At 50.8% G+C, this 57,671-nt stretch carries 52 protein-coding genes, 2 tRNA genes, 1 other RNA gene and 1 riboswitch (1 of these 56 running past the window's edge); of the genes, 53 read left to right on the forward strand and 2 right to left on the reverse strand.

What is annotated here, in order from left to right; translation table 11 throughout:
- Positions 1-180: 180 nt before the first annotated feature.
- The 34 genes from JW814_11170 to JW814_11335 all read left to right on the forward strand — a co-directional run bounded on the left by JW814_11170 (position 181) and on the right by JW814_11335 (position 29,551).
- Positions 181-256 (forward strand) — tRNA-Ala (locus JW814_11170).
- A gap of 18 nt (positions 257-274) precedes the next feature.
- Positions 275-540, forward strand: an RNA gene (gene ffs / locus JW814_11175) — signal recognition particle sRNA large type.
- 30 nt (positions 541-570) lie between these two features.
- On the forward strand, positions 571-2,355 hold the full coding sequence (dnaX, locus tag JW814_11180; GenBank protein MBN2072006.1) for a DNA polymerase III subunit gamma/tau: 1,785 nt from the start codon (positions 571-573) through the stop codon (positions 2,353-2,355).
- Between the two features lie 15 nt (positions 2,356-2,370).
- Entirely contained in the window at positions 2,371-2,682 is a 312-nt protein-coding gene (locus JW814_11185) for a YbaB/EbfC family nucleoid-associated protein (GenBank protein ID MBN2072007.1), read from the forward strand.
- A gap of 92 nt (positions 2,683-2,774) precedes the next feature.
- Positions 2,775-3,374, forward strand: coding sequence for a recombination protein RecR (gene recR / locus JW814_11190; protein MBN2072008.1), 600 nt, complete (start codon positions 2,775-2,777; stop codon positions 3,372-3,374).
- Positions 3,375-3,421: 47 nt separating this feature from the next.
- Complete coding sequence (locus tag JW814_11195; protein ID MBN2072009.1) at positions 3,422-3,922, forward strand: roadblock/LC7 domain-containing protein; 501 nt, start codon at positions 3,422-3,424, stop codon at positions 3,920-3,922.
- Between the two features lie 13 nt (positions 3,923-3,935).
- Positions 3,936-4,514, forward strand: coding sequence for a gliding-motility protein MglA (locus tag JW814_11200; protein MBN2072010.1), 579 nt, complete (start codon positions 3,936-3,938; stop codon positions 4,512-4,514).
- Between the two features lie 211 nt (positions 4,515-4,725).
- Positions 4,726-5,181 (forward strand): phosphatidylglycerophosphatase A, encoded by a 456-nt coding sequence (locus JW814_11205; GenBank protein ID MBN2072011.1) that lies wholly within the window; start codon positions 4,726-4,728, stop codon positions 5,179-5,181.
- A gap of 54 nt (positions 5,182-5,235) precedes the next feature.
- The gene (locus JW814_11210; protein ID MBN2072012.1) at positions 5,236-6,513 is read left to right on the forward strand and encodes a nicotinamide-nucleotide amidohydrolase family protein; all 1,278 of its coding nucleotides are present in this window, start codon (positions 5,236-5,238) and stop codon (positions 6,511-6,513) included.
- A gap of 4 nt (positions 6,514-6,517) precedes the next feature.
- On the forward strand, positions 6,518-7,576 hold the full coding sequence (ychF, locus tag JW814_11215; protein MBN2072013.1) for a redox-regulated ATPase YchF: 1,059 nt from the start codon (positions 6,518-6,520) through the stop codon (positions 7,574-7,576).
- A 78-nt stretch (positions 7,577-7,654) separates the two neighbouring features.
- On the forward strand, positions 7,655-8,242 hold the full coding sequence (thpR, locus tag JW814_11220) for an RNA 2',3'-cyclic phosphodiesterase (GenBank protein ID MBN2072014.1): 588 nt from the start codon (positions 7,655-7,657) through the stop codon (positions 8,240-8,242).
- Positions 8,235-9,419: an MFS transporter gene (locus tag JW814_11225; GenBank protein MBN2072015.1), complete on the forward strand. Its 1,185-nt coding sequence runs from the start codon at positions 8,235-8,237 to the stop codon at positions 9,417-9,419. The genes thpR and JW814_11225 overlap by 8 nt, the downstream gene beginning before the upstream one ends.
- Before the next feature lie 235 nt (positions 9,420-9,654).
- Positions 9,655-10,692, forward strand: a complete 1,038-nt coding sequence (gene recA / locus JW814_11230) for a recombinase RecA (GenBank protein ID MBN2072016.1) — start codon at positions 9,655-9,657, stop codon at positions 10,690-10,692.
- A complete protein-coding gene (locus JW814_11235; protein MBN2072017.1) occupies positions 10,676-11,338 on the forward strand; it encodes a regulatory protein RecX in 663 nt (220 codons plus the stop codon). Before recA ends, JW814_11235 begins: the two co-directional genes overlap by 17 nt.
- A gap of 2 nt (positions 11,339-11,340) precedes the next feature.
- Positions 11,341-14,022, forward strand: a complete 2,682-nt coding sequence (alaS, locus tag JW814_11240; GenBank protein MBN2072018.1) for an alanine--tRNA ligase — start codon at positions 11,341-11,343, stop codon at positions 14,020-14,022.
- Between the two features lie 10 nt (positions 14,023-14,032).
- Positions 14,033-15,499 carry an SLBB domain-containing protein gene (locus JW814_11245; GenBank protein MBN2072019.1) on the forward strand — a complete coding sequence of 489 codons (1,467 nt, stop codon included), beginning with the start codon at positions 14,033-14,035 and terminating at the stop codon, positions 15,497-15,499.
- Between the two features lie 31 nt (positions 15,500-15,530).
- Positions 15,531-16,130 carry an SIS domain-containing protein gene (locus JW814_11250; GenBank protein MBN2072020.1) on the forward strand — a complete coding sequence of 200 codons (600 nt, stop codon included), beginning with the start codon at positions 15,531-15,533 and terminating at the stop codon, positions 16,128-16,130.
- Between the two features lie 7 nt (positions 16,131-16,137).
- Entirely contained in the window at positions 16,138-17,028 is an 891-nt protein-coding gene (locus tag JW814_11255) for a decaprenyl-phosphate phosphoribosyltransferase (GenBank protein ID MBN2072021.1), read from the forward strand.
- Positions 17,029-17,076: 48 nt separating this feature from the next.
- The gene (locus tag JW814_11260; protein ID MBN2072022.1) at positions 17,077-18,153 is read left to right on the forward strand and encodes a DUF362 domain-containing protein; all 1,077 of its coding nucleotides are present in this window, start codon (positions 17,077-17,079) and stop codon (positions 18,151-18,153) included.
- 55 nt (positions 18,154-18,208) lie between these two features.
- The gene (ispE, locus tag JW814_11265; protein MBN2072023.1) at positions 18,209-19,099 is read left to right on the forward strand and encodes a 4-(cytidine 5'-diphospho)-2-C-methyl-D-erythritol kinase; all 891 of its coding nucleotides are present in this window, start codon (positions 18,209-18,211) and stop codon (positions 19,097-19,099) included.
- A 23-nt stretch (positions 19,100-19,122) separates the two neighbouring features.
- A complete protein-coding gene (gene spoVG, locus JW814_11270) occupies positions 19,123-19,416 on the forward strand; it encodes a septation regulator SpoVG (GenBank protein ID MBN2072024.1) in 294 nt (97 codons plus the stop codon).
- 26 nt (positions 19,417-19,442) lie between these two features.
- Positions 19,443-19,513: transfer RNA gene (locus JW814_11275), tRNA-Gln, on the forward strand.
- 54 nt (positions 19,514-19,567) lie between these two features.
- Complete coding sequence (locus JW814_11280) at positions 19,568-20,503, forward strand: ribose-phosphate pyrophosphokinase (protein ID MBN2072025.1); 936 nt, start codon at positions 19,568-19,570, stop codon at positions 20,501-20,503.
- 12 nt (positions 20,504-20,515) lie between these two features.
- Positions 20,516-21,199, forward strand: coding sequence for a 50S ribosomal protein L25 (locus JW814_11285; GenBank protein MBN2072026.1), 684 nt, complete (start codon positions 20,516-20,518; stop codon positions 21,197-21,199).
- A 6-nt stretch (positions 21,200-21,205) separates the two neighbouring features.
- Positions 21,206-21,781: an aminoacyl-tRNA hydrolase gene (locus JW814_11290; GenBank protein ID MBN2072027.1), complete on the forward strand. Its 576-nt coding sequence runs from the start codon at positions 21,206-21,208 to the stop codon at positions 21,779-21,781.
- 182 nt (positions 21,782-21,963) lie between these two features.
- Positions 21,964-22,296, forward strand: a complete 333-nt coding sequence (rpsF, locus tag JW814_11295; protein MBN2072028.1) for a 30S ribosomal protein S6 — start codon at positions 21,964-21,966, stop codon at positions 22,294-22,296.
- A 5-nt stretch (positions 22,297-22,301) separates the two neighbouring features.
- Positions 22,302-22,559, forward strand: coding sequence for a 30S ribosomal protein S18 (locus tag JW814_11300; GenBank protein MBN2072029.1), 258 nt, complete (start codon positions 22,302-22,304; stop codon positions 22,557-22,559).
- 12 nt (positions 22,560-22,571) lie between these two features.
- Positions 22,572-23,015 carry a 50S ribosomal protein L9 gene (locus JW814_11305; GenBank protein MBN2072030.1) on the forward strand — a complete coding sequence of 148 codons (444 nt, stop codon included), beginning with the start codon at positions 22,572-22,574 and terminating at the stop codon, positions 23,013-23,015.
- A 34-nt stretch (positions 23,016-23,049) separates the two neighbouring features.
- Entirely contained in the window at positions 23,050-24,420 is a 1,371-nt protein-coding gene (locus JW814_11310; protein MBN2072031.1) for a phosphomannomutase/phosphoglucomutase, read from the forward strand.
- A 66-nt stretch (positions 24,421-24,486) separates the two neighbouring features.
- Positions 24,487-25,554: a mannose-1-phosphate guanylyltransferase gene (locus JW814_11315; GenBank protein ID MBN2072032.1), complete on the forward strand. Its 1,068-nt coding sequence runs from the start codon at positions 24,487-24,489 to the stop codon at positions 25,552-25,554.
- A gap of 24 nt (positions 25,555-25,578) precedes the next feature.
- Complete coding sequence (locus JW814_11320) at positions 25,579-26,781, forward strand: peptidyl-prolyl cis-trans isomerase (protein MBN2072033.1); 1,203 nt, start codon at positions 25,579-25,581, stop codon at positions 26,779-26,781.
- A gap of 8 nt (positions 26,782-26,789) precedes the next feature.
- A complete protein-coding gene (locus tag JW814_11325) occupies positions 26,790-27,275 on the forward strand; it encodes a bifunctional nuclease family protein (protein MBN2072034.1) in 486 nt (161 codons plus the stop codon).
- A 10-nt stretch (positions 27,276-27,285) separates the two neighbouring features.
- The gene (locus JW814_11330; GenBank protein ID MBN2072035.1) at positions 27,286-27,810 is read left to right on the forward strand and encodes a gamma carbonic anhydrase family protein; all 525 of its coding nucleotides are present in this window, start codon (positions 27,286-27,288) and stop codon (positions 27,808-27,810) included.
- Positions 27,811-27,820: 10 nt separating this feature from the next.
- A complete protein-coding gene (locus JW814_11335) occupies positions 27,821-29,551 on the forward strand; it encodes a penicillin-binding protein activator (protein MBN2072036.1) in 1,731 nt (576 codons plus the stop codon).
- Between the two features lie 31 nt (positions 29,552-29,582).
- On the opposite strand, the gene JW814_11340 is transcribed toward JW814_11335, so the two are convergent.
- Both JW814_11340 and JW814_11345 read right to left on the reverse strand, forming a co-directional pair.
- Positions 29,583-30,251, reverse strand: coding sequence for an energy transducer TonB (locus tag JW814_11340; GenBank protein ID MBN2072037.1), 669 nt, complete (start codon positions 30,249-30,251; stop codon positions 29,583-29,585).
- An 88-nt stretch (positions 30,252-30,339) separates the two neighbouring features.
- Entirely contained in the window at positions 30,340-32,652 is a 2,313-nt protein-coding gene (locus tag JW814_11345) for an N-acetylmuramoyl-L-alanine amidase (protein MBN2072038.1), read from the reverse strand.
- Between the two features lie 277 nt (positions 32,653-32,929).
- Here JW814_11345 and JW814_11350 point away from each other — a divergent pair, with 277 nt between their 5' ends.
- The 19 genes from JW814_11350 to JW814_11440 all read left to right on the forward strand — a co-directional run.
- Entirely contained in the window at positions 32,930-34,366 is a 1,437-nt protein-coding gene (locus tag JW814_11350) for an L-seryl-tRNA(Sec) selenium transferase (protein MBN2072039.1), read from the forward strand.
- 8 nt (positions 34,367-34,374) lie between these two features.
- The gene (locus JW814_11355) at positions 34,375-35,874 is read left to right on the forward strand and encodes an SPOR domain-containing protein (protein MBN2072040.1); all 1,500 of its coding nucleotides are present in this window, start codon (positions 34,375-34,377) and stop codon (positions 35,872-35,874) included.
- Positions 35,875-35,911: 37 nt separating this feature from the next.
- Positions 35,912-39,517 carry a chromosome segregation protein SMC gene (gene smc, locus JW814_11360; protein MBN2072041.1) on the forward strand — a complete coding sequence of 1,202 codons (3,606 nt, stop codon included), beginning with the start codon at positions 35,912-35,914 and terminating at the stop codon, positions 39,515-39,517.
- A gap of 9 nt (positions 39,518-39,526) precedes the next feature.
- The gene (gene ftsY / locus JW814_11365; GenBank protein ID MBN2072042.1) at positions 39,527-40,429 is read left to right on the forward strand and encodes a signal recognition particle-docking protein FtsY; all 903 of its coding nucleotides are present in this window, start codon (positions 39,527-39,529) and stop codon (positions 40,427-40,429) included.
- 162 nt (positions 40,430-40,591) lie between these two features.
- Positions 40,592-42,061, forward strand: coding sequence for a HAMP domain-containing protein (locus JW814_11370; GenBank protein MBN2072043.1), 1,470 nt, complete (start codon positions 40,592-40,594; stop codon positions 42,059-42,061).
- A gap of 64 nt (positions 42,062-42,125) precedes the next feature.
- Positions 42,126-42,249: riboswitch (FMN riboswitch) on the forward strand.
- 90 nt (positions 42,250-42,339) lie between these two features.
- Complete coding sequence (ribD, locus tag JW814_11375) at positions 42,340-43,464, forward strand: bifunctional diaminohydroxyphosphoribosylaminopyrimidine deaminase/5-amino-6-(5-phosphoribosylamino)uracil reductase RibD (protein ID MBN2072044.1); 1,125 nt, start codon at positions 42,340-42,342, stop codon at positions 43,462-43,464.
- A complete protein-coding gene (locus tag JW814_11380; protein ID MBN2072045.1) occupies positions 43,465-44,043 on the forward strand; it encodes a riboflavin synthase in 579 nt (192 codons plus the stop codon).
- Between the two features lie 44 nt (positions 44,044-44,087).
- On the forward strand, positions 44,088-45,305 hold the full coding sequence (locus JW814_11385) for a bifunctional 3,4-dihydroxy-2-butanone-4-phosphate synthase/GTP cyclohydrolase II (protein MBN2072046.1): 1,218 nt from the start codon (positions 44,088-44,090) through the stop codon (positions 45,303-45,305).
- A gap of 37 nt (positions 45,306-45,342) precedes the next feature.
- Positions 45,343-45,813 carry a 6,7-dimethyl-8-ribityllumazine synthase gene (locus JW814_11390; GenBank protein MBN2072047.1) on the forward strand — a complete coding sequence of 157 codons (471 nt, stop codon included), beginning with the start codon at positions 45,343-45,345 and terminating at the stop codon, positions 45,811-45,813.
- Positions 45,810-46,220 carry a transcription antitermination factor NusB gene (nusB, locus tag JW814_11395; GenBank protein MBN2072048.1) on the forward strand — a complete coding sequence of 137 codons (411 nt, stop codon included), beginning with the start codon at positions 45,810-45,812 and terminating at the stop codon, positions 46,218-46,220. The genes JW814_11390 and nusB overlap by 4 nt, the downstream gene beginning before the upstream one ends.
- The gene (locus tag JW814_11400; protein ID MBN2072049.1) at positions 46,217-46,948 is read left to right on the forward strand and encodes a metallophosphoesterase family protein; all 732 of its coding nucleotides are present in this window, start codon (positions 46,217-46,219) and stop codon (positions 46,946-46,948) included. The genes nusB and JW814_11400 overlap by 4 nt, the downstream gene beginning before the upstream one ends.
- A 20-nt stretch (positions 46,949-46,968) precedes the next feature.
- Positions 46,969-47,733: a class I SAM-dependent methyltransferase gene (locus tag JW814_11405; GenBank protein ID MBN2072050.1), complete on the forward strand. Its 765-nt coding sequence runs from the start codon at positions 46,969-46,971 to the stop codon at positions 47,731-47,733.
- 12 nt (positions 47,734-47,745) lie between these two features.
- Complete coding sequence (locus tag JW814_11410) at positions 47,746-48,858, forward strand: glycosyltransferase family 4 protein (protein ID MBN2072051.1); 1,113 nt, start codon at positions 47,746-47,748, stop codon at positions 48,856-48,858.
- Between the two features lie 12 nt (positions 48,859-48,870).
- Positions 48,871-49,833, forward strand: a complete 963-nt coding sequence (locus JW814_11415; protein MBN2072052.1) for a flippase-like domain-containing protein — start codon at positions 48,871-48,873, stop codon at positions 49,831-49,833.
- A gap of 74 nt (positions 49,834-49,907) precedes the next feature.
- Positions 49,908-52,475, forward strand: coding sequence for a DUF2723 domain-containing protein (locus JW814_11420; GenBank protein MBN2072053.1), 2,568 nt, complete (start codon positions 49,908-49,910; stop codon positions 52,473-52,475).
- A 106-nt stretch (positions 52,476-52,581) separates the two neighbouring features.
- Positions 52,582-55,143, forward strand: coding sequence for a DUF2723 domain-containing protein (locus JW814_11425; protein ID MBN2072054.1), 2,562 nt, complete (start codon positions 52,582-52,584; stop codon positions 55,141-55,143).
- Positions 55,140-56,102: an NAD-dependent epimerase/dehydratase family protein gene (locus tag JW814_11430; GenBank protein MBN2072055.1), complete on the forward strand. Its 963-nt coding sequence runs from the start codon at positions 55,140-55,142 to the stop codon at positions 56,100-56,102. Before JW814_11425 ends, JW814_11430 begins: the two co-directional genes overlap by 4 nt.
- A gap of 4 nt (positions 56,103-56,106) precedes the next feature.
- Positions 56,107-57,048: a glycosyltransferase family 2 protein gene (locus JW814_11435; GenBank protein MBN2072056.1), complete on the forward strand. Its 942-nt coding sequence runs from the start codon at positions 56,107-56,109 to the stop codon at positions 57,046-57,048.
- Positions 57,041-57,671, forward strand: partial view of a glycosyltransferase gene (locus JW814_11440; protein ID MBN2072057.1) — the 5' portion only. The gene runs 527 nt beyond the window's last position; only the first 631 of its 1,158 coding nucleotides appear in the window; its start codon is at positions 57,041-57,043; its stop codon lies off the right edge, out of view. Before JW814_11435 ends, JW814_11440 begins: the two co-directional genes overlap by 8 nt.

The following is a 57,671-nucleotide window of genomic DNA, read 5'->3' on the forward strand; positions in this document are numbered from 1 at the left end:
ATGCCAGAGCTGGTTGAATGGGACGGTCTCGAAAACCGTTGAGCGGGTAACTGCTCCGAGGGTTCGAATCCCTCTCTCTCCGCCAGAGAAGTTTATTTCGCCGAAAGCGGCGTTTTGCGCTATACTTGCTCCCGGTACCGTTTCGATCGTCCGGGTAGACGGGAGCGAGACGATAAGGGTGGGGATGTAGCTCAGCTGGGAGAGCACCTCGTTCGCAACGAGGGGGTCGGCGGTTCGAATCCGCTCATCTCCACCATCTGTTATATTTCCGGGATCGTGCTAGGCGGGGAGGTAGCGGTGCCCTGTACCCGCAATCCGCTATAGCGGGGCTGAATCCCCGATCAAGGGAGTGTACTTTTCGAGCGATCGATGGCGGGAAGTGGTGTTGATGGCCAGGCCCCGCGCAACAGGAACCTGCCAACTCCGTCAGGACCGGAAGGTAGCAGCGGTACGTAGTCATTCCTGTGTGCCGCGGAATAGTCTGACCGGAGTTAACCCCGCCATAAGAGCCGGGGATGCCTCTCGAAATCGGGTGCACGGTCTCTGAATCTGTTGATTGGTGGATCATCGATGGCTTATCTCGTACTTGCAAGAAAATGGCGGCCGAGAAAGTTTTCAGACGTTATCGGCCAGGATCATGTCACTGTCACTCTGAAAAAAGCGGTGGAGAAGGAGAGGCTGGCCCACGCCTACCTCTTTTCCGGCCCGAGGGGATGCGGCAAGACCTCGACGGCAAGACTTCTCGCGAAGGTGATCAATTGCGAGGACCGGCAGGGCAATGAACCCTGTGATGAATGTTCCTCGTGCAGGGCGGTAAACGAGGGATCTCATCTCGATATGATAGAGATCGATGGCGCTTCGAACAGGGGAATAGATGAAATAAGGGACCTGAGAGAAAAGATCGGGTATGCTCCCTCCCAGAGTATTTCCAAGATATATATCATAGATGAAGTCCACATGCTCACTCCCCAGGCGTTCAACGCCCTGTTGAAGACTCTGGAGGAACCTCCCAGGCATGTATACCTGATATTCGCCACGACCGAGCCGCACAAGGTGCCGGCGACGATACTTTCAAGATGCCAGAGGTTTAATTTTAAAAGGCTTGAGACAGCCGAGTTGACAGGCCAGCTGGAGAGGATATGCGCCGCGGAGAAGATAAGTGCCGATCCGGAAGCGCTTCTTCTTATATCCCGCCGGGCGGATGGCAGCATGAGGGACGCCGAGAGCCTTCTTGACCAGTGTATATCGGCGCATGATGAAAAGATCGACCTCGAGATCGTGCGAAGAGTGCTCGGGCTGGTCGATTCGGGGATCATAACGAGCCTTCTCTCGGCTATCAGCCAGAGAGACAGGAAGGATGCTTTCGGTATCATCGAAGCGGTCACCTCATCGGGGCTCGACCTCGAAGAGTTCTTCCTGGCATATCTCGAGGGCTTGCGGAATATGATAATACTAAGCGTCGATGACGATTCGCCGCTCTGGCTTGACCTCACCCCGGACGAGATATCTCAGCTGCGCAAAGTGGCAGGCATCTTCAGGACAGAGGACATTCTCTTTCTGTTCAGGTCGGCAAGCCGGGCGTTCAGGGAGATGAAAAACTCCAGTCAGCCGAGATACCTTCTCGAAGCAGCGATCGCCGAAGCGGCATCCTGGGAATCATCAGTGGAGATATCGGAACTGATCAGAAAGATAGAGGAGAGCGGCACCGGGAATTCATCCTCTCCGGGCAGCCGCGCGGCCGGGAAAAAGAGATCAGCGGCTCCTTCGAACGAATATGATACCGCCGGAAAATTCGGAGGGGATGCGGACAGGTCGACTGCCAGCGCCTTTCTGAAAAAGGATGATGCAGGTACCGGTGGTGTTGGGGGAGGCGGCCCGGAGGGTAAAGTATACGCCACTTTCGACGACAGGAGGGCGACAGATGGCGGATCGGAAGAAAAAGCGCTTTCCGACCTTGGAGGAAAGGAGCAGTGGGAGAGATTCCTCGCTCAGATCAGAGAGGCGAAACTGACGCTCGGTATCTGGCTGATGTCGGCAAGGGTAGAAGCGGTCGAGGGGGAAAAGATCTATCTTTCTTTCAATTCCCAGAACCGGTTCGCTTCTGAAATGGTTCATGAGGCTAAAAACAAACGCTATATCGAGTCGCATCTTGAAAGGTTCTATGGCAGAAAATTTGTCATTGATGGGCGTAAAATCGAAAAAACTGGCGATGTGGCGGAAAGACCTGAAAAGAAAAAAACGAAAAAAGTAAAAAATCCCGTACCGGCCGACAAGGATCTTGAGGATCTTTTTGAAAGAGCTCCGATGGTCAAGAGGATCGTTGAGGAGTTCAACGGGGATATCTATAAGGAATAAAAGGAGAAGATCGTAATGAAGGATATTGGAAAACTACTGAAACAGGCGCAACAGGTCCAGACGAAAATGGCTGAGATGCAGGCCAGGCTCGGCGAAGAGACGATAGAATCCTCTGCCGGCGGGGGTATGGTCAAAGTGACGATGAATGGCCGTCACGAGATCGTCTCAGTGACGATCGATCCCGAGGTTGTCGATCCTTCAGATGTCGAAATGCTTGAAGATCTTATTGTTGCGGCTGTCAACGAGGCGAAGTCACGGATCGACGATATGATCAGCAAGGAAATGAGTTCCCTTACAGGCGGGATGCCTCTTCCAGGATTGTTCTGACATATCTCAACGATTCCTTTTTCGATCTTTTCGCATTTTCCTGCTATTGAATGCTTTAAGGCAAGATTCTTGCTTCACAGGGGGAGAGAGTGATGAATTTTGAGCTTCCACTGCTTCAGAAGCTGGTAGATCAGTTTAAAAAGCTTCCCGGAGTAGGTGAAAAAACGGCTCGCAGACTTGCATTCGCGATCCTCGATATGAATGACGCGGAGGTAAAGGATTTTGCCGAGACACTTCAGCAAGTCAAAGAGAAGATTGGATTTTGCAACAGATGCGGAAGTCTCTCCGAAGAAGATATCTGCAGGATCTGCGGCGACCGATCGAGAGTCGAAGGCGTGTTATGCGTCGTTGAACGGCCGTCCGACATTTACATTCTTGAAAGATCGGGACAATACAGGGGCCGCTACCATGTTTTACACGGAGTTCTTTCACCGCTTGATGGAATCGGACCCGGAGAGTTGAACCTCTCGGGCCTGAAGAAAAGAGTCAAAGAGGAAGAGATCAGGGAACTTATCATAGCAACGAATCCGAGTATAGAGGGAGATACCACATCGCTCTATATTCTGAAGATGTTTGAAGGGATAGACATAAGGATAACGAGACCGGCAAGAGGCATTCCTCTCGGCAGCACTCTCGAATTCGTCGATAAAGGGACTATTTCGAGAGCGCTGGAAGGACGAGAGCCGATTTGAAGACCCGGTGGTAGTCAATCTCAGGCAAGGGAAAGAGAGAAAGAGAGATGATCAGAACAAACTGGAAGGTATTCGAGGAGGATTATTACGCTATCAGTACTACCCTCCAGGAATTATTGAGTAATTCGAATGCTACCAGCGTAATACTGCTCGACAAGACGGGGCAGTTGATCTCGAATGTCGGTGATGAACCTTTATTTGACATGTACAGTTTCGCTTCCCTCTGCGCGGCTGACTTCGAAGCCAACGCGCAATTGGCGAAGCTTATAGGAGAAAAGGATTTCTCTACCCTGTATCACCAGGGGAGTAACGAGTCGATGTATCTTGCCAGGGTAGAACAGGATATCATACTTGTGGTCCTGTTCGACAAGAAAACGACTCTTGGCCTGGTAAGGCTCAGGACAAAGAAAGCAGTTGATAACCTTTCTACCGTTATTCTAAGACTTTATGGCAAGTTGGAATATGAAAATGAAGAGTATTCATCGGACTTCGATGAAGAATTCACAGCCGGAGCTGAACTCGAGATAGACAGTCTCTTCTCGGATTAAAGGGGATGGAAAGTTGTCTTTAATAAACTATTCGTCGCGCGAAATAAATGTCAAGATAGTCTACTACGGTCCCGGGTTATGCGGGAAGACGACCAATATCCAGTATATCTATGAAAAGGTTTCTCCCGACACGAAGGGAAAACTGATAACTCTCGCGACAGAGATGGACAGGACTCTCTTTTTCGATTTTCTTCCGCTGGAACTCGGTACGGTGAAGGGATTCAAGACGCGTTTCCACCTCTATACAGTCCCGGGACAGGTATATTACGATGCAAGCAGGAAACTTATACTCAGGGGAGTAGATGGCGTGGTGTTCGTTGCCGATTCGCAGAACAGCCGGTATGACGCGAATATCGAAAGCCTTTACAACCTTCACGAAAACCTTTCAGAATATAATATAAAGCTCGATGAAGTGCCTTACGCCATCCAGTACAACAAGCGAGACCTTCCAGACGCGATAGGAGTATCAGACCTGGAAGAAGAGCTGAATCCGAAGCACTTCCCATCTTTCGAAGCGGTCGCCGTAAACGGGACGGGAGTCTTTGATACGTTGAAAGCCGTGGCTAAAGGTGTACTGAGAAATCTTTCCTGATCTTTTTAAGTTGCCGCCCTATTTATTCACTTGTATGCACGGACCAATCCCGGTAACCTTCTCATGTTGGCGCTGAATCTGACGGACGGGACCGGATTTCGCCCGATCGGTCCGCCATTACGAACAGGGGGATCGATTGCCGCGCAGATCGGGGCTCTGGAGGTCCCGGGCCTGTTCATTGACAGGAAAAGTCTGAATATCTGGAGATAATATGAAAAAATTCGTCGTGACAATTCTGGGCTCTTTTTTTTATACGGGGTTTTTCCCTTTCGCATCAGCTACCTTTGCCTGCGCGGTGTGGATAGCGGTCTGGCTCTTTGTCCCGGGCGCGAAATACTTCACGCATCCGGTCGTGGTTGTCTTAGCGATACCGGTCGCGATTTATCTCGCTAACGTTATGGAGGATTACTATGGCCATGACGCGTCGGAGATCGTCGTCGACGAATTTATCGGTATGCAGATAACACTTTTCATGATTCAACCCGCGTGGAAGGTGGGTATAGCCGCCTTTATCCTTTTCAGAATATTCGATATCATCAAGCCATTCCCCGCGGGACGGGCGGAGAGACTCAAGGGCGGCCTGGGCGTCGTGGCCGATGATGCTCTTGCGGGAGTCTATTCGTTCATAGCGCTCTTTATCCTCATGAGGTTTTTTGATCTTACCTGATGGGAAAATCGATAACAGCGATCGAATAAAGCTGAAAAAGGGAAATTAAGCGTAATGAGGATCGAGATAATCACTATAGGAAATGAAGTCCTTCGCAATGAGACATCTGAGAATAATGGCGCTTATTTATCATCGAGCCTTACGGCGATTGGATCGGAACCTTCAAGGATCACCATACTTCCCGATGACAGAGGGACAATAAGAACAGAACTCGAAGCGGCATCGAAACGCTCGGATGTCGTGATAGTCACGGGGGGTCTGGGTCCCACCGTCGACGATGTCACCCGCCTGGCGGCGATCGACCTTGCCGGAGGCAGGACTGATATCAGTGATGAGATAACAGATTCGATAGCCGAAAAATTCGGCGAACGCCAACAGGCAGTTCCGAAAGGTTATATCGATCTTGCCAGGATCCCCGCCGGCGCGAAGGTACTTCCAAACAAAGTCGGCGCGGCTCCAGGGCTCGCGATGAAAGCGGGAGAGAGCGAGATATACATGCTTCCAGGAGTACCAGCCGAGATGCGTTCGATTTTTCAGGCTTCGGTACTTCCAGGGCTCACCGGACAGGACAATGATATCAAGAGGGTCATCAGTATTTTCGGTATGATGGAGACGACGGCAGAGGAAATCCTCTCGAGGGTTGTCGACAGCCGGTCGATGGAGAAGATCTCGATAATCGCGGGTCCGGATGGGATAAGGCTCTATCTGCCGTCAAAAAGTATCGGAGAAGATCAAATTGAGAGGTTGCGCGACGAGTTCGGAAGTTATATTTTTTCGATCGCTTCGGAAAGGTTGGAAGAGGTTGTTCTGCGTATGCTGGCAAGTTCAGGCGCCACCCTTTCGACAGCCGAATCGTTGACCGGCGGACTTATAGCTTCGACCCTGGTCTCAGTACCGGGAGCGAGTGGATCGTTCATCGAAGGGTTCATTACCTACTCCAACGATGCCAAGGTCGACAGGTTGGGAGTCGAGCGGTCTCTCATCGAAAGCTTCGGCGCTGTGAGCGAAGAGGTCTGCGTCTCGATGGCGGAAGGGGCGATCAGGGTTTCGGGATCGGATATGGCTCTCTCGACCACGGGGATAGCAGGTCCGGGAGGCGCGACGGGTCAAAAACCTGTCGGGCTCTGTTATCTCGGCCTTGCAGCGGGAAGCGATATCTTCTGCCGAGAGATCAGGGTTGCGGGCGACAGGGAGATGGTGAGAAAAAGATGCGTCTGTACTGCTCTGGACATGTTGAGGCTGTTTCTTTCCGGAAAAGAAGAAAGACTTGCCGAATACAGAATCGCGACAGATGGCGCAGCGGGTTTTAACGGCGAGAGCACGGGGAAATAAAAGAATGATAGCAGCGATAACAGGTCTTATGCAATCGGGCAAGAGTACCCTCTTCGCCGCGCTCAGCGGAAGGGAACCGGCGCCTCCCGGATATGCCGGAGTCACCGAATCTATCGTCAATGTGCCTGACGGGAGATTCGAATGGCTTATAGATTATTATAATCCTGAAAAAGTGACATACGCGACGATTGATTGTCTCGATCTTCCCGGATTTGATTTCGATGACGAGAAAGGGCGGTCGATGGCGAGAAAGATCTTTAACCGGGTCAGGCTTGCCGATCTTCTCGTCCTTGTCGTTCAGGCATATGAGCCGCGGCCGGATATGAAGGAGAATATTCTGCGCGACGTGAATACCCTGCTCACCGAATACCTTCTGTCCGATCTCGAGATCGTCACCAACCGCGTCGAGAGACTCGAAAAGGAAGTCCTCAAAGCGACGAAATTCCAGGATCAGAAAAAAGAAGAACTCGATATCCAGCGCAGGCTGCTTACTCACCTGGAGTCGGAAAGACCGGTTTCCGAAGCCTCTCTGCGTCCGCGCGAGATAGAGGTGATTAAGTCGCTCGGCCTGCTCACCATGAAACCGGCTATGGTCATAATCAATACTGGCGAAGCCGATCCGGCGGGCCATTTCGATCTTTCTTCTTCGATCGGGAGTGGAATTCCAGTAATATCCGTCTGTGCCCGGCTTGAACAGGAAATATCGCTTCTTGACGAAGCGAGCAGGGCTGAATTTATCAAGGAGCTCGGTCTTGGCGAAAGCGCCTTGTCGGTCTTCGTCGGCACCGCGTACAAGGCGATGGGACTGATAAGCTTTCTCACCGTCGGGGAGGATGAAGTAAGGGCATGGCCGGTAAGAGAGGGTACGATCGCGCATGACGCGGCAGGCAAGGTGCACAGCGATATAAAAAGGGGATTTATACGAGCCGAGACGATGGCATATGACGAACTGAAGGGGCTCGGATCGGAAAAAGCGATGAAAGCGGCGGGAAAGATCAGACTTGAAGGAAAAGACTATATCGTCAGGGATGGGGATATCATCTCTTACCGTTTTAATGTTTAGTCCCGCCATCGGCAATATCGCCTCTTGAGCATTGAAATACCGATGGCGCGAGATCGGATGGGCCGGCCTGGAGGAAGAATGATCAGGGTCTTCTACGCAGTCCGAATATCAAACGATGTAAAGGAGATGGTCACGGCGGCGATCGAAAGATCCTCGCTTTCCGGCGTCCCCTGGAGGTGGATCGATCCAGCCAGCTATCATCTGACGATCCGGTTCATTGGCGAGACAGACGAAAGGATGATCGCCGCGCTCGGCAGGGCGGGCAGGGCGGCTGCGGCGGATTGCTCTCCTTTCACTGTCAGATTCGGCTCCCTTGGAGGATTTCCAGATCTTGCAAGGCCGCGAGTCCTTTTTTTCAATGTCGAAGAGGGAGGACAGGAGCTTTCCGGTCTTGCCTCCAACGTGGAGCGGGAGATCGAATACCTTGGTTTTGAAAGGGATAAAAGGCCTTTCCGTTCTCACCTGACACTTGCGAGGGTAAAACGCCCGATAGATGAACGTATAAGAAGAGGACTGAGCTCGGTCGAAAAACTTCCTGCGGATGCTGAGCAGATAGTCTCCCGCCTTCTGCTCATGCGAAGCCATCTGGCAAAAACGGGAGCGATTTACGAAGTGTTGGATGAATTTCCCATGGGCCCCTCGAAGATTACAAGCGATCATGAATAAACCATTCTCTCTGTTCAAAGGAATCAGCAGGAATATTATCGTCCTGGGATTTGTAAGCCTGTTCACGGATCTCGGCAGCCAGATGGTCTTTCCCCTGATACCTCTCTTTCTCATCACGGTGATAGGGACCGGCGCCTCAATAGTGGGGATCGTCGAAGGTGTGGCGGAGACGACGGCATCGTTGCTCAAGGTCGTGTCGGGGTCTTATTCAGACAGGATCAAGAAGAGAAAACCTTTTATCCTGTTCGGTTATTCCGTCTCGACCCTGGCAAAACCGCTTTTCGCTTTTGCCGGGAGCTGGTTTTTCGTCCTTTCGGTAAGGGTCGTAGAGAGGATCGGAAAGGGTCTGAGGAACGCTCCCAGGGACGCGCTGGTCGCCGAATCGAGCAGCGTCGGGACAAGGGGAAAAGCATATGGTTTTCACAGGGCGATGGACGGTATAGGATCGATAGCGGGGGCGCTGGTTGCTTATCTGCTTCTCCCCGTTCTCGGTTACAGAAAGATATTTTTTCTTGCTCTCTTTCCCGGGATCGCCGCTGTCCTGCTCATTTCGATGATAAACGAGAAGAAGGGCCACCCTGTTTCCGGAAAGATAAATCCATCGCCTGGAGAGAGCTTCAGGGATATGCCGGGTAACCTGAGACTTTTTATCGTCGCGGCGACGCTTTTCGCTCTCGGCCATTTCGGTTACGCTTTTCTCCTGCTCAAAGCGAAGCAGATTGGACTTGCCGACAACACGGCGATCCTTCTTTATACGCTCTTCTATTCAGTCTATACGCTTTGCGTAATGCCTTTCGGCATGCTATCGGACAGGATAGGGAGAAAACCGGTCATCCTCGCCGGATATTCTGTTTTCGCCCTTACTTCAGCCGGATTGATATTTACTTCCAGTCTCGAAGCGATAGTCGTTTTCTTTATCGTCTACGGATTTTTCTACGCGATGATCGACGGCGTCCAGAGAGCTTACGTGGCTGACCTCGCTCCAGTGGAGTCAAGGGCGACGGCGCTGGGGATCTTCCATGCTTCTATCGGCCTGATAGCTCTTCCCGGCGGATTTCTCGCTGGTTTTATCTGGGACAGAACCGGTCCGGAAGGGACTTTTCTATACGGCCTGATATCGAGCCTCGTGGCGATCATCCTTTTCCTCTTTGTCAGGGATGAAAAGGAAGTAATCTGAAGTCTTCATCAGCTCAGTTTCGCCGATCAGGGACAACGGTCGGATGAATCTCCGCGCCGGAAAAACCGGATGAATTTCATTGAATAAATATATGCCGGATGATATAAAGACACATTGACCGGTTGTCGTGCGGGGGGAGTAAATCAACTGTATCCGTTTATCCGGGGGATGAAGTGGGAGGAAGGAATTGAAAAAGACGAAATCCAGCGCCAGGGCAAAACAGGGAAAAAGCCCGGTGGAATCTGATAACAGGGAAAAAGCGATAGAGCTCGCTGTCGACCAGATCGAGAAACAGTTCGGACAGGGTTCCATCATGCGGCTCGGAGAAGAAGGCGCTATCGCGGAGATAGAGGCTATTCCTACCGGATCCCTCGCGCTCGATATCGCGCTTGGTATCGGGGGAGTGCCCAGGGGAAGGGTCATCGAGATCTACGGGCCTGAGGGCTCGGGGAAAACGACGCTTACCTGTTCGATAATCGCCAACGCGCAACGCATGGGCGGAGTCGCCGCTTTCATTGACGCCGAACATGCTCTCGATATAGGTTACACGAGGAAGATCGGAGTGGATGTCGATAATCTCCTCATATCGCAGCCAGATACCGGAGAACAGGCTCTCGAGATCGCAGAAGTCCTGATCCGAAGCAACGCCATAGATGTAGTAGTGATCGATTCGGTCGCTGCTCTCGTCCCTTCGGCGGAGATCGAAGGCCAGATGGGGGATACGCATGTCGGGTTGCAGGCGAGATTGATGTCCCAGGCGCTCAGGAAGATATCGGGCGCCGTATCGAAGTCAAACACAACGATGATATTCACCAACCAGATCAGGATGAAGATAGGAGTACTGTTCGGAAATCCTGAGACGACTCCCGGCGGAAACGCGCTGAAATTCTATTCCACTGTCAGGATGGATATAAGGAGGATCGGCCAGATCAAGGACCGTGACGCGATCATCGGTAATAATACAAGGGTAAAAGTGGTCAAGAACAAGGTCGCCGCTCCTTTCAGGCAGGCTGAATTCGAGATATTATTCGGCGAAGGAATAAGCTATGAGAGTGATCTTATAGAACTCGGCGTCGCGTCGGGGATATTGACGAAGATGGGAAGCTGGTATTCCTTCGGGGAGACGAGGTTGGGCCAGGGAAAGGATAATACCAGGATATTCATGAAGGAAAACAGCGATATCAAGCGAGAGATAGAGGAGAGTGTATGGGCTCATTACGGCGTCGGACGACCCGGCGGACCGGCAAAACCGGAAGGTGATTCGATCGAATAGAGAGTCCGAAGAAGTAGTCGATATCCGCAGGAAAACCGGTAAGCTGAGGGTCCTGATCACATCCGCGGAGCACCGGTATCTTATCCTAGATCAGCCCGGAAACGAGGAATATTTCGAGAAAGGGGCCGTTCTGGGCCCGAAGCAGCTTGAGGAGCTTGAATCGAGAGTCGCCCGGGAAGCAGGGCTTGTTCTTGCGTATAATCTTCTGTCAAGACGCGATCGCAGCGTGATGGAGATAGAGAGAGCCCTCGCTGATGAAAATATAGAAAAACGGGAAGTAATCGATTATATTGTTGAAACTCTGCGGCGTCATGGCTACCTCAATGACCGCCGCCTGGCCTCGGGTTTCGTGGAGTACAGGAAAAAACACAGACCCGCGGGTCCTGGTCTGATCAGGAAGAAATTGAGGGAAGCGGGGATCGATGAAGAGATCATCGATATGGAAGTCGAGAGGAATTTCCCGGAAAACGAAGAGAAAAAAACAGCTTTCCAGCTTGCGGAGAAGAAACTGGCCTCGATGAGGGGTGTTGAAAGGGAAGCTTCTGTTCGACGGTTGAACGGATTTCTGACAAGAAAGGGATTTTCACGATCGGTCATCAATGAGATCTGCGCCCGCGTTTTGAAAAAAGAGACTTTTGGAGAATAAATATGAACAGTAATGTCAGGACGGCACATCAGATCAGGAAAGCATACGTCGATTTTTTTCTGGAAAGAGGACATACGAGAGTCCCGGGCGCTCCACTTGTTCCCAAGGGAGACCCCACCCTGCTCTTTACGTCGGCCGGCATGGTCCAGTTCAAGGATTTCTATCTTCAACCGGACAACCTTCCCTATACGAGGGCTGTCTCAGTCCAGAAATGCCTGCGTGCCGGGGATCTTGAAAGTGTTGGAAAGACGCTTCGTCATCATACCTTTTTCGAGATGCTGGGAAATTTCAGCTTCGGCGATTATTTCAAGAAAGAAGCGATATCCTGGGCTTGGGAGTTTGTGACGGAGATCCTCCGGATTCCCGAAGAAAGACTCTATATCAGTATATATGAAGATGATGACGAGGCTTTTGCCCTGTGGAACAAAGATGCCGGAGTACCGGCCGCAAAGATAGTAAGGCTCGGGAAAAAAGACAACTTCTGGGGCCCTGTCGGCAAGACCGGCGTCTGTGGCCCGTGTTCCGAGATCTATTACGATGCCGGAGAGGAAAAGGGATGCGGCAGCGATGATTGTGCTCCGGGCTGCGAGTGCGACAGGTATCTTGAATTCTGGAATCTTGTCTTTCCGCAGTTTTTCCTTGAAGAGGACGGGAATCTCCGGCCGCTGGAAAAACCGGGGATAGATACCGGGGCGGGACTTGAACGGATTGCGATGATCATGCAGGGAGTCGAGGATAATTTCCATACTGACCTGTTCGCTCCGATCACGAGAGCTGTGGTCGAAAGGCTTCCGGAAGGAAGCGTGGCCTGTCCCGAAGATATGATGGATATAAATATGATCGCCGATCATGCCAGGGCCCTGACATTCACTATAGCGGAGGGTATATACCCGGCAAACGAGGGACGGGGATATCTCCTGCGAAGAATACTCAGGCGAGCCCTGACCAGGCTGCATCTTTTCGGAGTAAACGAACCTTTCCTCAACGGGCTTGTCGGGGATATCATTTCGGTGATGAGGGATGATTACCCCGATCTTCAGCAACACTGCGGTGATATTGAAAAGATAGTGAGATCTGAAGAAGAAAGCTTCTTCAGGACGCTGGAGGATGGCCGGGGAAGATTCAGCTCCATTGTCCTCGAGGTGTCTTCAGAAGGCAGCAGGGTGATAGACGGACAGCGAGCTTTTCTTCTCTACGATACGTATGGATTTCCCCTCGAGTTGACTGTCGCGCTGGCTGCAAGGGAGGGGATGACGGTCGATGAGGAAGGATTTTCGGCGGCAATGAATGAGCAGAGAAAAAGAGCTCAGAAAAGCAGCAGTTTTTCATCCGGGGAATCGGTCATCGTGACGATGACGAATGTTTCGGAAGGAGAAACTTCGGTTTTTACGGGATACGAAAAGACTGAAGAGGAAGCGGCAGTAAGATCTTTCCGTGAGATCGAAAAAAAGGAACGCGCCGATATAACCTGGTCGGATATTTCAGGAAAGGGTTGGGAAATCGTCTTCGACAGGACCCCTTTCTACGCGACATCGGGAGGCCAGATGGCCGATCGCGGAACTGTCGGGATCGCCGGGCATACTCTTGAAGTGATGGATGTCTTTAAACGGGGCGGAGAAATAATTCATCTGGTCGAGTCCCCCAGGAAAGGATTTGACCTGGCGAAGGACCTTGAAAAGGGCCACGGCGCCAGGCTGATGATCGATCTGTCCTGGAGAAAAGCGACAGAAGGAAATCATACAACGACTCACCTGCTTCACGCCGCCTTGAAGAAAATCGTCGGAACCCATGTCGCCCAGGCCGGATCGAGCGTTGACGGGGAGAGGCTGAGATTCGATTTCAGCCACTACCGACCTTTGACAAGCGAAGAAAAACGTTCTGTCGAGAAGACGGTCAACAGGTGGATCTCTGAAGCTCACCAGGTAAGGACCGAAATAATGTCGTATCAGGAAGCCCTGAAGAGCGATGTAGTCGCGTTGTTCGACGAAAAATACGGAGATACGGTGAGAGTCGTAAGGACAGGTGATATCTCGGCAGAACTCTGCGGTGGGACTCATATCGACAACACTGGCCGAATAGGGTTGTTTCTCATACTTTCCGAGAGCAGCGTCGCGGCAGGCGTAAGAAGGATAGAAGGAGTCACTGGAGAGGCCGCCATAAGATATATGCATGAGGTTTTCGATCGCGATGAGTCTGTCGCGGGGTTGTTAAAGGTCTCTCCTTCTGATATGATGGCAAGGGTCTCTTCGATCCTTTCCGAGATCGATGAGATGAAAAGGGAGATAAAGAAACTTCAGAGCGGCGAAACGGGCGGAGAGATGGAAAAGATAATCCAGTCGGCTGCCGTTGTTGAAGGGATCCGTATCGCGTCGGGAAGGATCAATGTCAGGGAGAGCGGGGACCTCAGGAACCAGGCTGATATATTCAGAAGCAGGGTCGCGTCCGGCGTCGGGGTGTTTTCATGCCCCCAGAAGGGGAAGATGCAGTTCGTGATCACCGTTACCGACGATCTTCTGAAGAAGGGGATCGAGGCTGGACTTCTTGTTCAGGCGCTCGGAGAGATCGCGGGCGGTGGCGGAGGTGGGAAGAAACACCTCGCCCAGCTGGGAACGAAAGAGATGGAGAGCGAAAAAAAGGTTTTTGAAGCACTCCCCGGGGTTGTTAAAAAACTGCTTTCAGATTAAGGAAAAAATCATGCGTTATCTGAATCGATATCCCGTTCTGTTTTTAATACTGGTACTGTTGATACCTTCCGTTCCGGCATCGACACAGATAACCGGAAAGAATCTTCTGGCGGAATCAACGGGGAACGTGGCGGGAGAAGATGGCCGCGACCAGACGGGTAACCAGGCTCTCGTGTCACAGCAGTATCTCGAAAAAGCGATCGATCCCGATGAATACGTACTCGGTCCGAATGATATGATCATTATCAACCTGGTCGGTCCCGATCAAAGATTTTTCAGGCTTTCGGTCCTGCCGGAAGGATATGTCTTCATTCCCGGGATAGGCGCGCTTGGCGCGGATGGCCTGACGCTGACCGATTTTCGTAAAAAACTCGAAGCCGAAGCGGACCGTTATTTTCACAATATAAGTGTCTTCTGTTATCTTCTTGTCCCACGGAGATTCAGAGTCTTCGTCACAGGTGAAGTCGGAAAACCTGGAGCCGTGGAGATCTCGGCAGTGGAAAGAGTATCCGACGCGGTGGAAAAAGCCGGCAGCATACTTACTGATGGGTCCAACAGAGAAGTGATCCTCGAGAGGGAAGGCAGGAAGATCAAAGTCGATGTCCTGAGGTTCCTGATGATGGGCGAATTTAAAAGCAACCCGTTTCTTTCAAATGGAGACAGGATCCATGTGCCGGTGGCAAAGAGCCATGTCGTGATCAGGGGAAGCGTCAAAAAACCCGGTGTTTATGAACTTGTCACCGGTGAAACCGTAGACGATATGATAGCACTCGCCGGTGGCCTTTCGGGAGAGGCCGTCTCAGACACGATCCTTCTCAGCAGGGTCATGGAGGATGGGACTGTTTCCACCTTTGCCATCCCAGAATCGGAATTCGACGATGCCCTGCTCCGGGACAGAGATGAGATCAATGTGATGGACGGGATGATCGGGACCAGCCGGGTATATGTCTTTGGAGCCACGACAAAGACCGGTCATTATTTTATTACCGAAGGAGAGAGGCTGGCCGAACTGGTAGGCAGGATCGGCAGATTTGACGCTGATGCCGATCTTGGAGCGGCGTCGATCGAACGAAGCGATGGCGAGATAATAAGGCTGGACCTTAAGGAATATATTCCACCTTCCTCAAAGACGGGAATATCCCTAAGAGATGGAGATATGCTTCACATCCCGAAGATCAGTATGATGGTCGCAGTGGGAGGCGAGGTACAGTTACCGGGGAGATTCCCCTATGAAGGGGACTGGACAGTCGCTCAGTATGTCGGTCTGGCCGGTGGGCCGACGGGGAACGGCAGCATCGACAGGGTCGTGATATATTCACCCGACGGTCGATCGAGAGCCGGGGACAGGAACACCCGCCCGAACAGGGGCGACATAATAATCGTGAAACGATCGAAATCAAGCATATTCGGCGGATTCTTCGATATGTTCGTCAGAGTCGGTACCGTCGTCGTGACGATGATAGTATTGACAAGATGAATTAACCAGTAGGGAGAAACGGTTTATCTGAATGGATGATAATTATTTGAAACAGGTCGTCTTGGAGCTTGACGCTCTGAGAGGGATTCTTGAAGAGTTTCCCGAAGAGGAAAAGAAAAAAATAGTGAGCATGGCTGAAGTAATGGCTGGCGCGATAAGCAGGGAAAAGGTCGTTTTTACAGCGGGAAACGGAGGCAGCGCTGCCGATGCGATGCATATTGCGGGAGAACTGGTAGGAAGGTTCCGTAGAAAGAAGATCAAGGGGTATAAGGCTATTTCGCTGACGGTCAATTCATCTGTCGTCACGGCTCTGGCCAATGATTATTCATATGACGATGTCTTTTCCAAGCAACTGGAGAGTATGGGAAGCGAGGGGGATGTGCTTCTTCTGCTCTCGACCAGCGGTAATTCTCCAAACGCGGTGAAAGCAGTGGAGATGGCTGACACGCTCGGTATGGTATCGCTTGCCTTCACCGGCGGAGACGGTGGAGTTCTGGCGAAGATCTCAAAGATCGCGCTGACCGTACCGGATAACGATTTTGCCAGGATTCAGGAAGTGCACATGGTCGCCGGACATATTCTTTGCGGGCTTGTCGAGGATATGCTGGTAAACGGAAAAAACGCGCGATGAGGGTAGTATGAGAACTGTCTGGAATATTATAATTACGATAAGGCCGAAGCAGTGGACTAAAAACCTTCTTCTCTTTGCCGGCGTCCTCTTCTCAAAATCGTTCACCGATCTTTCCCTCGTATGGAAAAGTTTCACCGGTTTTATGATCTTCTGCGCCCTTTCGGGAGCGATCTATATAATCAACGATATCTTCGATCATGACAGGGACAGGGAGCATCCTTCAAAAAAGACCAGGCCGATAGCCTCGGGAGCGCTGGGCCGCGCGACAGCCTCTTTGACGGCGGCCCTGATGATCTCGGTAGCGCTCCCTTTGTCGTGGATGCTCGGGTTCGAATTTTTCATTTACGCGGTCGGTTTTGTCCTTGTCAACGGCCTTTATTCTATCTTGTTAAGGGATGTCGTAATACTTGACGTGATAGCGATCAGTTTCAGTTTTCTTATCAGGGCGGGAGCGGGAGTAGTAGTCCTTCATACTGCCATACCAGACCTGGAGTTTTCTCCCTGGCTGTGGATATGTACTCTTTTCCTCTCTCTTTTTCTGGCCATCTGCAAGAGACTCAATGAATTCTCGAATCTGACCAGCGCGGGCGAGCACAGGCGTTCGTTGAAGGAATATTCCGGACAATTGCTTGACCAGCTCGTCGGGATGTCAGCCACGGCGGCGATGATGTCTTATTCGATATACACTGTGTGGCCATCCACGGTCTCCAAATTCGGTACTAGAAATCTAGTCTATACGATCCCATTTGTCGTGTTCGGAATAATGCGGTACCTCTTTCTTGTCTACAACCGGCACGAGGGAGGTGATCCGTCGGGAGTTCTTCTGACGGAAAAAGCTATAATAATAGATGTTTTTTTATGGTTTGTTACGACCCTTGTAATAATCGTGATGGCCTAGGAAATATCTGAATCGCTTTAAAGATCGATATTAAAGGAGGTTGACGCGATGGCATCGAAGGTCGCGATTCTAAAGACTGCTCCGGAAACGGTAGTTGACGATTATCATCGCGTGATGGAACTGGCCGATGCCGGAAAATTCCTTTCAGCCGAAAGAGACCTGCTGATAAAACTCAATCTGTCCTGGACAAAATATTATCCGGCCTGTTCCAGCCAGCCGTGGCAGCTCGACGGAGTTCTTGGCGATCTTTTCAAGAGGGGATACCGAAAGGAGCAGATCCACCCGATCGAAAACAAGACGGTGGTGACCAATCCGGGAAAAGGCGCGATCAATAATCTGTGGATGCCGATCCTGGAAAAGAACGGACTCCCCTTTATCGCTCTTCCCGGCGTCGAATGGGTAAGGTACGAGTTTAAATCCGAATTGCTGAAATTGAACGAGATCTTTCCCGATGGGATAATCATCCCGAAAATGTTTGAAGGAAAGGATATCATCCACCTCCCGACCGTAAAGACGCACGGGCATTCCACGACGACCGGAGCGATAAAGAACTCATTCGGAGGCCTTCTTAAGGAAGTCAGGCATTACGCCCATAAATATATGCATGAAGTCCTTGTCGACCTTATGATGATGCAGAAAGAACTTCACCCGAATATCTTTGCAGTAATGGACGGGACTGTATGCGGCGATGGAGCAGGTCCCAGGACGATGGATCTTTTTGAGGGAAATATCATCCTGGCCAGCGGAGATTCGGTCGCGATCGACGCGGTCGCGGCAAAGATCATGGGTTTCGATCCGATGTCAATCGATTATATACGCTGGGCGACAGAGCGGGGTCTCGGAGAGGGCCGGATCGAGAATATCGAGATCGCCGGCGAGGACATAGGCCTGCTCAATTTTCATTTCCGGACAAAGAAGAGTTTTGTGATCTGGGGCGACCAGATGCTTCGGAAAGGAAAACTGAGATTCCTCGAGAAGATCTTCCTGCATTCTCCTCTCGTAGTGTGGGCCCCTATGGCCAGTAATATCTACCACGATTTTTTCTGGTATCCGACGATCGGACGGAGCAAGATAAGACAATTCGACAGGACAAAATGGGGCGATCTCTGGAAGACCTACAGGTGACCGGCTGTCATCGGGAAAGAGGACAGTTGTCTTCCGGCCCCGGGGAGGTGCTGTGATGAGTTCTGACGGGGTCTGCTCTGTGCTCGCTTCGGCGAAAATAAATCTATACCTTGAAGTGCTCGGCAGGCGCAATGACGGGTTTCACGATATCCTCACTTTTTTTCAGCCGGTTTCCCTTTATGACAGGTTGCGGTTCATAAAAGGGGAAGACAGGATAATCCTCAAAGGAGATGATGAATCGATTCCCTGGGACGAGAGTAATCTCTGCTGGAAAGCGGCCCGGGCGATCTTTAATAAGGCGGGATATAAGGGTGGCGTGAAGATAGAAGTGAGAAAATCGATTCCATCCGGTGCCGGCCTCGGTGGAGGCAGCAGTGACGCCGCGGCGGTTCTTTCAGGTCTTAACGAGATATTTCAATTCGGATTCGGTCATCAGGAGTTGCATCGTATAGCATATGGTCTCGGGTCGGATGTGCCGTTTTTTCTCGGTGGCGGAGCGGCTGTGGGCAGGGGAAGGGGGGAGATCCTCGAGGCGAGGGAAGGCCTGGCGGGAGGCTGGATCATTATAGTCAAACCGCCAGTATCGGTTTCCACGCGATGGGCTTATGAAAACATTAAAATACTATTGACAAGGAAAGATGGGGAAGATAGACTGAACCATCTGTTGGAGGGATTGAGAGAATTTCCGGATGCTGTTCGCGATACGGTCAACAGCTTTGAGGACCCTGTCGTGTCAAAGTACCCGGAGATCGGTTCAATACTGAAGCTGTTAAAGGATGAAGGAGCAGTCCTGAGTGCGTTAAGCGGGAGCGGGGCTGCCTGTTTTGGTCTGTTCAGCGATGAAAGCAGAGTCAGGGAAGTAGAGTGCCTTTTGTTGGGAAAAGGTTACTTTGCAAAGATTACGCAACCTGTGGAGAAGACATTAAGACTCCTTGGAGAGGAGTAGAAAAGGAAATTCAGGGGGGCCACATGGATATCACCGAGATTAGGGTATCGTTGCGTGACGACAATAAGTTGAAAGCCTTTGCCAGTATTACGCTGGATAATTGTTTTGTCATCAGGGGCCTGAAGATTATCGAAGGGGCCAAGGGTGTATTTGTCGCCATGCCTAGCAGGAAACGTCCTGACGGGACTTACCAGGATGTAGCCCATCCGATCAATAATCAGACGAGAGACTGGATGGAGGAACAGATCGTCGAAGCGTATGAACGGGAAGTCGCTAAAGTCCAGGCAGAGGCCGGACTGGAGGTCTCTGAACCGTAACAAAGTTATAGATCAATCCGGATTTTTGGGGCGTCGTCAAGTGGCAAGACACAGGATTTTGGTTCCTGCATCGGAGGTTCGAATCCTCCCGCCCCAGCTATAAAGGCTGCGTGACCGGGAAGGTCATTTTTTTTTCGGAGGAATTATAGATATGACTGATATGATTAAATTGCTGTCGGGCAACGCGAACCCGGATCTTTCCAGCAGGATCGCCTCGTATCTGAAGACAGACCTCTGCGATGTTGAAGTAGGAAGATTTTCCGATGGAGAGATAAGAGTCAATATCAACGAGAATATAAGGGGCAAGGACGTCTTTATTATCCAGCCCACATTTCCTCCGGCGGAAAATCTTATGGAGCTTTTGATCCTTGTCGACGCCTGCTACAGGGCATCAGCGAGCAGGATAACAGCGGTCATGCCATATTACGGATATGCCCGCCAGGACAGAAAAGACCAGCCCCGAGTCCCTATCACAGCAAAGCTTATCGCTAATCTGATAGAGACGGCCGGCACCAGCAGGGTCCTCGCCCTGGAACTCCATGCTGCCCAGATCCAGGGATTTTTTGATGTTCAGGTTGATAATCTTTTTGCGGTACCGGTGCTTCTTGAATATATTAGGGGGAAAAATTTAAAGGACCTTACCGTCGTATCACCTGATGTCGGGGGGATAAAGATGGGAAGAGCCTTCGCGAAACGCCTTGGCGCGGACCTGGCGATCGTCGACAAACGCAGGACGGGAGCTGACGCGTCCGAGGTGATGAACATAATAGGTGAGGTCGATGGCAGTGATATTATTATCATTGACGATATAATAAGTACTGCCGGGACGATCACCAAGGCGGCGAAGGCTTTGAGAGATGCGGGAGCGGGAAAGATCATAGCCGCGGCGACCCATCCGGTCTTTTCCGGCGAAGCGATCGAACGGCTTGAGAGTTCCTGCATCGAAGAGGTCGTTGTTACGAATTCGATTCCGCTCAACGGCAAGGAAAGGTGTAAGAAGATCAAAGTCCTCGATATATCCGCTCTGTTGGGCGAAGCGATCATGAGGATCCATAATGAGGAATCGATCAGTATGTTATTTATCTAGTTCGGAGGAAAAATGAAACAGGTAGAATTAAGCGCCCGGGTAAGATCAGATTCGGGCAAGAAAGTAGCACACACTCTGAGGTCGGGCGGAGAGATCCCCGGTATTTTATACGGACACAAGGAAGAACCCGTGTCACTGGCGATTCCAGCTCACGAATTCTGGACGATACTCCACCATGCCACGACGGAACATCTTATTCTGAGCGTGACGGTAGATGGCCTGGAAAAGGGCACCATGCTCACGCTGGTAAAGGCCGTGCAGCATCACCCTGTCACCGGTGATATCCTTCATGTCGATCTCCAGAGAATATCAAGTGATGAGAAGATCAAGGTCGGAGTTCCGGTAAACCTGATAGGCATACCGAAGGGCGTCAAGGACTTCGGCGGGATCCTAGACCACAGGGCCAGGGAAGTCAGGATCATTTCGACTCCGGCGAATATTCCCGAGTCGATCGATATTGACGTGTCCCATCTTCTTCTCGGCGATTCGATCCACGTGGAAGATATCATCGGCCAATTCAAGGAACTTGATATCTTCGACGACGATTCGACCCTGATCGCAGCAGTCGCCGCGCCGAAAAAACTTGAACTTGAAGAGATCGAAGCAGCGGAAGCGGCTGAAGGTGAGGAAGCAGCGGAAGGGGCTGAAGGCAAGGATTCTGAGTCTGAAGACGCTGACGAGGAAAAGAGCGACTAGGCGGGTATGTCCGATATATCTTTTCTTTGCGGACTTGGAAATCCCGGTGGAAAATACAGATCGACCAGACACAATCTTGGATTCGATACTCTCGATCTTCTCGCCAGGCGGAGAAAGCTCGAATGGAAGAATCGAAGGGATACGGCGCTTGTTTCAAGATGGAGCGTGGCCGGTCGGGATATCGTCCTCATCAAACCGCTCACATATATGAACCTCTCGGCACAGGCGCTCGAGCTTTTCCCCTCGATATCCGGAGAATCCCTTCTGGTCATCTGCGACGATATAAACCTGCCACTGGGCCGTCTTAGAATAAGGGAAGGCGGGGGAAGCGGAGGCCACAGGGGGCTTGAGTCGATAAGCGGATATCTGGCAACAGACCGGTACCCGCGGCTCAGAATGGGAGCAGGCCCCTCCCCTGATGGTGAGGAATGGAGCGATTTTGTCCTTTCTCCTTTTACTGCTATTGAAAAACCGCTTGCCGAAAAAATGGTGGAAGAGGGTGTCGATGCTATCGAGTTCGTGGTACGGGAAGGTATCGAGGCTGCCCAGAGAGAGTTCAACAGGCGAATGGGTGGCCAGTGAGAGCTGGATAAGCTTATTATCTGTCTTGACTGTGCCGTGCGTCTTTGCTATATTGCCAGGACTGAAGGCCTGCCATTCACCAGGTGTTTTTTAAGGCAGGCGATAAAATCAATGATTGAATCCCTACTTTCCCACTGAAGAGGAAGGGAAAGTCGAGAACGTCCGAAGGGAGGAACCCGCCAATGCGTGCCTATGAGTGCGTTTATATCCTTGACCCATCTCTTGAAGAAATGGCTGTCAAAGAGAAGACAACCCGTTTCGACGAGATCGTGAAATCCAGGAAAGGTTCGGTCGAGACGATCGATATCTGGGGTAAACGGAGGCTTGCGTATCCGATCGCCAAGAAATTCGAAGGGACATATGTCCTTATGCGATTTCATGGAAATAATGAGATCCTTGAAGAACTCAACAGGATATACAGGTTCGACGATGCCGTTTTACGTCATCTTATCGTCATCGATGAAAATCCGCCGGCTGTAAAAGCTGAAACTGCAACCGACGAGATAATGGAGTAGTAAAAATGGGTGGAAAATCTATAGCAAAGAAGAAGAAAAAAGACAGGAAGACAACGAATAAGCCGTGCCGTTTCTGCGCCGACAAGCTCAGTATCGATTACAAGGACGATGTGCTTCTGCGCCGGTTTATTACCGACAGGGGGAAGATCTCTCCCAGGAGGATAACCGGTACCTGCGCGCGTCACCAGAGACAGCTTGCGCACGCTATAAAACGGGCCAGGGCGATCGCGCTCCTGCCGTTCGTAAAGATATATTTCCGATAGGGAGAGTTTGAAATGGAACTATTATTGAAAACCAGCGTTCCCGGACTCGGAGAGCGTGGAGACATAGTCAAAGTCAAGCCTGGCTACGCGAGAAACTATCTTTTGCCGAAGAAGATGGCCGTGCCTGCTACCGAATCGATGAAGAGAGTGATTTTACAGGAGAATCGCCTTATCGAGATCAGGGAAGACAAGGTCAAGCGTTCTCTTCAGGAAGTGGCAAAGAAGATGAAGGACCTTTCCTGTACGATCGTCGTCCAGGCGGGTGAAGAAGACAAGTTATACGGCAGCGTGACCGCCCATGATATCGCTGAAGCGATATCGCAGCAGGGATTCGATGTCGATCAGAAGATGGTCATGCTGGAGGACCCGATCAAGATGCTGGGCGTCTATACTGTTGATATACGGATCCATCGAGAGATCGAACTGCCCGTAAAGATCTGGGTTGTAAAAGAATAGGGTATAAGCCGGAGACAGGAGGTCTGTCATCGATATCCCGAAAAATATATTCAGGGAATATGATATAAGGGGCCTGGTCGACAAGGATCTTACTCCCGATAACGTAAGATTGCTCGGTGGAGCTATCGCGGTGACGTTGCGACGTGAAGATATCGGTACGGCAGTCGTCGGAAGAGATGTACGCCCCAGTAGCAACAGTTATTTTGATGCGATGACCGACGGGCTTATGAAGGGTGGGATCGATGTTGTCGATATAGGGACAGTTCCCACACCAGTGCTTTATTTCGCCGCTGAAAGATGGGGCATCAGGGGCGGAGTAATGATAACGGCAAGTCATAATCCAGCAGAATTCAACGGATTCAAAATAATCCGGGGCGACGGATCGGTATATGGCAAGGATATTCTCGAACTCCACGCGATCATAGAAGCTGGTGGTCTTTACTCGGATGGAAACGGGAAAATGACAAAGAGGGATGCCAACAGCGAATATATTGAATATCTCGTTTCCAATATCAAGCTGGCAAGGCCTGTCAGGTTCGCCATTGATGGCGGCAACGGGACGTCGGGGATATCGGCTCCGGAGATATTCAGGAGACTCGGTTGTGACCCCGTCGAACTTTTCATGGAGCCGGATGGCACTTTTCCCAACCACCACCCCGATCCTACCGTTGAAAAAAATCTCGTGGACCTGAAAAAGGCTGTTATCGAGGGTGGTCTTGAACTCGGCATAGGATTCGATGGAGATACCGACAGGATCGGAGTCCTTGATGATAAAGGGAATATCATCCGCGGAGACAGCCTCCTGGCGATATACAGCAGAGAAATTCTTGCCGATAATCCAGGTTCGTCGGTTATCTTCGAAGTTAAATGCTCACAGGGACTCGAAGAGGATATTTTAGCCCATGGCGGAAAACCAATCATGTGGAAAACGGGGCATTCTCTTATAAAAAAGAAGATGAAGGAAGAGGGAGCTCTTCTTGCCGGTGAGATGAGCGGCCACCAGTTTTTCGCCGACAGGTATTTCGGTTTTGATGACGCGATATACGCTGCGTGCAGGCTTCTCGAAATCGTTTCGAGGAGTGAAGTCCCTCTCAGTGAAATTTATAAGAGTCTTCCTCAATATATCAATACCCCGGAGATTCGTGTCGATTGCACCGATGAAAGCAAATTCAGAATAGTGAACGAGATACGGGATTATTTCAGGGCGACGAGGGAAGTCATAGATGTAGATGGCGCCAGGGTAAGATTCGACAAGGGATGGGGTCTGATAAGGGCTTCGAATACTCAACCTGTGCTGGTCCTGAGGTTCGAAGCGACCGATAAAGAAGCTCTCGATGAGATCCGAAGGGAATTCTTCGCCATACTCGGTAAATATATCGATATTTCGGGAATTATCGATGGATGATACCGTATAATATCAAGCCTGGTTGAATCATTTCTGTCGCTTTCGATCCTGATTGTGGGGTATATAGTGTACGCTGCCATCCTTGCAGGAGGAAAAGGTAAACGCTTCTGGCCTTTGAGCAGAGCTGAGAGACCGAAACAGTTTATAGATATATCCGGTTCTGGAACAATGCTGTCAGTTACATTTGACAGGGTCTCATCACTGATCGACCCCTCGAAGATATTCGTCCTTACCGTCGAGAGCCAGGTCGATCTGGTCCACCAGCAGCTTCCACTGATACCCGAAGCCAATATATTTCCCGAACCTGCCGGAAGAAACACCGCCCCTTCCCTTGCCGTAGCGGCGGCGATGGCCCTGGCAGCGGGAGATGATGAACCTCTGCTCTGCTGTCCGTCAGATCATATAATAAACGATGCTTCGTCATTTGAAAGAGTCGTCAGGCAAGCTGCCGTGATAGCTTCGAAGCAGGATATTCTGATCACTTTCGGAATCAGGCCGGTTTATCCTTCCACGGGATACGGCTATATAGAATCGGGTAGCCCCCTGGATGGTGGAAATGGCGATATCTATTCAGTCAGCAGATTCCATGAAAAACCGGAAATAGAAAAGGCTCGCGATTATATAAACAGGAGCGGATATTACTGGAACAGCGGGATCTTCATGTGGAGGCCGTCAGTATTCCTCGACGCTTGGAAAAGGTTTGTCCCTGAGGGAACGGAACCGCTCGAGAGGATCTCCGAAGCGATAGGATCAAACCGGTTCATCGATACAGTCGGCCATCAATATCCATTGATGCCGGCGGTATCAGTCGATTACGGGATACTGGAGAAAGCCGATAATGTGGCGGTCATACCCGCCGATCTCGGCTGGAACGACGTCGGATCATGGGACGCTCTCTATGATATTCTTCCCGCGGACGAAGACGGGAACAGAAGCCCGGGAAAAGTCGAATCGATCGATTCGACGGGCAATCTCTTCTTTCATCCGGGAGGAACGATCGCGGCTATTGGAGTGAAAGATCTGATAATAGTTGTAGATGGCGATACAGTCATGGTATGCGGCAAGGGAGAAAGCCAGCGCGTCAGGAGTCTGGTCGAGAAGATGGAAAAAGAAGGAAAAAAGGAGATTCTTTAGGACAGAGAGCAACAGGAGGTCGAAATGACAGGGAAAAAAATACTGTTGGCAGTATTTTTAATGATACCGGGATTGATTCTCGTATCATGCGGGGAAAAGGACAAACCCCTGCAGATCAATGAAGGCGTTGCCGCCAGGATCGGAGACAGGAAATTGACGGAAAGTGAGATCGACGAGATCTTCGAGACCCTGCCCGAAAATCAGAAAGATGATTTCAAAGGACCGAGAGGAAGGGCGAAGTTCGTCGATATGGTAATAAATGATGAACTGCTCTTCCTTGCCGCGAAAAACATGAATCTCGCGAATGATCCCGAGACGAAGAAACAGATAGAGGTCGTGACGAGGAAGGTGCTCGTCTCCGCCTATTACAAAAAGCAGATCTTCGATAAAATCGAGATCTCTGATGAAGAGATCGAATCGTATTATAAAGACCATGAAGAAAGGTACACAAACAAGGCGATAATAAAAGCCCAGCATATTTTTTCCGTCGACAGCATGAAATGCGTCGCCTGGAAGAAAAGGATCGAAAATGGGGAAAAATTCAGCGCCATTGCCAAAGCCGAGTCAGAGGACAAATCCTCGGCGGAAGCTTACGGGTCGCTCGGTTATTTCAACACTGACGGTTATGTCAAATTCATCGGTGATTCAAAGGAGTTCAATGACGCTATTAAAGACCTCGAAACAGGCGAGATGAGCGATGTTATCAAACATAGAAAGGGATATTCGCTCGTTCGCATAAACGATAAAAAACCGGAATCGTTAAAACCTCTTTCCGAGGTGAGAAAGAGCATAATCGATATAATAAAGCAGGAAAAAGCGAAAGCCTCGATGGAGGTCGAGATAGAGTCATTGAGAGATAAATTCAAACCGGTAAATTATGCCCAGGAAGTCGTCATCGCGACGACCAGGACTCCCGAGCAGCTCTGGGAGATCGCCCAGGCTGAAGACGCCGCGTATACCCGCGTTCTTTATTACAGGGAACTCGTCAACAAATATCCGGAACATAAATATGCCGCGCAGGCGCTTTTTATGATCGGATTCGTCTATGGAGAAGAACTGAAGGACCTCACCCAGGCGCAGAGGACGTATAACGAACTCCTGGAAAAATATCCTGATTCTGAAGTCGCCAAATCGGCTGAATGGATGCTGGAAAATCTTCACAAGGAACATCCTAAATTCGAATCGATTGAAAATGTCCATGAAGAGATGAAGAAGGAAAGCGAGTAGAGACCGCGATGGAACTTATCCAGGTCTACGTAAGCGCGATAGCGATCGACAAGGAGAGGGAGCATCCCGTCGTCCTTCTCAAGGCGGAGGGTGATGAGGAGATAATGCCGATATGGATAGGTCCCGCTGAGGCGTCTGCAATTTATACTGCCCTCTCCGGCAGTACTTTTGAAAGACCTATGACGCATGATCTGCTCAAACTGATAGTCGAGGAACTCGGAGCTGTCGTGAGCGCCATCGAGATAACAGGGATGCAGAAAGACACATACTTCGCGCGGATCATCCTTCAAAGAGGAGAGGAAGTCTTTTATATAGACGCCAGACCGAGTGATTCGATATCGCTGGCGCTGCGCTGCGGTTCACCGCTTTTCATGGAGAAGGAACTTTTTCATAAATTCAAAAGGGACCTGAAAGTCGGGAAGAACGCCGGGGAAGAGATCAAAAAACATTTCAGGGAACTCGACCCGGGCGAATTCGGAGATATTGATCTATAGGAGGAATCTGTTGATCGAGCCTTTTCAGGGGATCAGCCCCGTCATCGGCAGTGATGTATATATAGCCGGCAGCGCGAGCGTAATCGGAGAGGTGACTATCGGCAACCGGTCGAGCGTGTGGCATGGGGCGGTCGTGAGGGGTGACTGTTGGAAGATCAGCATCGGCGAATCGACGAACATTCAGGATTGCTGCGTCTGTCACGTGACGACTGGAGGTCCGCCGCTGATAATAGGAGATAATGTGACTGTCGGGCACGGAGCAGTGCTTCACTCCTGCATGATCGGGAACGGATCGTTGATTGGTATGGGCGCGGTAGTCCTCGACGGAGCGGAGATCGGAGAGGGATCGATCATAGCGGCTAACAGTGTCGTGCTCGAGAATACCGTCATACCTCCCGGATCGCTGGTCGCCGGTGTTCCCGGGTCCGTGAAGAAAAAGATCGACGCGGATTCGCGGTCCAGGCTTGTCGAACAGGCGCGGGAATACCATCAACTGGCGTTGTCATATCTGGGATCAGGCAATTTCTCGCGTTAAGGATGTCTTTATGAGGATGAGATCTTTATTATTCCTGGTTCTTGTCTACCTTTCATGCGCGTCGGTCCCGCCAGCGGTCCAGACGGAAAAGTCAGATGATGAGATCAGGGAAGGGCTTCTTACGAAGATAAGGACTTCCGTATTTGAGGAGGATCATAAGGAAATCAGGAAGAAGGGCCTTCTCTATATTGAAAAATACGGGGGAAGCAGTGAAATACCAGAGGTAAGGATCTGCGTCGGAAAAGCGTCGTTGAATCTCGGGTATCTGACCGAGGCAAGGACAGTCCTTCTTCCACTCGCCGGTGGAGACGCCTCTCCATCTGACAGAAGAGAGGCACTGCGGCTTCTCGCCCGGGTCGACATGGAAAATGGCAGATATCAGGATGCCGCCGAAGAACTTCTCGATGCCATAGGCGCCGGGATGAATGATTCGGAATATCAGGAGACAAGGATCCTGCTTGCCCGGATCTCCAGCCTGCTTTCAGAAAGCCAGCTGGACAAGCTTAGGGTCGACTACGCTTCGATTCCTGGAATCGATATAATACTCGAACAATCACTTTCCTACGCGCTGGCGGGAAGTGATACGTCCCGGGTCTCATCTCTGAGACGCCAGCTCATTGCCGCCGACTCTCTCAGGGTGATGCCTGACCGCCTGATAACAAGCAGGACCGTACCTGCTTTCGACAGAAAGATCGAAAAGACGCAGAATGGCGATAGCCGGACGATCGGTCTTCTCTGCCCCATGAGCGGGAGATTCGGCCGTCTTGGAGAGGCATTTCTCTCCGGAGCTTCGACGGCAATGACTGAAGCCCGGATGATGGGAACAATCGATATAGAGATCGTTGTCGGTGATACAAAGGGGAGCGCCCTGGAAGCCCGCGAATTGACTGAAAGAATGATCAGGGAAGAAGGAGTGACGTCATTTGTCGGGGGAGTCCTGAGTTCTTCCACTATTGCCGCGGCGCAGGCCGCCCAGTTCAATAAAGTTGTTCTATACTCTCCAGTCGCTTCCGAAGAAGGTATCGACGGGATCGGAGATCATATCTTCCAGGCGCGGACCAGTTCAGATGCCGAGTTGATCGCTCTCGCGAGGATCGCCTGTTCGATCATGGGAAAAAGAAGGATCGCCTTCCTTTCAGCCGATGGGCATCGTTCAAGAGAATACGAGGCTCTTTTCCGTGAGTCGGTGGAACTGCTCGGTGCCTCTCTGGTCGTCTGCGATTATTACGACCAGGGCAATACAGATTTCAAGGTAAATATCGAACGCCTGCGCGGTGCCGATCCCGACGCGCTGTTCATAGCTTCCGACGTGGAAGACCTGATTCTGATCCTTCCACAGCTGTCATTCTATGAATTCGGCGTCCAGTTGCTCGGAACCAGCGCGTGGAACTCGAATAATCTGCTCCGAATGGCAGGTCGGGACATGGAAGGCGCTGTCTTCCCGGCAGTAATCGATCTCAAGGATGATGAAGAGGCATACAGATCTGCTGCCGCCTTTACGGACAGGCAGGCGGTCGATGTCAATCGATTCGTCATAGGCGGATATATCGGTGTCAGAAAAATGCTGGAAGCCGTCGCGCAAAGCAGGCGGAATGGAAGTTCCATAAGGGAAGAGATGTCAAAGTCCCTGGAGAATAACCAGCATCAATACATCGAACTCGTCTCGGGAAAAGGGATCCTGTTCTACACGATCAGAAATGAAAAAGTCATTGATTACATGACCCTGACGCTCCACAGGTAGAAACAGTCCCGGGTAGGGGCGAAAGAACCGGTCAACCTGTCAGTCTGAAACTGATGAGAAAACTTATCCAGAACGATCTTGGCGTTCCGTCTTCGATGACAGGTTTGAATTCAAACTGGCGAACAGCTTTGATCGAAGCTTCTTCGAAACTTTTCATTCCGAAGACTTTTCTCACATATGCCTCATCGACCAGACCTCTCTCATTGATATATACCTCGACCAGGACATACCCTTCAGATCTCTTTAACATCGCGTCCTGAGGATATTCCGGCTGGATCATCCGGAGTATCACATAATCCTGCCTGTAAGGTACATCGGTATGGGAGGGATAGGTGCGGACGTAGTTATCATCGATCACTTCGTCGAAGGTGATTTCTTCGATTTCTTTTTCGGGAGCAGTGGAGATCCGGGGGTTTTCTTCCTCAATATCTTCCTCTTCTTCGCTGACCAGGTCCATTTCGCGAACGACGATGTCGTGGCGTTCCTCGGAAAAGACCTCTGCCTCTATCCCTCTGTCGTCGATGATAGTTATTTCCGGTACAAACCTCTCTTCTCCTTCGTAACCTACGGAAAATATCCTGTCCACGACTCTGGAACGTTCAGCGCTGAAAAGTAGGAGAAGAAGAGTGATCAGAGCGATCGGGATCGTCAGGATGAGTCTCTTTGTGAGTTTTCTGTCGTATTCTACTATTTTTCCCATTTCCCGGACTACCCAGCCTTTTCTATGAATATCAGCTATGAGGTCTCAATAGTCAACCAGTGGCGATATCCCTGATAAGCATATCGGCTCATAAATCGACGTCGATCATCGAATTGCCTTCGGTGGCGCCTGGTAACTGTAAATGTCTTAATATCATCTTTTCATTTCCGGGAAGGATGATAGACAGGATATGGGATCCTTCGTCCAGGAGCCCGTATGAAACGACGCCGTTATCGTCAGTCATCGAGGTGAAAAGACCGTCGACAGATACGATAGCGCCCCGAACTGGCGATCCGGATCTTGATATGGTTATGTCATGACTGTGAAAAATCGTTGGGTCAGGGGCAAAAAACCTTGCCAGGCCGGTTACGATGGAGTTGGCCTGCATCTGTCGCCAGAGCTGAGAGGAGAATATCTTTTCCGTCTCTCCGTTCAGCGCGGCATGGATCTCGCACGCGGGAAGATTGGTCTGCTGGAGAAAGAGATGGGACGACTCCGATATCAGGGGATTTTTAAAAGGTGGAATATTGCCGGACATCTCTTTCAGGCTGCCAGCTATCCTGCTACCCTTTTCACTTCCCGGGTAATGCAGGAAGAGCGGCTCGTCCGATCCTGCGGGCAATTCTGAACCGAAATAGAGGCCGAGGGCGAGATCTCCGCGAAACCTGTTTGTCCTTTCGATCCTGTCGTCGAGCGAAAGTGATTCCTCCCCCTCGCGCGTGAGGATGATTTCTGCCCCGGCTGTCGTGAGGATATCCCTCATCTGTTTGGCGATATCGAGGTTGACAGTCGCTCCCCTGAGCCGCATCGGTCCCAGGCCGGAATCTTCCGTACCTCCCCCGGCAGGATCGATCACGATCTTCTTGCCATGAAATATTCCACCAAGGAGGGGTTCAAGAATGACCACAGTCCGACCGGTGTCGCCGGCAGGTGCGATCTCATCAAGCTCGACCCGGCGATAGCCGGGGGCGGTTATCGTGATCGGACTCGCGGAAAGAGAGGCGGGGATCGACAGAACTCCGGCGGCGCCGGCCGCGCACAGAGTCCCGTCAGGGAAAAAGGCAGCGGCGTCATCGATATCTTTTCCGCTTGCACGGTCAGTTACTATAAGAGAAAGAGTCATCCGGTCATCGCCAGGGGTGAAAAAGAGCGTGTCGCAGAGACCGGGGACTTCGAATATAAGTCCTTGGTCGAGAGAACTCCTTGCCGATCTGAATCGGAAGACTCCTTTTTTAGATCTTCCTTTCAGCACTTTTCCCGATCCCGTCAGTGTCACCTTTAAAGGCTGTCCGTCAGCTACAGGCTCGCCAAACTGATCGAGTATCTTTACGGAAAGCGAGAGATAAGGTCCTGCCGAATTTTCAAAAGGTAACGCGATTATATGTCTTGCCGGCCTGGTTAATAAGATCTCAAACGGCGTACTGAGGCAGCTGCCGCCAAGGATGCTTCTCGCGTAAGCCTGAAAACGGTATTTTCCGTTTGGGGCGTCGTAAGGCAGGGCGTATGATATCCTGCCGAGCAAAGGATCCCAGACGGCGGGGACTCTTCTGCCATTGTCCAGAATGCCGACCGAGGAGGGGTCTACAGGTATCGAGGCGCCAGGGGCCACTGTAAAAGAGATAATCTCCGGTCGACCGATAGTGTCCCCCGGGAGGTCAACCGGACTGATTACGGGGATGCCCCTGGAGAAATATGATATCAGGCCGAGGAAATACGCTTCCGCTTCAAGTCTCTGTTTTGATGAGATCCTCAGTTTCTTTTCGATTCCCGGATGCGAGATGTAACTGGCCTCTCCCAGCACAGAGGCCCTGGCGAGAGAATTTCTTAGAACATAGTAGCTTCCAGGTTTTATTGACGATCCCTCTATTCCGAGGTTTCTAGACAGGTGCGTCTGTATGTCCGTCGCCAGTTCCATCGAAGCGTCAGGATCTGTGGCGCGGTAATAGACTTCTATGCTGTTCTTTTTTCTGTCGAGAGAAATATTGGAATTATGATGTATCGATAAAAAGACATCCGGGTCGAAGGAGTTGGCGACCCTGGTCCTTTCAGCGAGATCGTCTCCGAGAGCAAGGGAGCTGTCAGGAAGAAAATCCCGGTCATTCGTCCTTGTCATGACGACATCAACTCCGGCATCGTTGAGAAGTCCCCATAAATAGAGGGCGACGCCAAGGTTGACTTCCGCTTCAGTGAGCGAATCGATTCCGGTCGCTCCTTCGAAATATCCTCCATGGCCGGGATCGATAACGATCTTTCTGCCTGTAAGTACTGTCGCGTCGGCTTTTCCCGGATCCTCGCTCAAACGGAGGTAAAGACGCTCCCATGAAGTCTGTTTCGAAGCACATCCTGAGAGCAGGATAATGAAGGTCAGTGCGGCTATTCGGCAGGTCCGGGCGCGGTTCATCCGATCCTCCTTCTGATCGATCATTTAATGTCCGGTTGCCACGGTGGAAAATTCACCGGTAGCATTGATGCCGGTCCAAACCGGCCAGTCCGGAATGATCGCAGTTATTTATTGTCTAACATATAGTTGTGTACTCTTCAAGTCTGATTTGACGAGATAGTGGAAATCTGTTGAAGATGAAGAATTTCAATAATATCGTCGATTTAACAATATATTGAGATAATAGTTGACGGTTGCCACAATATATGGTAGAAAATGGCGAGTTTATATTTATTTTATGTCTATTTTTATCAAAACGGAGAAGTTTATCCAGACAAGTCTGAAAAAGCTCCCTTCAGTAGAGAAGGTCCTCGGCGACGAGCAGGTCTCTTCACTCATCTCGAATTACTCGAGGAATGGTATCACGAGGATCGTCAGAGAGAAGATTGACGCGTATCGCGCGGTATTACTGAAGGATACGGCTGAAGACAAGAGCAGCGAAATAATACTCGGTGAGATAGTCACCGCGGTTGCCGAAGAGATCGGATCGATAAGCGCGGTACATCCGAGAAGGGTCATAAACGCTTCGGGAGTCGTGCTGCACACAAATCTCGGCAGAGCGGTGTTGAGCGAATCGGCCCGATCAGCCCTTGAGTATGTTTCGGCTGGATACGTGGATCTTGAGATCGATATGGCCAGCGGACAGAGGACCGAGCGCGACGCAAAGGCGGCGAGGCTTCTCAGTCTTCTTACCGGTTCGGAAAGCGCGCTGGTAGTGAATAATACAGCCGCGGCAGTGCTTCTTGCCGTAAATACATTCGCCGGTGAGGGAGCTGTCGCAGTCTCCAGGGGAGAACTGGTCGAGATAGGAGGCAGCTTCAGACTGCCTGAGATACTGTCATCGGCAGCGCGGCAGGTCATCGAGGTAGGTACGACAAACAGGACTCACCCGGGGGATTATAAGGAAGCGATAGAAAGGGGCGCGACTCTTCTTCTTAAGGTCCATACGAGTAATTACAGGATCCTTGGATATACGGACGATGTGGAACTTGAAAAACTGGTCGAGATCGGAAGAGCAAACGATATCCCGGTAATGTACGATCAGGGGAGCGGAATACTCTTTCCTTTCGGCAAGGGAGGACCCGAGGGCGAGGCGGACGCTGGCGCGCTGATCAAAAGCGGTGTGGACATCCTGTGTTTCAGTGCGGACAAGGCTCTCGGTGGACCGCAGGCCGGACTGATAGCAGGCAGGTCGGGACCTGTTGAAAGACTGAGGAAAAATCATCTCAGCAGGGCTCTAAGAGTGGATAAACTGACCCTGGCAGCTCTTGAAGCTGTATTGCTCCAGTACTGGACCGGCCGGACCGACCAGATCCCGGCGATCAATATGATATTGGAGAGCGTTGAATCGATCGGGAAAAAAGCTGAAAAGTTTTCCGCCGTTTTATCGAAAAAGTTGTCCCCTGGCTGTAAAGTGACTCTTGTCGAGGGAGAATCATCGATCGGGGGAGGGAGTTTTCCGATAGATCCTCTTCCGACCATACTTGTCAGGATCGAACTGGATCCAGGTGTGGCGGTAAAGCTTTCGGCGCTGCTTCGCGGGCTTGATCCGGCGATCCTCGTGAGGATCAAGGATGATTCGATATATCTGGATCTCAGGACTGTGACAGGCGAAGAGGAAGAGATCATCGGGAAGAGCCTGGCAATGGGAATCAAGGAGATTTCAGGGAGGTAGTGATTATCATGGGCGATGAAGAGTACGGAAATGTCGAAGATGGTCTTTCAGGACCCTGTGGTGGAGGCGGTTACTCGATCTTTCTCGATGAGAAAGAGATGTACGCCTTCATGGAGGAGGGAGATTACTCTTCTTCGCGAAATCTCGACCATTTTCGTAATGTTGAGGAATCTATTGAAAAAAGAATGGTGGAAGGAGAGGGATTCTCCGTCCTTGCCATGTCGATGCTCGAGAGCCGGATCGCCAGGGATTTTTCGGTCTTGCAGATAGGTCATCTGCTGTCGAAGAACGGTAAAAGGGTGATAATCGTCGACGCGGATTTCCTGAGCCCGGGGATGAACGGTCTGTCGGGTGATATCGAAGACCATGGATTTCTTGACCTGCTGCTCTATGGAAGCTCTCTTAAATCAGTCATGAAACCGACAGGTATAGACGGTGTTCACATAGCCGGTCCAGGATCTTTCCCCGTATCGAGGACGGTGCCGTTTGCCCTGAAGGAGTTTGGAAAGATCAAGGATTACCTGTCGAGCAAATCGGATATAGTCATATACTGTTCCACGCTTTATACGGAAGACAAGGCGATAAACCCGCTGAGACAGTACGTGGACAGCGTACTTCTCTGTTGCAGCATAGAAGAGATGGAAGAAGGGGAACTTCAGAAAGTCCTGAAGGATATCGGGCCTGAATTGCCTTCACCGGACCTGGTCTGTTTCTGCTCTGGAAAGGAAACGGCCGCCGGCGAAGAGGCAGAGATCGAAGATGAGAAGATAATAGACCTCGAACCTGAATCGGAGATCCTCGACCCCGAATCACCTGACGAGGAGATCAAACCGGAATTCATAGAGAAATCGGACGAGATCGACTCGGTCTCGAGGAAAGAGAACAGAAGGATAAACGTTCCAAGACTTGCCATCATCATCATCTCGACACTGATAGTAATCTTTATCATATGGTGGTTGACGATCGACAAGTCTGTCCAGGAAAAAGAAGGTACAGACAGGATGTCGGAACTTGTCCTTAAACAACAGGACGCGAGGGAGATGGCGCAGAAGGACGATCAGGAACCGGCCGGGGAAAAGGTCGCCGAAGAAGGGGATAAGGTAGAAACCGGGGCTGTTTCTTCCGGACAGGACGCCGGGATGTCGACTGAGGGAAGCGGGCTTCAGACCGCGGACGTTCCGGATGATCAAAAACCGGAGACGAGGGTGGATGATTCACCGGATGAAAAGGCCACTCCCGGGGAGGTCACGATAGCTCCAGAGGGGACTTATTATTCGGTACATATAGCTTCTTTTCTCGATATCGGTAGAGCAGGGACCGAAAGCGACTATTTCGAGAAAAAGAATTACGATGTGCGGATAATGGAAGTTGAACTGAAGGGAAGAACATGGTTCAGGGTGTATATAGGTGAATTCAGGACGAAGGAGGAAGCTGAAGCGATGCGTACGGAGCTTCTCTCCTTCAGAAGGATAGCTGAAGCCAGAGTAATGAATGTGAAATATAACTAGGGAAGGTGCAAGACACCGGTCGCGGAGGTTGATTGAGGTGAGTCTGAACAGACTGGAATTGGTGGGGTTCAAATCATTTATGTCTCCCGTCACGCTGGATTTCAATAAAGGAATAACGGCTATTCTGGGTCCGAATGGATGTGGGAAGACCAATGTGGTCGACGCTGTAAGATGGGTCCTTGGAGAACAAAGCGCCCGTCAGCTTCGAAGCAATAAGATGGAAAATGTCATCTTTAACGGAACGCAGCTTCACAAACCGACAGGTTTCGCTACTGTCTCGATGACGATCAATAATGAAAAGGGAGTCTTTCCGATCGACTACGCGGAGATCACTATCACCAGAAAGGTCTACCGTTCAGGGATAAGTGAGTATTTCATCAATAAGACCCCTTGCAGATTGAAAGATATCAGGGAGCTTTTTGCCGATACCGGGACGGGAAGCCATTCATACGCGGTCATCGAGCAGGAGATGGTCGAATACGTATTGAACGATGCTCACGGCGAGCGAAGGAATATGTTCGAAGAAGCGTCGGGTATCGTCAAGTACAGGATGCGCAGGGAAGAGGCGAAAAGGAAGCTTAAGCTGACTGAAGCAGATCTCGTCCGTCTCGACGATATCCTCGAGGAACTTGGCAAGAATGTCAGGTCGTTGCGGTATCAGGTCGGAAAGACCAGGCGCTACAGGAAGATCAGCGAAAGAATAAAGGAATGGGGGACTATACAGCTAAGGAAAAATCTCTCCGCCTTTCTCGCGGAAAAAAGAGCGGCCGAGTCGGAACTTTCGCAGGCTAATGAATTGTCCGCTGAAGGGGGAGATTCTCTCAGCCAGTTTGAAAGAGAAGTCGAAGAGAAAAAATTCCTCCTAGTAGAGAACGAAAAAAGAAATTCTCAACTCCAGAATGAGCGTTATGAGGTGCGAAGGAAGATCCAGGGTTCAGAGGAAAAGATCATCCAATATACCGAGCGCAAGGGTGAAGCGGAAAGGAAGATAGAACGGGCTCTGAGAGAGATCGAGGAAGCGGGCGCGAGACTCGAAAAGATCTCGGACAGGATATCCGGCGTGATCACAGAACAGAAAGGGACTTCCGAGCAGGCCAGGGAGGAAGAGGATGCTATCAGGGCGCTTGGTGGAAGATTCGAGGAAATATCTGTCAAGATCGAAAGAATGAAGAATGAACTGATCGATCTGAAACAGACGCAGCTCGATTTCCTTCAGGATAAGGTAAGGGTCCAGAGCAGTCAGGAACACTATGAAACGGTACTGAAAGAACTTGACGCCAGATCGCTCGAAATGCGAGAGAGAGTGACGGGACTTGAGGCTCAGGTCGGAGAGGTATCGGCTCTTTTCGGGGAGATGGATCAAAGGTTCAGGCAGCGGCAGGTGTCCCTGGCCGACCTGGAGAAAGAACGAGGTGATCTTTACGATCAACTCCAGGGAGTGGACAGGAGGCTGCCTGAAAGAGAATCAGTGTTATCCGAAAAGAAGACGGAACTGGCGAGAATGATCAGCCGTCATGAACTCTATTCAAGGATGAAAGAAGATTTCGAGGGATTTCCCGGAGGAGCGAGATATCTTCTTAAAAAGGGAGATTTAAGAGTAAAAGGCCCGCTGGCCGAGATGGTGAAGATCGATGAAAAGTACAGGGTGGCACTGGAAGCCGTCCTGGGTGGACTGAGCGATGGCATAGTGGTCGACGATCTTCCCGGCGCGATGGAGCTGATATCGGAGATCTCCGAAAAAAGAAGGGGCAGCGTCAGGTTTTTTCTTGAAAAGGCCGATGGATGGGGAATCCCCTCTCCACCCGGGGTTATTCCAGGATTGATAGGCAGATTGAGCGGTTTTGTGGAAGTGCCGGAATCAAGAAAAAGTATGATAGAAAATCTTCTTGGCGGCACATATCTGTTCGATGATCCGAAGAAAGCGCTTGAGTTCGTGGAATCGGAGGAGGGGCGGGGGTTCGATGCCGTGACTCTTTCAGGGATATATTTCTGCCGGGGAAAGGGAATCTATTATTCCTGCAATTCTTCGGAAGAGATATCATTGATCGGGCGTTCAGGGGAAATAGAAAAGATGCAGAGCAATATCGATGGATTGAAAGAGACGGTCGCATCGGAAGAGATACTTTGCGAAAAGGAAAGAGCTGAGAAAGAAAGGCTGAGAAACCTGCTTGTCGATATTGATCAAAAGATAGTGGCAATGAGAAGCGCTCTTGCCGGAGATCAGGAGGAACTTCAGAAAGTCGAACGCGATTTCATAATGAAAAAGGAGAAATGTTCACTTTTAATGAAGTCTCTTGACGAGATCGAGAATTCAAGGGTCGAGACGCTTACGAAGCTTGAGGAACTCAGGCTTTCCATGGCGATGCGTCAGGATAATGGTGATGTCTCGGACTCGAAGAAGATCGAATCGGAGCTTTCCATGCTGACCGGACGCAGAAATGAATTGGAAGCGGCTCTTACCGAAAGAAAGGTCAGGCTCGCGTCTCTCAAGGGATCACTGGATAAACATAAAGAAGAGATCCGGGGACTGGGCGAGATGGAGAAACAGTTCAGCAGTATAATGCAGCAGAGAAACGAGGAGATAACCACATCGAAAGAAGAACTTGCCCGGCTTGGCGGCGATATCGAACGGGAACGGGCCGTTGTATCGGCTCTTCTCGAGGAGGAAAGGTCAAGTCAGAAGGATATCGATGAGCTTCGGGATATCCTCGATGATATGCGCGGCGGGATTTCGCTGATGGAGAAGGATCTCAAGACGAGGCAGGAAGAAAAAGAGAGGATCTTCACAAGGATCAACGACGTGAAGATCAGGCTGAGCACCATAGATACAAGAATAAAGGATCTCGTCGAACGCGGGTTCGAGATATATCAGGAGGACCTCGGCTCATATCTTGAAGGCACGGAGATTCCTCTGACCGAGGAAGAAAAGAATATCACCCGGGAGATGCTCGACAGGGAGAAGAAAAAACTCGAAAGTCTTGGTCCGGTCAATCTTGCTGCTATCGAGGAATACGATGAGAAGAAGAACAGGCTGGATTTTCTTATCGCGCAGAAAGAGGACCTCGATAAGGCTAAAGAAGAGCTGCGCGAAGCTATCAGCCGTATCAACAGCCGCGCCAGGAAACTTTTCATCGAGACTTTTGACATCGTCAAAGAGTATTTCAGCGAGATCTTCACAGTCCTGTTCGAAGGAGGAGAGGCTTCTCTAGCGCTTGAAGAGGGGACCGACCCGCTTGAAGCCGAGATAATAATATCAGCCAGGCCTAAAGGTAAGAGGTTTCAGGATATCTCGCTGCTGTCCGGAGGCGAGCGCGCCCTGACGGCAATGGCGCTGCTGTTCGCTCTTTACAAGGCCAAACCATCTCCATTCTGTATATTCGACGAAGTTGACGCTCCTCTTGATGATGCCAATATACAGAGGTTCGTCCGGATGCTTAAAAAGTTCTCGGATGAAACGCAGTTTATCATAATCACCCACAACAAACGTACTATGGAAGCGGCAACCATGCTGTTCGGAGTGACGATGGAACAGAAGGGTGTCTCCAAGATCGTCTCCGTGGATCTGACCGAGGTAGAATCGGTCCTTCAGAACAGGACAGCTCCCGCCGAGGCGATGGTCGAAGCGCCGGTTGCTTCCAATTAGGGAAGAAATATCGGGATGAAAAGGATCGTCAGGGGATTGGGAAAGACGAAAGAGCGTCTTTTCGCTCCGCTTAGAAAAATATTCTCGTCAGGTACTTTAGACGAAAATGCCGCACGGGATCTTGAGGATCTTCTGTTTTCAGCCGATCTCGGGGTCGAAGCTACCGAGAGGATAATAGAAAAAGTGAAGGAAAAGCAGCGGGCGCAGGGGAGTGGCGCGGAAGATTTCCTCAAAGTCATAAATGACGAACTGATGTCAGAGATCGAAGATGTCCCACCGTATACAATCCCTGAAGGATCCCCCAGAGTGATAGTAATGACAGGAGTCAACGGAGTCGGCAAGACTTCGACTATCGGAAAACTCGCAAGCCGTTTCAAAGCTGACGGAGAGGACGTCCTGCTGGCTGCCTGCGATACTTTCAGGGCCGCTGCGATAGAACAACTTGAATTATGGGCAAAGAAAACAGGTTCTCCGATAGTCAGGCAGGAAATGGGGTCGGATCCCGCGGCGGTAGCTTTCGATGCCGTCAACTCAGCCATCGCAAAGGGGATCGGAACTGTTATCATTGATACTGCCGGAAGGCTTCACACGAAATCAAACCTGATGGAAGAGTTGAAAAAGATATTCCGGGTCATCGGTTCGAGGATGCCGGAGGCCGCGGTCGAGGCCTGGCTCGTAATAGACGCCAACTCGGGGCAGAACAGTATCCGACAGGCTGAAGTCTTTGTCGAAGCCCTTCCGGTGACGGCACTCATCCTGACTAAACTTGACAGTACAGCAAAGGGTGGAGCAGTAATTCCGATACAGAGGGATCTTCGCGTACCTGTCCTCTTCACTGGAGTCGGGGAGGGAGTCCTTGATCTCGAACCGTTTGATTCTCAATCATTTATCTCTGCCCTGTTAAGCGAGTGACCGGTACCGTTCCTGCCACAGCCGCTTGCCGTCCGATCTCCCCGGTCCTCTCCGAAGGCGGGCAGCCAAAAAAAAATATAAAATCAATCAAGTTGTCGGGTAGTCCATCCGAATATCCTTCATAGACAGAATATGACGTTTCCAGATATCGAGAGGTGGATGATGAAATTGCGTTTTCATCTTGGATCGATCAGAAGCAGACTGATCTATTCTACATTCGTTATTGTCATGATCATAACGATAATTCATGGGGTATACGAAGAAATTCATTACAGGAACATGGCAAACGCTGACCTTGAGACGAAGATGCTCGACATCTCCAATATCATCGCGTTCAATATAGGAGCCAGCCTCGAGTTCAATGACTACGGGGCGACTCTCGAAACGCTTGAATCCCTGTCGCAGATGAAGGAACTGAAGATGGTGTCGGTCTATGACGACAGCGGTGAACTGGTCACGACCTATGCAAGCGAGAAAACCGGTGACGGCGGAGTGCCCCTCGAACCGGTACCGGAGAATGACGATGCTCTTCTCAAGAGGAGCAGCGAAGGCCTGTTCATCTACAGGAATGTCGTAGTCGATGGGAAATCGCTCGGAACGATAGCTCTCAAGGTATCCCTTGAGAGGGTCAACAGCGTGCTCCAGAACAACAGGATATTCAACCTCATAACCCTGCTCGTCTATGGAGTCGCGTTGACGATCATTTCCATAATCAGCGGTAATGTACTTATTAAACCGATTCTGAAACTGAGGGATTTCGCGCAGACTCTTGCCCTTGGTGATTTCACCGTAAGGATGGAGATCGCAAGCGACGACGAGATAGGCGACCTGACGAGTTCGATCAATATCATGGCCAACGATATGAGCCTCGCGCTCCAGCAGGTGATCGACGCGAGCAGGAAAGTGGCCGATACTTCCTCGCGACTTTCGAGGACTTCCCAGCATGTGACGACAACGACGGAGGAGATCAGCGTCAATACGCGGCAGATAACACAAAACTCGATAAACGCTGCCAAAGTGACGAAACAGGCGATGGATTCGGCACTGAAAGGTGAAGAAGTAGTCAAAAGGTCGCTTACCGGGATGAACAAGGTCAGTTCGAAGATAGAAGATTCCACGCAGATGATGAAGGACCTCGGGCACAGCTCGAAGGAGATCGATATCATAATCAACGTGATCGATGAAATCGCCGATCAGACAAACCTTCTCGCCCTTAACGCGGCGATCGAGGCTGCCCGCGCGGGGGAGCAGGGTAAGGGATTCTCCGTGGTCGCCGATGAGATAAGAAAGCTGGCGGAAAAAACTGTAGCCGCTACGAAAGAGATCTCTTCGAAGATAACCACGATCCAGGAGGACGCTCGCCAGATGATATCGTCGATGAAAGAAAATGTCGATGAGGTGCAGAAGGGATCCGTCCTTTCCAATGAGGCAGGAGCGGCTCTCAGCGAGATCAGGGATCTTGTCACAGGGAGCAGCGATATGATACAGCAGATCGCTGATGCCGCCAGTGAACACCTGACAGTCACGGAAAGTATGACAAACAGCGTCGAGGAGACGATGCGCGAAGCGCAGGAACTTGACCAGATGGCCGAGAGCCTTCAGCAACTCGTCAGCAGATTCAAGATACTGTAGATCATACTTACTTGACAGCCGGATTATTTTTCCTATAATTGTGATACAGGTAATATTATACCTGATAGACCTTCGGGGCGGGGTGAGATTCCCCACCGGCGGTGACAGTCCGCGAATGGATGTAAAAATCCACTGACCCGGTGAAATTCCGGGACCGACAGTTAAAGTCTGGATGGGAGAAGGTTCAGGAACTTCTGCGCGCGGATGACCAGCCAGGAGCGGACCGGCGCTTTTCTCATCATTTCCCCGGTATAAAATTTTCATGGAGCCTGCGGATTTTGCACGAAGAAGATATATATATATCCAGGGCGCTCGATCTCGCGGAAAAAGGGATCGGAAGGACTTTTCCCAACCCTCTTGTCGGAGCGGTGATAGTCCAGGGCGGAGAGATCGTGGGAGAAGGGTTTCACGCGAGGGCGGGAGGACCGCATGCCGAGGTCGAAGCGATTCTCAGCGCCGGAGAGAAAGCGAGAGGGAGCGATCTCTATCTGAACCTCGAACCGTGCTGCCATTTCGGCAAGACGCCTCCTTGCACCGATGCCATTCTCGATGCGGGGATCTCAAGGGTAGTATGCAGTATCCAGGATCCCGATCGCAGGGTCAGCGGGAAGGGGATCGCTCTGCTCCGGGAAAAAGGCATCAAGGTCGATACAGGAACGAAGGCTGACGAAGCGCTACAGTTGAATCTTCCATATATACACAAGGCGATAACGGGCAGGCCTTTTATAGTCCTGAAACTTGCTCTTTCACTCGATGGAGGGCTAAATGCGGCCGATGGAAGATATCTTTCGTCGGACCGCTCAAGGCGGGAAGTCCATCATCTCAGGTCATGGCTGGAATCGATCGCGGTGGGAAAAGGTACGTTCGATGCTGACGATCCGATACTTGACAGGAGGATGTTCGACGAAAGCCTTTCCGCGCCGATAAGGATACTGTTCGATTCCAGGTTTGCCTTTCCCGCCGGGCATCGGTGGACCGATACTCCCGACCGTCTGCTGATTTACTGTCTTTCAGGCGCTGACAGGAGAAAACGCTCCGAATTCTCCGCCAGGGGATTGGAAGTAATCGAACTGCCGGAGAAAGATGGAATGATAGATATCGGGGCATGGATCGAGGATATCTCATCGAGGGAGATCACATCCGTTCTCGTCGAGGGAGGAGGCATGCTGGCGACTTCGATGATGAACGAAGGCGCGGTCGACAGGTTGATCCTTTTTCATGCTCCCGTACTGTCGGGAGAAGATGGAAAGGGATGGTACCGGCACAATGGTGTTCCTGACTGGTTCAACAGGGGAAAATTAAGGCTGCTCAGGCTAGAGAGGTTTGAAGACGATATCATGGCTGTTTATGACAGGGAAGAACTTGGTTCATATGGTGATATCGTGAGGGGAGTCGAATCGTAGATGTTTACGGGACTCGTCGAGACGACTGGAAAGGTGCTTTCTCTTTCGCGAAATTCAAGAGGGGCGAAGATCGTCGTCGAATCAGATATTGAGCACCTGGTCAGGGGAGAGAGTATCGCCATAAACGGAACATGTCAGACGGTCGCGCTGATAAAAGATGACAGTTTCTCATGCGATATTCTGCCTGAGACGCTTCGAGTGACCAACCTCGGGATGCTTAAACCGGGTCAGCGGGTAAACCTTGAAAGAGCGATGCGCCCCCACGACCGGCTCGGGGGGCATATTGTCAACGGTCATATAGATGGAACGGGGAAAGTCAGAAGAATATCAAGAAATCCGGGTAGTATAGAGATATCGGTGCCACCCGGGATCTCGCGATATCTTGTCGCGAAAGGTTCGGTCGCTGTCGATGGTATCAGCCTTACCATCGGGCCGAAACCGGGTGAGAAGAGTTTCAAAGTGTTCGTGATACCGCACACATGGGAGAATACGACGCTGGAAGATCTCTCTCCAGGATCAATAGTGAATATCGAGGTCGATATTCTTGCCAAATATATAGATAAATTATCAGGTAGATAACTTTTCGATCAAGGGAAAGACGGCAGAGCAAGGGGTGAGAGACAGTGGAAGGATTCAGTTCGATTGAAGATGCTCTAGAGGACATTCGCGAAGGAAAGATGGTCATTGTAGTCGATGATGAGAGCCGCGAAAACGAGGGCGATATCATCATGGCTGCCGAAAAAGTAGATGCTGAAAAGATAAATTTTATAGCGAAGCACGCGAGGGGACTGATCTGCGTCGCTCTTCTCGGCAAGCGGCTGGGCGAACTCCGCCTCGGCATGATGGTTCAGGAGAATACGGCGAGGATGAATACTCCTTTTACCGTCTCCGTAGACGCGATCCACGGCACCACGACCGGCATCTCGGCTTTCGACAGGGCTGTTACTATCAAAGCCCTGATAGATCCGGGGACGCGACCGGAGGATCTCGCGAGGCCCGGGCATATATTTCCGCTCAGGGCAGTCGATAGCGGAGTACTTCGCAGAGCCGGACATACCGAAGCCGCAGTCGATCTGACCAGAATGGCGGGACTACGGCCGGGAGGGCTCCTCTGCGAGATAATGGCCGAGGATGGAAGTATGGCAAGGGGAGCTGAACTAAGGGATTTTTCAGAAAAATTCGGTCTGAGGATGATCACTATATGCGATCTTATTGAATACAGGCGTAAAAAGGAAAAACTTATCAAGAGGATCGCCGACGCAAGCCTGCCTACCAGGTACGGGGAATTCAGGCTTTTGGCGTATGAAGGAACGATAGACGGATCGGAATCGGTCGCGCTGGTGATGGGAGAGCCCTGGAAAGAGGAAAAAGCTCTGGTGCGAGTCCACTCTCAGTGCCTGACCGGAGATGTTTTCCATTCGCTGAGGTGCGATTGCGGCAATCAGCTTGACGCGGCGATGAAAATGATCGCCGAGCGCGGAAGTGGCGTCCTTTTATATATTCAGCAGGAAGGGCGCGGGATAGGGCTCGTCAACAAAGTACGGGCGTATGAACTCCAGGACAGGGGCAGGGATACGGTAGAAGCGAATGAAGAGCTGGGATTTCCCGCAGATCTGAGAGATTACGGGACCGGAGCCCAGATACTCGCCGATCTTGGTTTGCACAAGATAGAGCTTCTTACGAACAATCCCAAGAAGATAATCGGGTTGAAAGCTTATGGTCTTGAGGTAGTCGAAAGGGTATCGATCGAGACTGTTCCGAACACACGGAACTTCAGGTATCTTTCGACCAAGAGGGAAAAACTGGGCCATCTGTTCAGCGATCTGACAGGGGAAGAATAACTGACTTTTGTACGGGAAAGCATCGAAAGGAGAGGATATGGCGATCGAGAGAAATGGAAAGTTGATAGGGACCGGCATGAAACTGGCCGTAGTCGTCGGCAGGTTCAACGAACTGGTAACGGGGCATCTGTTGTCGGGGGCCCTGGATTGCCTGATACGGCATGGCGTAGATGACGGGGATATAGTGATCTACAGGGTCCCGGGATCATTCGAAGTCCCGCAGGCCGCGAGAAAAGCGGTAGAGACCAAGGTCGACGCTGTTATATGCGTCGGCACCCTGATAAGGGGAGATACTCCGCATTTCGATATACTGGCCAGCCAGGTCGTCAGGGACCTGTCAAGTGTAGCGATCGAATCGGGAAAACCGGTCACATTCGGCATTATAACTGCCGATACGCAGGAGCAGGCTCTTGAAAGAGCCGGTAGTAAAGCGGGAAACAAGGGATGGCAGGCCGCCCTTTCGGCGATCGAGATGGCCAGTCTCTGGAAAGAGATCGAGAAGGGATGAGCCGAAGAAGAAAAGCCAGGGAGATAATCCTTCAAACGCTTTATTCCATCGATATCGCCGAAAGGAAATGGGAAGAAGCGCTCAACGACACGGTGACCCGGAGAGGTTCTACCGACGAGACCGTTGAATATGCCAGGCGGGTCCTCGCCAGCATACTGGAATCCAGGGAAAGACTGGATAGTATGATAGAGGGATCGCTGGAGAACTGGAAGCTTGAAAGAGTAGCTCTCGTCGACAGGATCATTCTTCAGATAGCTCTTGCCGAACTGATCGATTGTCCGGAAGTGCCTACCGGAGTGATCATAAATGAGGCGATAGAAATAGCACACAAGTTCAGTTCGAGCAAAGCGGGAAGTTTTGTCAACGGCATTCTGGACAAGCTGGCAAAGGAGGTCCGCAACGAGTGAAGCTGTTTGTCTGTGGAGATATTCATGGAAATCTCAGGGCGATAGACGCGGCACTCGCGGTATACAGGAAGAACGCTCCGTGCCGATTTCTTTTTCTTGGAGACGCCGTAGGGTACGGGGCTCATCCGGACGCCGTCCTCGACCGGGTTCTCGCTCTGCCGGAGTCCATCCTGATCCTTGGCAATCATGAATGGGCCCTGCTTGACAAGGATGAAAAAACCGTCATGAATCCGGTCGCTGTTGATTCGGTCAAGTGGACCGAAAGAAAGATATTTCCCCGGTACCGGAACAAGCTTGTAAGAAGATTCCGGATCATGGAAAAGAACAACGATTATATCGCGGCGCATGGTTCTCCAATCGCGCCGAAAGAATGGCATTATGTCTTTTCTGAATATGACGCGACGGAAATTTTTTATAAATTTGATTTTAATCTGTGTTTTATCGGGCACACACATATTCCTATGGTGTATACTTTCAGTGACGGTGTGATCGATCTTGTTCCAGGAATCCCTTTCAGGCTTCAAGAGGATCAGCGTTATATCATAAATCCCGGAAGTGTAGGGCAGCCCAGGGATGGAGATTCCAGGGCGTCTTTTTGTATTTTTGACGAGGAAGACAGAACGGTCACATTGTTCAGGGTCGAATATGATGCGAGGGCCGAAGCTGACGATATTATAAATGCCGGCCTTCCGGCGGAGTTGGCCTTAAGACTCATCAGCGGCTACTGAAAACCGATGGAGCGAAGAGATTGAGATCATCCGATAAAAAGCACTGGAGTGACTTCTGGGAGGCGTCCGGCGACGTCGCCGAAGTATACGATAACGAGGGAAGGGTAAGCAGGCATTTCTCGACAGTCGGCGACTACAAGGGCATGAGGATACTCGAGGTCGGTGCCGGCACGGGCAGAGATGGAATATACATGGCCCGGGAGGGAGCATCCGTCGTATCTCTCGATTACAGCCTTTCAAGCCTCGGGATGATCGGTGGACAGCTCAGCGAGGAGGATGATGTCGCGTTGTGCTGCGCCGACGCTTTCAGGCTTCCTTTCGGGGATGAGACATTCGATCTGGTCTTTCATCAGGGCCTGCTCGAGCATTTCCGTAATCCAGAAGATATGATGTCGGAACACCGCCGGGTCCTCAAAAAAGGTGGGTATATCCTCGTCGATGTTCCGCAGAGATGGCACTACTATACCCTGATCAAACATCTTTTCATACTTATAGGGAAATGGTTTGCCGGGTGGGAAACGGAATTCTCGCCCAGGCAGCTTGAAAGGTTGCTGATCGACAATTCATTCGAGATAGTCAAGACGTACGGGGAATGGCTCAATCCACCGATCTGGTTCAGGATCCTCAGAAAGGCACTGATGCCCGCGGGGATAAAACTCCCGATGTATCCGGCGATATTCACCGCGACAAGGAGGATCTTTTCCGGTCTTCGCGGCAGGATACTCGGCACGCGCATCGCGTTGTATTTTACAGTGGTGACAGGTTCGATAGCGAGAAAGAAATAAAGAGGAGAGAATGTGAGGATAGTCGCGCTAAACTGGAGAGACCTGAAGCATCCCGAAGCTGGAGGGGCGGAAGTACATCTGCACGAGATCCTGGCCCATCTGGGCCGGTGGGGTCATGACGTGGTCGAGATCACATCAGGTTTTCCAGGATCGGGCAGAGATGATGAGATAGATGGAGTAAGGATAATCAGGGGGGGACACTGGTACGACGCAAACTTCGTCCTTCCATTGATAGCGCGCGGATATATAAGCAAAAACCAGGTAGATGTCGTCCTTGAAGATATCAACAAGCTGCCTTTTTTCATGCCGCTGTACACAAAGGTCCCCGTGGTCGGCGTGATACCTCATCTTTTCGGTACGACGGTATTCAGGGAAGCAAACTGGCTGATAGGGACATATGTGGTCATAATGGAAAAGCTCATACCGGGGATCTTCAAAAATAACAGATTTATGGTCATTAGTCCCAGCACGGCTGATGATCTTGCCGCGCGGGGCGTCGACCGGGAAAGAATAGACGTGGTCCTGTGCGGTCTCGATCATGACAGGTACCGCGATCTTTCGCTTGAACGATTCGACCGCCCGACGATCGTTCATCTGGGAAGGTTGAGAAAGTATAAAAGCGTCGAGGTCGCCATACGGGCGATGAAGACAATAGTAAAGAGAATACCTGACGCGAGGCTTGTCATAATAGGAGACGGCCCATACAGGCGGGAGTTGGAGAGAGAGGCCGCGAATATCGGTCTGTCCGGCGCTATCGAGTTCAGGGGATATATGGATCCGGGCGCCCTCGTCGAGTATCTCAACAGGGCCCATCTGCTCTTCAATCCCAGTCCGAAAGAAGGTTGGGGGTTGACAGTGGTGGAAGCCAATGCCTGCGGTCTTCCTGTCGTGGCCAGCGACAGGCCCGGTCTGAGGGACTCGGTCATCGACAGGGCGACCGGATTTCTTGTCCCCTATGCCGATTCTGATGCTTTCGCGGGGAAAGCCCTCGAGATCCTGGAGGATGCGGCCCTATGGAAAGAAATGAGCGACAATTCCCTCAGGCGGGTCAAGGAACTGACATGGGAGCGTTGCGCCAGGGAAACCGAGAATATTCTTCTCGGTCTGACAGACAGGGATCAATAGCGGGAAAGACGATTGAAGTTAAAAAGATTATCATTTCAACTTTTGAAAGTGGCGGTGAGCGCCGGACTGATAATATATCTCCTGGGAAGGAAATCCCCGGGAGAACTCGCTGTCTATCTGAAGGATATAGATCCTCTTCTGATGGTTCTCGCTGTCCTGATCTTCTTCTCAAGCAGCCTTCTTGGCGCGGTGCAGTGGCATATCCTTCTGAGGGCGGCCGGAGTGGACCTGCCTTTCGGAAAGACTTTCCGTTTATATTTTACCGGCCTGTTTTTTAATAATTTTCTCCCCGCGAATGTCGGCGGCGACGCGGTCAAGATATTCGATGTCGTCAGGACGGGGAACGATCCCCATAAGGTGTTTGCCGTTACCCTTCTTGACAGGGTCTTTGGAATAACCGGGTTGTGCCTGCTAGCGCTTGGTGCCTCGATATTTTTATCGGCCGGTGGTTCAGCCAGTTATGATAAAATCTATATCCTGGTCTTTCTGGCCTGTCTTGTCCCCATATTTCTTCTTGCCCTGAATAAAAGGATCTCCGGATCGTTCAGAACGATCATGGGAAAGATACAATGGTGGGGTATAGGCGAAAGGATCGACCAGGTTCTCTCTCACCTGGGGGGGCTGATAAATCTCAGATCGATGTCAATCAGACTTTTAGCGCTGACTCTCCTGATCCAGGCGCTGCGCGTCGCGACGCATATTTTTATCGGCAGATCCCTTGGAATAGATATTTCAACGATGTCAGCGATACATTTCTTTGTCTTTGTACCCCTGCTCGGCCTGATCATGATCCTGCCAGTCTCTATCAACGGACTTGGTCTGAGGGAAGGGGCGGGTGTCGTACTTTTTATGCAGATCGGTATCGGTGAGGAACTGGCGGTACTGATGGAGTTTATAACATATGTGGTGCAGGTGGCAGTCAGCCTGCTTGGCGGTATCTTTTTTATTTTGAGAAAGAAGGCCAATAACGGATAATGTGGAAAGGGTCCAGGATCAGTTTGCCTGCCGATCTGCCGGACCCCGGCGAGGATATCAAGAAAGGGTTTTACATGTCGGAAAAAACGATAAACAGATCGATAGCCACTTTGATCTTCATTATAAGCCTCGCAGTCTACGTGATGACGATGGCTGCCACTACATCATTCTGGGATTCAGGCGAATTTATAGCGACTTCCTATACTCTGGGGATTCCCCATTCACCAGGGACTCCGTTATATGTCCTTGTCGGCCGCGTGTTCTGTCTTCTTCCTCTAGCCCTCTCCGCCGCGCAGAAAGTCAATCTGCTTTCAGCCGTGTCAGCCGCTCTCGGAGTGCTCATGGCTTACCTCGTCATGGTCGAGGTAGTGAGGTTCATGTACGGAAAGGGAGAGAGCGTTCTTGGAAAGTTCATCAGATTCTCGGGTCCGGTGGCTGGTTCCTTTTTTCTGACTTTTTCCGATACGTACTGGACCAACGCTTCCGAATCGGAAGTCTATGCCCTGAGCACTTTTGTCATGGGTCTCTGCACCGTCCTCGCGCTCAGATGGCTGAGAGATCCTTCATGCGAGATGACTGCCGCTGAAAAAGATGAGATAGTCCGGTCGGCCGAAAAGGCGCAAGGAAAGAAACTTATTGATGAACTCGAAGAAAAGAAGAAAGGGCGGTCGAGGAATATAATCCTTCTCATAGTTTATCTTCTCTCTCTCGGGATAGGATTTCATCTCGGGACAGTCATGGTCTATGGCGGGATATTCCTCATGCTCGTGCTGATCAGGGAAAAAGCGTTCAGTAACTACGAACTTATTGTGTTTACATTCGGATTCGGAATCCTGATAGCCGACATGACGCTGCATAAATATTCCGGCCTGACGGCAGTCCTTCTCGTGATTTTCGCGATCATGGTGATCTGGACAACGATGTCGAAGGGCAGGTTCGCGCTCCACGCGACCATCCTTCTCATCCTCGGATTATCGGCGCATCTTTTTTTGCTGATCAGGTCTCACATGGATCCGGAACTCGACATGGTCGATCCCGAGAACTGGAGGGCTCTGTACGCGCATCTTCGAAGGGAACAGTATCCTCCCATAAACGTCATGGTTCGAAAATCTTCGATGCTGTTCCAGTTCGGACAGTTCGGCAGGTATTTCAGGGAACAGTTCCGTCTCGCGGGAGACCTGTTGCTGGGACCTTTCCACATAGGGAAAGCTTCGATCGTCGTTCCCGTGGCGCTTGGCATATACGGGATCGTCTCCAATTTCGTAAAGGAACGCAAGACCTGGATCTTGAACTTTACCAATCTTGCCATCAATACCCTCGGACTGATCATTCTGCTTAATTTCAGCGATTCAGAGCCTCGCGAGAGGGATTATTTCTACGGTCCAGGATTTTATTTTTTCGCCATATTCATCGGTATCGGAGCATCGGCATTTTTGATGATGCTGCTAGAGCAGGTCAAGGAGACCGGCCGCGACCTCAGAAAACTGATCGTCCCGGCGGGAGTCCTGATAATACTTCTATCCCTTCTTCCAGCGGCTCACCAGTGGCACAGGCACGACCGGTCAAATAATTATCTCGCGCGCGACTATGCCTATAACATGCTGGCAAGCCTCGAACCGGACGCGATCCTGGTCACTAACGGAGATAACGACACTTACCCTCTCTGGTATATACAGAACGTCGAACATTTCAGGACCGACGTAAGGATTGTCAACCGGATGCTGCTTAATACCTCGTGGTACGTGAAGCAGGTCAGAGATCATATTCCCGGGGCGCCGATCACCTGGACTGACGACCAGATAGACAGCCTTCGGCCGGTACGCAGCGAACGCGACGGGGGTATAATATGGGTCTATAACAGGGTGCTCGACCACATAATAAAGACAGCAGGCTGGAAGAGGCCGATATATTTCGGTGTCACCGTTCCCCGCGAAGTCTGGGAAAGATACTCTGATTACCTCGAGATGCAGGGGATGGTAAGGAGACTCGTGCCGGTCAAGGGAAGGTATATGGTCAACGATTTAATGATGGCGCGGAATCTTGCCGATATCTACAGGTGGAAAGGTGTACTTACCGCGGACGGGAAACATGATTATTCGATCTATAAATCGGAAGATGTCCTGACTATGTACCAGAACTATTCGGTGGCCACGATGCAGCTGGCGATGAATTGCGCCATCGCCGATGATTATCCAGGAGCTGTCAGATGGGGCGAGATGACGTTCAATATCAGTCCTTTCTTCGAATGGGGACGTAAGGAACTGGGCGTATATTATATCAGGAACGGCCAGGCTGAGAAAGCCGTTGATTATTACAAGGACAGGCTGAAGACAGATCCGGGCAATGGAGAATTCTGGGTAGGTATCGCCGCCGCCTATGAAAGCATGGGACAGATAGAGAATTCGCTGAGCATACTTCGCAGGGGTTCGGCGATGTCTCCAGATCACAAGGATATCTTCAAGCACGGTTTCCAGATGGCAGCTCTGCTTGGAAAAAGGGATGAAGCCGTTTTTTTCGTCAGTGACTGGATCGAGAGGCATCCCGACGACAGGGAGTTCAAGGCTCTTTTCGATGATATCGACCGCGTACTGATCGAAGAATTCGGATTCGGAGATGATACCGATTCAACAGGAACGCGATAGGAGAATTTTCTTCCAATCTCCCGGTAATTATTGTTATTCTCTCGGAACGATTGTTCCTGTCGAGAAATCAGAACGTTGATGCACAGATTATGGAAAGGTGACGTAAATGTCGGAGAAACTGATCCACCGGTCGCTTGCCGTCCTGATATTCCTGATCAGCCTGACCGTTTATGTGAGGACGATGGCTGTGAGCGTATCATTCTGGGACGCTGGTGAATTTATCGCGACCTCCTATATTCTCGGCATCCCCCACTCACCGGGGACACCTCTATACGTACTTGTCGGAAGAGTCTTCTGCCTTCTTCCCCTGGCTCTTTCCACCGCGCAGAAGGTTAATTTTCTGTCAGCACTTTCAGCGTCGCTCGGTATCCTGATGATATACCTGTCGAGCCTCTATGCGATCAGATTCATATTCGGCAAGGCGAAGACCACCGCGGGGAGGATAGCGAGATACGCTGGACCTGTGACAGGCTCGTTCTTTCTTGCTTTCAGCGATACGTACTGGACGAACGCTTCAGAAGCAGAGGTATACGCGCTGAGCGCTTTCGTCATGGGTTTTTGCACCATGCTGGCGCTTAAGTGGCTCGGATCCGCTTATGGACAGTTTGGTCCGGGAGACGGGGACGGAAGAATCGACGATGCCGCCGCAGGAAGCCTACCTCCTGGACCGGCGGAAAAAAGAAAAAACAATTCAAGGAACACGATCCTGCTGATCATCTATCTTCTTTCGCTGGGGATTGGATTTCATCTCGGCACTATCCTCGTATACGCCGGTATTTTAATAATGCTCATGATGGTGAAGGAAAAAGCGATAAGCAACGTTGAACTCCTCATCTTCACGTTCGGGTTCGGAGTGATGGTCGCTGATATGACTGTGCACAGAAACACGACCATTACGCTGGTACTTCTGGCGATCTTCGCCGTCCTGGTCGTATGGTCGACCTTGTCAAAGGGAAGATTCGTGCTTTTCGCGACTGGTCTTTTTATCCTTGGTATTTCTGTACATCTTTTTCTGATGATCCGGTCGGGACTGAATCCTGCAATAGATGAGGTCGATCCGGAGAGCTGGAAATCGCTTTACGCCGTCCTGCGCCGGGAGCAGTATCCTCCGATGAATATTTTCGCGAGGAAGGCGCCGCTACTCTTTCAGATCGAACATTTTACATCCTATTTCGCGAAACAGTTCAAAGTCACTGGTGATTTTTTCGCCGGTCCGTTCAATCTCGGTATCCTGTCCGCGTTGATCCCCGTCGGATTAGGCATATTCGGTATCGTCGCCAACTATATCAGAGAGAAAAAAAGCTGGGCGCTGAATTTTACGAACCTGGTGATAAATTCGGCAGGCCTGATAATCTTCCTGAACTTTACAAATCATGAAGTGAGGGAGCGGGATTATTTTTACGGTGCCGCCTTCTATTTCTTCGCCATTTTTATTGCTATCGGCGCGACAGCCGTGTTGATGCTGATGTTGGATCAGGCAAAGAAGACCCGGCAGAATCAAGCGCGGTTTGTGGTTCCCGTGGCGGCATTCCTGATCATCTGTTCGTTGCTTCCTTCTACGCACCAGTGGTACACGCACGACAGGTCGGACGATTTCATAGCGCGCGACTACGCTTATAATATTCTTTCAGGGCTCGAACCGGACGCCATCATTTTTACCAACGGGGATAACGATACATTTCCTCTATGGTATCTGCAGACGGTCGAGAATGTCAGACCTGACGTCAGGGTGGCGAACCTGAGCCTCCTGAACACGTCGTGGTACACGAAGCAGATAAGGGACCAGTACCCCACCGTGCCTCTCGATCTGTCAGACGAAGAAATAGACAGGCTTAAGCCGATCCGCGTCCAGGACGGGATACTATGGAAGAAGGATCTGCTGGTCAATCAGATAATCAGGAATACGAACTGGGCGAGACCGATATATTTCGCCGTCACGGTCCCTGCTGACGTCTGGGACAGGTATTCAGATAATCTTGAGATGCAGGGGATGGTAAGGAGGCTCGTGCCGACGAAAGGCAAGTATCTGGTTAACAATATCCAGATGGCCAGGAACCTCGGCGAGATCTTCATGTTCAGAGGGATCTTTACTGAAGACGGGGAGAGGGACGATTCAGTATATAAACCGCGTGATGTCGAAAATATGTTCATAAACTTCTCGATCGCGGCGTTCCAGCTGGCTCAGTCGAGTTCGAGAAGCGGGGATGATGAAGAGGCAGTACAGTGGGCCGAGATGTCGTACAGGTTTTCGCCTGATTTCGAATGGCCCAGGAAATATCTCGGCGTTTATTATATGAAAAACAACCAGTACGAAAAGGCGATAGACCATTACAGGAAAGAAATAGAAAGGGATCCTCAAGGCGGAGAGTTCTGGATAAATCTCGCCGCTGTCGAGGAAGAGAGAAACCAGCCAGAAAAAGCGCTGGAAATCCTCAGGGAAGGTATGGAGAGTGCCGGTTCTTTCAGGGATATTTACGGCCAGGCGTTCAGGATTGCCGCGACTCTCGGCCGGGTCGATGAGGCAAAAGGATATATAAGGAAATGGATCGATAAATATCCTGACGACGAAGAATTCAAAGCTCTTTACGATGATATAGATATAGTCCTCTTCAACGAATTCGGTATCGGTCAAGCGCAAAGCGGCGATTCCGTGGAAGGAGAAGATTGAAAGGGAAAGTGGTAGTTACCGGAGCGGCGGGATTCATAGGATCCCACCTCTGTGAAAGACTTCTCGGCGAAGGATATGAAGTGACCGGTATAGATTCGTTCACTGATTATTACGATCCGGCGAGAAAAAGGGAGAATATCAGCCATTCCCTTTCCAGAGACGGTTTTGATCTTGTCGAGGATGATTTAAACAGGTGTGACCTGCCGGCACTCTTCGATGGGGCGGCGGCTGTATTCCACCTTGCCGCCCAGGCGGGAGTCCGGAGAAGCTGGGGGAGCGAATTTTCCTTTTATATTGATTCAAATATCCTCGCTACCCAGAAGGTGCTCGAGGCTATTCGTGAGACCGGAGGCACCAGGCTCGTCTATTCCAGTTCAAGTTCAGTATACGGAGAGACGGAAGATCTCCCGATGAGCGAACAGCACCGTCTGAGACCGGTCTCTCCCTATGGAGCGACAAAGCTCTCCGGAGAAGACCTCTGCGAGCTTTACTCTTTCAATTTCGGGATCTCATTCGTCGCTCTAAGATACTTTACCGTATATGGTCCCAGGCAGAGGCCCGATATGGCTTTCAGCCGTTTTATCACGGCATCGCTCCAGGGTGGCGAGATCGAGATCTACGGTGACGGCAGGCAGACCAGGGACTTCACTTTCGTCTCAGACGCGGTCGAGGCGAATATTCTCGCTTCCAGATACGATGGAAAGGAGAAGATATTCAATATCGGGGGAGGGAGCCGAGTCTCCGTCCTCGAAGTACTTGATATTATCCGCAGGGAGACGGGAAAAGAGGTCAGTACGTTCTTCAAGGACAGAGCGAAGGGTGATGTCCTCGATACATGGGCAGATACTTCAAGAGCTCTGAATGAACTCGGATTCAAGCCTGAAGTAAAGCTTGAAGAGGGTCTGGCAAGAGAAGTCGAGTGGTACAAGGATCATATCAAAGCCCGGTCGGGGAGGTAGGGATTTGGATACTGGCAAAAAACACAATATTTCGGTCGTCATTCCTCTCTATAACGAAGAAGAAAGCATAGAAGAACTTTATTCCCGGCTTGTTTCAGTACTCGGAAAAGTGTCGGGGGATCTCGAATTGATATTCATTGACGACGGTTCCAACGATGGCTCGTTGAATATCATCCGAAAGCTCCGTGACGGCGATACGAGGGTCAAGATAATCAGTTTCAACAGGAATTACGGGAAATCTCCCGCTCTTTCGGAAGGTTTCGAAGCGGCAAAAGGAGATATCGTCGTCACGATCGATGCTGATCTGCAGGACAATCCCGACGAGATCCCGGGAATGATCGAAAAACTCGAACTGGGGTACGACCTCATCTCGGGTTGGAAGAAAAACAGGAAAGATCCGATCACCAAGACCCTTCCTTCAAAAGTCTTCAATTTTTTCGCGGCGATGATAACCGGTATCAAGCTTCACGACATCAATTGCGGGTTGAAGGTCTACAGGCGTGAAGTGGTAAAGCGGATCGATGTATATGGAGAGTTGCACAGGGTCATCCCGGTCCTGGCCGGCTGGGAAGGCTTCCGGATCGGTGAACACCGCGTCAGCCATTTCGAAAGAAAGTATGGACGCAGCAAATACGGAATGAAAAGATTTCTAAACGGGATATTCGATCTCACGACAGTGATGTTCATAACCCGCCGGTCGACTACCCCTCTTCATTTTTTCGGAAGAATAGCGGTTTTTTTCTTCACCGTCGGCGGCCTGATAAATCTATACTTTTTCTTTCAGTGGATCTTTGGAAAAGGGCTTCACGTGCGTCCGCTTATGGTCGGTGGCCTGATCATGCTTATAATCGCGGTACAGATAGGTTCGATCGGCCTGCTTGCCGAACTCTACTCATCGAATCTCAAACGCACCTATTCCTATCGCGAGTACCTGATAGATGATTGACGAACCGGGAAATAAAAGATCGAGAATATGCCTGATCGGACCAGCCCCGCCTTTCAGGGGCGGAATATCACACTATAACACATGCCTGGCAAGGGAACTTTCAAAAGATCACGATGTACGGATGATCAATTACGCAAGGCTGTATCCGGAATTCCTTTTTCCCGGAAAGACACAGTATGATGAGGGATCCGGAGCGCTCGCGGCCGAGTCAGAGCGGATGATAGATTCGATCAATCCACTGACCTGGGTGAGGACCGGCTTTCATATTGCAGGACTGAGACCAGACGTGACGGTAGTTCAGTGGTGGCACCCTTACTTCGCGCCCGCCCTTGCCAAGATATGCGCGATAATCAGGATGATGCGCAGGGGGAAGATCGTCTTTGTCTGTCATAATGTACTTCCTCATGAGAGTTCTCCATTCGACCGGATCCTGTCGAGGCTTGCGTTTATCAGCGCAGATGGTTTCCTGGTCCAGTCCCGCGAGGATCTAGCCAACCTGTCCCTGGTGAAAAAAAATCCGAAAGCGGCATACAATCCGCATCCGATCTACGATTTTTTCAGGACAGAAACAATCGATAAATCGGCAGCGAGGGAGCTGGCGGGGCAGGGCGCGGGACCGCTTA

It is taken from the genome of Candidatus Krumholzibacteriota bacterium (genome assembly GCA_016932415.1).
GTDB lineage: Bacteria > Krumholzibacteriota > Krumholzibacteriia > Krumholzibacteriales > Krumholzibacteriaceae > Krumholzibacterium.

Coding starts and splice junctions, on each gene's coding strand:
- dnaX (MBN2072006.1), top strand. CDS start 571: ATGGCTTATCTCGTACTTGCAAGAAAATGGCGGCCGAGAAAGTTTTCA.
- JW814_11185 (MBN2072007.1), top strand. CDS start 2,371: ATGAAGGATATTGGAAAACTACTGAAACAGGCGCAACAGGTCCAGACG.
- recR (MBN2072008.1), top strand. CDS start 2,775: ATGAATTTTGAGCTTCCACTGCTTCAGAAGCTGGTAGATCAGTTTAAA.
- JW814_11195 (MBN2072009.1), top strand. CDS start 3,422: ATGATCAGAACAAACTGGAAGGTATTCGAGGAGGATTATTACGCTATC.
- JW814_11205 (MBN2072011.1), top strand. CDS start 4,726: ATGAAAAAATTCGTCGTGACAATTCTGGGCTCTTTTTTTTATACGGGG.
- JW814_11210 (MBN2072012.1), top strand. CDS start 5,236: ATGAGGATCGAGATAATCACTATAGGAAATGAAGTCCTTCGCAATGAG.
- ychF (MBN2072013.1), top strand. CDS start 6,518: ATGATAGCAGCGATAACAGGTCTTATGCAATCGGGCAAGAGTACCCTC.
- thpR (MBN2072014.1), top strand. CDS start 7,655: ATGATCAGGGTCTTCTACGCAGTCCGAATATCAAACGATGTAAAGGAG.
- JW814_11225 (MBN2072015.1), top strand. CDS start 8,235: ATGAATAAACCATTCTCTCTGTTCAAAGGAATCAGCAGGAATATTATC.
- alaS (MBN2072018.1), top strand. CDS start 11,341: ATGAACAGTAATGTCAGGACGGCACATCAGATCAGGAAAGCATACGTC.
- JW814_11245 (MBN2072019.1), top strand. CDS start 14,033: ATGCGTTATCTGAATCGATATCCCGTTCTGTTTTTAATACTGGTACTG.
- JW814_11250 (MBN2072020.1), top strand. CDS start 15,531: ATGGATGATAATTATTTGAAACAGGTCGTCTTGGAGCTTGACGCTCTG.
- JW814_11255 (MBN2072021.1), top strand. CDS start 16,138: ATGAGAACTGTCTGGAATATTATAATTACGATAAGGCCGAAGCAGTGG.
- JW814_11260 (MBN2072022.1), top strand. CDS start 17,077: ATGGCATCGAAGGTCGCGATTCTAAAGACTGCTCCGGAAACGGTAGTT.
- ispE (MBN2072023.1), top strand. CDS start 18,209: ATGAGTTCTGACGGGGTCTGCTCTGTGCTCGCTTCGGCGAAAATAAAT.
- spoVG (MBN2072024.1), top strand. CDS start 19,123: ATGGATATCACCGAGATTAGGGTATCGTTGCGTGACGACAATAAGTTG.
- JW814_11280 (MBN2072025.1), top strand. CDS start 19,568: ATGACTGATATGATTAAATTGCTGTCGGGCAACGCGAACCCGGATCTT.
- JW814_11285 (MBN2072026.1), top strand. CDS start 20,516: ATGAAACAGGTAGAATTAAGCGCCCGGGTAAGATCAGATTCGGGCAAG.
- JW814_11290 (MBN2072027.1), top strand. CDS start 21,206: ATGTCCGATATATCTTTTCTTTGCGGACTTGGAAATCCCGGTGGAAAA.
- rpsF (MBN2072028.1), top strand. CDS start 21,964: ATGCGTGCCTATGAGTGCGTTTATATCCTTGACCCATCTCTTGAAGAA.
- JW814_11300 (MBN2072029.1), top strand. CDS start 22,302: ATGGGTGGAAAATCTATAGCAAAGAAGAAGAAAAAAGACAGGAAGACA.
- JW814_11305 (MBN2072030.1), top strand. CDS start 22,572: ATGGAACTATTATTGAAAACCAGCGTTCCCGGACTCGGAGAGCGTGGA.
- JW814_11320 (MBN2072033.1), top strand. CDS start 25,579: ATGACAGGGAAAAAAATACTGTTGGCAGTATTTTTAATGATACCGGGA.
- JW814_11325 (MBN2072034.1), top strand. CDS start 26,790: ATGGAACTTATCCAGGTCTACGTAAGCGCGATAGCGATCGACAAGGAG.
- JW814_11335 (MBN2072036.1), top strand. CDS start 27,821: ATGAGGATGAGATCTTTATTATTCCTGGTTCTTGTCTACCTTTCATGC.
- JW814_11340 (MBN2072037.1), bottom strand. CDS start 30,251: ATGGGAAAAATAGTAGAATACGACAGAAAACTCACAAAGAGACTCATC.
- JW814_11345 (MBN2072038.1), bottom strand. CDS start 32,652: ATGAACCGCGCCCGGACCTGCCGAATAGCCGCACTGACCTTCATTATC.
- JW814_11350 (MBN2072039.1), top strand. CDS start 32,930: ATGTCTATTTTTATCAAAACGGAGAAGTTTATCCAGACAAGTCTGAAA.
- JW814_11355 (MBN2072040.1), top strand. CDS start 34,375: ATGGGCGATGAAGAGTACGGAAATGTCGAAGATGGTCTTTCAGGACCC.
- JW814_11370 (MBN2072043.1), top strand. CDS start 40,592: ATGAAATTGCGTTTTCATCTTGGATCGATCAGAAGCAGACTGATCTAT.
- JW814_11380 (MBN2072045.1), top strand. CDS start 43,465: ATGTTTACGGGACTCGTCGAGACGACTGGAAAGGTGCTTTCTCTTTCG.
- JW814_11390 (MBN2072047.1), top strand. CDS start 45,343: ATGGCGATCGAGAGAAATGGAAAGTTGATAGGGACCGGCATGAAACTG.
- nusB (MBN2072048.1), top strand. CDS start 45,810: ATGAGCCGAAGAAGAAAAGCCAGGGAGATAATCCTTCAAACGCTTTAT.
- JW814_11420 (MBN2072053.1), top strand. CDS start 49,908: ATGTCGGAAAAAACGATAAACAGATCGATAGCCACTTTGATCTTCATT.
- JW814_11425 (MBN2072054.1), top strand. CDS start 52,582: ATGTCGGAGAAACTGATCCACCGGTCGCTTGCCGTCCTGATATTCCTG.